The 57,671-nt window shown below is 48.9% G+C and carries 54 protein-coding genes, 1 rRNA gene, 1 pseudogene and 1 riboswitch (1 of these 57 running past the window's edge); of the genes and pseudogenes, 10 read left to right on the top strand and 46 right to left on the bottom strand.

The annotated features are described in order from the left end of the window. The 3 genes from AC58P5_RS22490 to AC58P5_RS22480 all read right to left on the bottom strand — a co-directional run. Positions 1 to 629, bottom strand: partial view of a hypothetical protein gene (locus AC58P5_RS22490; RefSeq protein WP_497390537.1) — the start only. It extends 1,054 nt beyond the left edge of the window; only the first 629 of its 1,683 coding nucleotides appear in the window; its start codon is at positions 627 to 629; its stop codon lies off the left edge, out of view. Beyond that, positions 610 to 1,683 (bottom strand): dsDNA nuclease domain-containing protein, encoded by a 1,074-nt coding sequence (locus AC58P5_RS22485; protein WP_497390535.1) that lies wholly within the window; start codon positions 1,681 to 1,683, stop codon positions 610 to 612. The genes AC58P5_RS22490 and AC58P5_RS22485 overlap by 20 nt, the downstream gene beginning before the upstream one ends. A 253-nt stretch (positions 1,684 to 1,936) precedes the next feature. Next, positions 1,937 to 2,485, bottom strand: a complete 549-nt coding sequence (locus tag AC58P5_RS22480) for a hypothetical protein (RefSeq protein ID WP_497390533.1) — start codon at positions 2,483 to 2,485, stop codon at positions 1,937 to 1,939. An 86-nt stretch (positions 2,486 to 2,571) separates the two neighbouring features. On the opposite strand from AC58P5_RS22480, the gene AC58P5_RS22475 reads away from it, so the two are divergent. Together AC58P5_RS22475 and AC58P5_RS22470 are read left to right on the top strand one after the other, a co-directional pair. Next, on the top strand, positions 2,572 to 2,835 hold the full coding sequence (locus AC58P5_RS22475; protein ID WP_497390531.1) for an AbrB/MazE/SpoVT family DNA-binding domain-containing protein: 264 nt from the start codon (positions 2,572 to 2,574) through the stop codon (positions 2,833 to 2,835). Then, entirely contained in the window at positions 2,832 to 3,236 is a 405-nt protein-coding gene (locus AC58P5_RS22470; RefSeq protein ID WP_497390529.1) for a type II toxin-antitoxin system death-on-curing family toxin, read from the top strand. The genes AC58P5_RS22475 and AC58P5_RS22470 overlap by 4 nt, the downstream gene beginning before the upstream one ends. Here AC58P5_RS22470 and AC58P5_RS22465 read toward each other — a convergent pair. The 3 genes from AC58P5_RS22465 to AC58P5_RS22455 form a co-directional block, all read right to left on the bottom strand. Then, positions 3,233 to 3,418, bottom strand: a complete 186-nt coding sequence (locus tag AC58P5_RS22465) for a hypothetical protein (protein ID WP_497390527.1) — start codon at positions 3,416 to 3,418, stop codon at positions 3,233 to 3,235. The two genes, AC58P5_RS22470 and AC58P5_RS22465, sit on opposite strands and share 4 nt — an antisense overlap. Before the next feature lie 160 nt (positions 3,419 to 3,578). Next, positions 3,579 to 5,051 carry a stalk domain-containing protein gene (locus AC58P5_RS22460; RefSeq protein ID WP_497390525.1) on the bottom strand — a complete coding sequence of 491 codons (1,473 nt, stop codon included), beginning with the start codon at positions 5,049 to 5,051 and terminating at the stop codon, positions 3,579 to 3,581. A 348-nt stretch (positions 5,052 to 5,399) separates the two neighbouring features. Continuing rightward, positions 5,400 to 5,834 (bottom strand): hypothetical protein, encoded by a 435-nt coding sequence (locus tag AC58P5_RS22455; protein WP_497390523.1) that lies wholly within the window; start codon positions 5,832 to 5,834, stop codon positions 5,400 to 5,402. A gap of 221 nt (positions 5,835 to 6,055) precedes the next feature. Here AC58P5_RS22455 and AC58P5_RS22450 point away from each other — a divergent pair, with 221 nt between their 5' ends. Then, entirely contained in the window at positions 6,056 to 6,508 is a 453-nt protein-coding gene (locus AC58P5_RS22450) for a RidA family protein (protein ID WP_497390521.1), read from the top strand. A gap of 121 nt (positions 6,509 to 6,629) precedes the next feature. Here the strand turns inward: AC58P5_RS22450 and AC58P5_RS22445 are convergent, their stop codons facing one another. From AC58P5_RS22445 to AC58P5_RS22425, 5 genes are all read right to left on the bottom strand, one after another. Continuing rightward, entirely contained in the window at positions 6,630 to 7,490 is an 861-nt protein-coding gene (locus tag AC58P5_RS22445; protein ID WP_497390519.1) for an ABC transporter permease, read from the bottom strand. Positions 7,491 to 7,505: 15 nt separating this feature from the next. Continuing rightward, complete coding sequence (locus tag AC58P5_RS22440; RefSeq protein ID WP_497390517.1) at positions 7,506 to 8,288, bottom strand: ABC transporter ATP-binding protein; 783 nt, start codon at positions 8,286 to 8,288, stop codon at positions 7,506 to 7,508. A 57-nt stretch (positions 8,289 to 8,345) separates the two neighbouring features. Next, positions 8,346 to 9,431, bottom strand: coding sequence for an ABC transporter substrate-binding protein (locus AC58P5_RS22435; RefSeq protein ID WP_497390515.1), 1,086 nt, complete (start codon positions 9,429 to 9,431; stop codon positions 8,346 to 8,348). Next, complete coding sequence (locus tag AC58P5_RS22430) at positions 9,432 to 10,880, bottom strand: aryl-sulfate sulfotransferase (protein ID WP_497390513.1); 1,449 nt, start codon at positions 10,878 to 10,880, stop codon at positions 9,432 to 9,434. It lies immediately after the preceding gene. Between the two features lie 142 nt (positions 10,881 to 11,022). Continuing rightward, complete coding sequence (locus AC58P5_RS22425) at positions 11,023 to 11,838, bottom strand: MarR family winged helix-turn-helix transcriptional regulator (protein ID WP_497390511.1); 816 nt, start codon at positions 11,836 to 11,838, stop codon at positions 11,023 to 11,025. 349 nt (positions 11,839 to 12,187) lie between these two features. On the opposite strand from AC58P5_RS22425, the gene AC58P5_RS22420 reads away from it, so the two are divergent. Further along, the gene (locus AC58P5_RS22420) at positions 12,188 to 13,042 is read left to right on the top strand and encodes a hypothetical protein (protein ID WP_497390509.1); all 855 of its coding nucleotides are present in this window, start codon (positions 12,188 to 12,190) and stop codon (positions 13,040 to 13,042) included. 94 nt (positions 13,043 to 13,136) lie between these two features. On the opposite strand, the gene AC58P5_RS22415 is transcribed toward AC58P5_RS22420, so the two are convergent. The 10 genes and pseudogenes from AC58P5_RS22415 to AC58P5_RS22370 form a co-directional block, all read right to left on the bottom strand. Beyond that, positions 13,137 to 13,508: a DUF4180 domain-containing protein gene (locus tag AC58P5_RS22415; protein ID WP_497390507.1), complete on the bottom strand. Its 372-nt coding sequence runs from the start codon at positions 13,506 to 13,508 to the stop codon at positions 13,137 to 13,139. Positions 13,509 to 13,536: 28 nt separating this feature from the next. Next, entirely contained in the window at positions 13,537 to 14,103 is a 567-nt protein-coding gene (locus AC58P5_RS22410) for a EutP/PduV family microcompartment system protein (protein ID WP_497390505.1), read from the bottom strand. A 21-nt stretch (positions 14,104 to 14,124) separates the two neighbouring features. Then, complete coding sequence (locus tag AC58P5_RS22405; RefSeq protein ID WP_497390503.1) at positions 14,125 to 14,577, bottom strand: hypothetical protein; 453 nt, start codon at positions 14,575 to 14,577, stop codon at positions 14,125 to 14,127. Between the two features lie 7 nt (positions 14,578 to 14,584). Beyond that, positions 14,585 to 14,932, bottom strand: coding sequence for a YxiJ family protein (locus AC58P5_RS22400; RefSeq protein ID WP_497390501.1), 348 nt, complete (start codon positions 14,930 to 14,932; stop codon positions 14,585 to 14,587). 103 nt (positions 14,933 to 15,035) lie between these two features. Beyond that, positions 15,036 to 15,560 (bottom strand): annotated as a pseudogene (locus tag AC58P5_RS22395) (GNAT family N-acetyltransferase); the annotation flags it as partial. Next, positions 15,553 to 16,224 carry a TetR/AcrR family transcriptional regulator gene (locus AC58P5_RS22390; RefSeq protein WP_497390499.1) on the bottom strand — a complete coding sequence of 224 codons (672 nt, stop codon included), beginning with the start codon at positions 16,222 to 16,224 and terminating at the stop codon, positions 15,553 to 15,555. The gene AC58P5_RS22390 and the pseudogene AC58P5_RS22395, both read right to left, overlap by 8 nt. 287 nt (positions 16,225 to 16,511) lie before the next feature. After that, the gene (locus AC58P5_RS22385) at positions 16,512 to 16,952 is read right to left on the bottom strand and encodes a hypothetical protein (protein ID WP_497390497.1); all 441 of its coding nucleotides are present in this window, start codon (positions 16,950 to 16,952) and stop codon (positions 16,512 to 16,514) included. 207 nt (positions 16,953 to 17,159) lie between these two features. Continuing rightward, on the bottom strand, positions 17,160 to 18,539 hold the full coding sequence (locus tag AC58P5_RS22380; protein WP_497390495.1) for an amino acid permease: 1,380 nt from the start codon (positions 18,537 to 18,539) through the stop codon (positions 17,160 to 17,162). Between the two features lie 223 nt (positions 18,540 to 18,762). Next, positions 18,763 to 21,693 carry a DEAD/DEAH box helicase gene (locus AC58P5_RS22375; RefSeq protein ID WP_497390493.1) on the bottom strand — a complete coding sequence of 977 codons (2,931 nt, stop codon included), beginning with the start codon at positions 21,691 to 21,693 and terminating at the stop codon, positions 18,763 to 18,765. A gap of 432 nt (positions 21,694 to 22,125) precedes the next feature. Continuing rightward, on the bottom strand, positions 22,126 to 23,631 hold the full coding sequence (locus tag AC58P5_RS22370; protein WP_497390491.1) for a TROVE domain-containing protein: 1,506 nt from the start codon (positions 23,629 to 23,631) through the stop codon (positions 22,126 to 22,128). An 880-nt stretch (positions 23,632 to 24,511) separates the two neighbouring features. Here AC58P5_RS22370 and AC58P5_RS22365 point away from each other — a divergent pair. After that, positions 24,512 to 25,060 (top strand): O-acetyl-ADP-ribose deacetylase, encoded by a 549-nt coding sequence (locus AC58P5_RS22365; RefSeq protein WP_497390489.1) that lies wholly within the window; start codon positions 24,512 to 24,514, stop codon positions 25,058 to 25,060. Positions 25,061 to 25,212: 152 nt separating this feature from the next. Here AC58P5_RS22365 and AC58P5_RS22360 read toward each other — a convergent pair whose 3' ends face one another. Beyond that, entirely contained in the window at positions 25,213 to 25,776 is a 564-nt protein-coding gene (locus tag AC58P5_RS22360; RefSeq protein WP_497390488.1) for a hypothetical protein, read from the bottom strand. A gap of 118 nt (positions 25,777 to 25,894) precedes the next feature. After that, positions 25,895 to 26,608: a DUF7832 domain-containing protein gene (locus tag AC58P5_RS22355; protein ID WP_497390486.1), complete on the bottom strand. Its 714-nt coding sequence runs from the start codon at positions 26,606 to 26,608 to the stop codon at positions 25,895 to 25,897. 649 nt (positions 26,609 to 27,257) lie between these two features. On the opposite strand from AC58P5_RS22355, the gene AC58P5_RS22350 reads away from it, so the two are divergent. After that, on the top strand, positions 27,258 to 28,226 hold the full coding sequence (locus AC58P5_RS22350) for an AlbA family DNA-binding domain-containing protein (protein ID WP_497390484.1): 969 nt from the start codon (positions 27,258 to 27,260) through the stop codon (positions 28,224 to 28,226). Between the two features lie 273 nt (positions 28,227 to 28,499). On the opposite strand, the gene AC58P5_RS22345 is transcribed toward AC58P5_RS22350, so the two are convergent. The 9 genes from AC58P5_RS22345 to AC58P5_RS22305 all read right to left on the bottom strand — a co-directional run bounded on the left by AC58P5_RS22345 (position 28,500) and on the right by AC58P5_RS22305 (position 38,495). Continuing rightward, positions 28,500 to 29,882, bottom strand: coding sequence for a hypothetical protein (locus AC58P5_RS22345; RefSeq protein WP_497390482.1), 1,383 nt, complete (start codon positions 29,880 to 29,882; stop codon positions 28,500 to 28,502). Positions 29,883 to 30,179: 297 nt separating this feature from the next. Continuing rightward, positions 30,180 to 31,292: a restriction endonuclease gene (locus AC58P5_RS22340; RefSeq protein WP_497390480.1), complete on the bottom strand. Its 1,113-nt coding sequence runs from the start codon at positions 31,290 to 31,292 to the stop codon at positions 30,180 to 30,182. 163 nt (positions 31,293 to 31,455) lie between these two features. Next, on the bottom strand, positions 31,456 to 31,662 hold the full coding sequence (locus AC58P5_RS22335) for an IS3 family transposase (RefSeq protein WP_497390478.1): 207 nt from the start codon (positions 31,660 to 31,662) through the stop codon (positions 31,456 to 31,458). 819 nt (positions 31,663 to 32,481) lie between these two features. Then, a complete protein-coding gene (locus AC58P5_RS22330) occupies positions 32,482 to 33,477 on the bottom strand; it encodes a DUF2971 domain-containing protein (protein ID WP_497390476.1) in 996 nt (331 codons plus the stop codon). A gap of 434 nt (positions 33,478 to 33,911) precedes the next feature. Then, complete coding sequence (gene rlmD, locus AC58P5_RS22325) at positions 33,912 to 35,462, bottom strand: 23S rRNA (uracil(1939)-C(5))-methyltransferase RlmD (protein WP_497390474.1); 1,551 nt, start codon at positions 35,460 to 35,462, stop codon at positions 33,912 to 33,914. After that, the gene (locus AC58P5_RS22320; protein ID WP_497390472.1) at positions 35,459 to 35,641 is read right to left on the bottom strand and encodes a hypothetical protein; all 183 of its coding nucleotides are present in this window, start codon (positions 35,639 to 35,641) and stop codon (positions 35,459 to 35,461) included. The genes rlmD and AC58P5_RS22320 overlap by 4 nt, the downstream gene beginning before the upstream one ends. 81 nt (positions 35,642 to 35,722) lie before the next feature. Then, positions 35,723 to 36,652 (bottom strand): diacylglycerol kinase, encoded by a 930-nt coding sequence (locus AC58P5_RS22315; RefSeq protein WP_497390470.1) that lies wholly within the window; start codon positions 36,650 to 36,652, stop codon positions 35,723 to 35,725. 9 nt (positions 36,653 to 36,661) lie between these two features. Continuing rightward, positions 36,662 to 37,450, bottom strand: coding sequence for a sirohydrochlorin chelatase (locus AC58P5_RS22310; protein ID WP_497390468.1), 789 nt, complete (start codon positions 37,448 to 37,450; stop codon positions 36,662 to 36,664). A 754-nt stretch (positions 37,451 to 38,204) separates the two neighbouring features. Beyond that, the gene (locus tag AC58P5_RS22305; protein ID WP_009675256.1) at positions 38,205 to 38,495 is read right to left on the bottom strand and encodes a YerC/YecD family TrpR-related protein; all 291 of its coding nucleotides are present in this window, start codon (positions 38,493 to 38,495) and stop codon (positions 38,205 to 38,207) included. A gap of 479 nt (positions 38,496 to 38,974) precedes the next feature. Between AC58P5_RS22305 and AC58P5_RS22300 the strand changes: the two genes are divergently transcribed. The 3 genes from AC58P5_RS22300 to AC58P5_RS22290 all read left to right on the top strand — a co-directional run bounded on the left by AC58P5_RS22300 (position 38,975) and on the right by AC58P5_RS22290 (position 40,635). Further along, positions 38,975 to 39,118, top strand: a complete 144-nt coding sequence (locus AC58P5_RS22300) for a hypothetical protein (protein ID WP_497390466.1) — start codon at positions 38,975 to 38,977, stop codon at positions 39,116 to 39,118. Between the two features lie 5 nt (positions 39,119 to 39,123). After that, positions 39,124 to 39,393: a hypothetical protein gene (locus AC58P5_RS22295; protein WP_497390464.1), complete on the top strand. Its 270-nt coding sequence runs from the start codon at positions 39,124 to 39,126 to the stop codon at positions 39,391 to 39,393. An 813-nt stretch (positions 39,394 to 40,206) separates the two neighbouring features. Next, positions 40,207 to 40,635: a thiol-disulfide oxidoreductase DCC family protein gene (locus AC58P5_RS22290; protein ID WP_497390462.1), complete on the top strand. Its 429-nt coding sequence runs from the start codon at positions 40,207 to 40,209 to the stop codon at positions 40,633 to 40,635. A gap of 71 nt (positions 40,636 to 40,706) precedes the next feature. Here AC58P5_RS22290 and AC58P5_RS22285 read toward each other — a convergent pair whose 3' ends face one another. Then, on the bottom strand, positions 40,707 to 41,933 hold the full coding sequence (locus AC58P5_RS22285) for a stalk domain-containing protein (protein WP_497390460.1): 1,227 nt from the start codon (positions 41,931 to 41,933) through the stop codon (positions 40,707 to 40,709). Positions 41,934 to 42,243: 310 nt separating this feature from the next. On the opposite strand from AC58P5_RS22285, the gene AC58P5_RS22280 reads away from it, so the two are divergent. After that, on the top strand, positions 42,244 to 42,396 hold the full coding sequence (locus AC58P5_RS22280) for a hypothetical protein (RefSeq protein ID WP_497390459.1): 153 nt from the start codon (positions 42,244 to 42,246) through the stop codon (positions 42,394 to 42,396). A gap of 259 nt (positions 42,397 to 42,655) precedes the next feature. Here AC58P5_RS22280 and purD read toward each other — a convergent pair whose 3' ends face one another. The 13 genes from purD to rrf all read right to left on the bottom strand — a co-directional run bounded on the left by purD (position 42,656) and on the right by rrf (position 57,539). Further along, on the bottom strand, positions 42,656 to 43,924 hold the full coding sequence (gene purD, locus AC58P5_RS22275; protein WP_497390458.1) for a phosphoribosylamine--glycine ligase: 1,269 nt from the start codon (positions 43,922 to 43,924) through the stop codon (positions 42,656 to 42,658). A 19-nt stretch (positions 43,925 to 43,943) separates the two neighbouring features. After that, on the bottom strand, positions 43,944 to 45,488 hold the full coding sequence (gene purH, locus AC58P5_RS22270) for a bifunctional phosphoribosylaminoimidazolecarboxamide formyltransferase/IMP cyclohydrolase (RefSeq protein ID WP_497390457.1): 1,545 nt from the start codon (positions 45,486 to 45,488) through the stop codon (positions 43,944 to 43,946). 87 nt (positions 45,489 to 45,575) lie between these two features. Further along, on the bottom strand, positions 45,576 to 46,214 hold the full coding sequence (gene purN / locus AC58P5_RS22265) for a phosphoribosylglycinamide formyltransferase (protein ID WP_497390456.1): 639 nt from the start codon (positions 46,212 to 46,214) through the stop codon (positions 45,576 to 45,578). A gap of 1 nt (position 46,215) precedes the next feature. Beyond that, on the bottom strand, positions 46,216 to 47,256 hold the full coding sequence (gene purM / locus AC58P5_RS22260; protein WP_497390454.1) for a phosphoribosylformylglycinamidine cyclo-ligase: 1,041 nt from the start codon (positions 47,254 to 47,256) through the stop codon (positions 46,216 to 46,218). Positions 47,257 to 47,494: 238 nt separating this feature from the next. Next, positions 47,495 to 48,976 (bottom strand): amidophosphoribosyltransferase, encoded by a 1,482-nt coding sequence (gene purF, locus AC58P5_RS22255; RefSeq protein ID WP_497390452.1) that lies wholly within the window; start codon positions 48,974 to 48,976, stop codon positions 47,495 to 47,497. Then, a complete protein-coding gene (gene purL, locus AC58P5_RS22250) occupies positions 48,961 to 51,204 on the bottom strand; it encodes a phosphoribosylformylglycinamidine synthase subunit PurL (protein ID WP_497390450.1) in 2,244 nt (747 codons plus the stop codon). Before purL ends, purF begins: the two co-directional genes overlap by 16 nt. Next, on the bottom strand, positions 51,182 to 51,877 hold the full coding sequence (gene purQ, locus AC58P5_RS22245) for a phosphoribosylformylglycinamidine synthase subunit PurQ (protein ID WP_497390448.1): 696 nt from the start codon (positions 51,875 to 51,877) through the stop codon (positions 51,182 to 51,184). Before purQ ends, purL begins: the two co-directional genes overlap by 23 nt. Positions 51,878 to 51,897: 20 nt before the next feature. Continuing rightward, positions 51,898 to 52,137, bottom strand: coding sequence for a phosphoribosylformylglycinamidine synthase subunit PurS (gene purS, locus AC58P5_RS22240; RefSeq protein ID WP_009675257.1), 240 nt, complete (start codon positions 52,135 to 52,137; stop codon positions 51,898 to 51,900). Positions 52,138 to 52,478: 341 nt separating this feature from the next. After that, positions 52,479 to 53,372 (bottom strand): phosphoribosylaminoimidazolesuccinocarboxamide synthase, encoded by an 894-nt coding sequence (locus AC58P5_RS22235; RefSeq protein WP_497390446.1) that lies wholly within the window; start codon positions 53,370 to 53,372, stop codon positions 52,479 to 52,481. A gap of 30 nt (positions 53,373 to 53,402) precedes the next feature. Then, entirely contained in the window at positions 53,403 to 54,698 is a 1,296-nt protein-coding gene (purB, locus tag AC58P5_RS22230) for an adenylosuccinate lyase (protein WP_497390444.1), read from the bottom strand. 99 nt (positions 54,699 to 54,797) lie between these two features. Then, positions 54,798 to 56,225, bottom strand: coding sequence for a 5-(carboxyamino)imidazole ribonucleotide synthase (gene purK / locus AC58P5_RS22225; protein WP_497390442.1), 1,428 nt, complete (start codon positions 56,223 to 56,225; stop codon positions 54,798 to 54,800). After that, entirely contained in the window at positions 56,222 to 56,707 is a 486-nt protein-coding gene (gene purE / locus AC58P5_RS22220; protein ID WP_475714597.1) for a 5-(carboxyamino)imidazole ribonucleotide mutase, read from the bottom strand. Before purE ends, purK begins: the two co-directional genes overlap by 4 nt. A 160-nt stretch (positions 56,708 to 56,867) precedes the next feature. After that, positions 56,868 to 56,970, bottom strand: a riboswitch (purine riboswitch). Between the two features lie 452 nt (positions 56,971 to 57,422). Continuing rightward, a 5S ribosomal RNA gene (gene rrf / locus AC58P5_RS22215) occupies positions 57,423 to 57,539 on the bottom strand. Positions 57,540 to 57,671 lie beyond the last annotated feature (132 nt).

Here is a 57,671-nt window from a genome sequence, read left to right as displayed (position 1 = left end):
CTCTCTATGATTAACTTCTCTTCTCTTAATGATTTAGCTTCTTTCTTTAAAATTTCTATCTTTTTTAATATGCTAAAATATTCGTCATTAAAAATGCCAAAATGATTAAAAATCACGTTTTCTTTGTAATCAGAATATTGTCCTAAACCCCTAAATGAAGAAAATTTCGAACCATTCATATGGTCTTGGTCAACAAAGTTTAACAAATAACTGTACACAGGAGGAGTGACTTCCAATTCTTCTTCTTGTCTATTAGGTAATTTAACACAGAAACCATACATTTCACTTAAATATTCTGCTAGTTCTACTCTGTTCATAGTACTAAAAAGTTTATTGAATCTGTTGTTATATATTTTGAATAGGTTACCACTTCTATAGATATAATATTCATCATCATTAATATTAATGTTTATAAGATAAGTTTTATCATTTGCATTCCATTTACTATCAAATATGCTATCGGCTCCTAGCGTATGATATATACTTTTAAGTAATACTGATTTCCCAACATCATTGCCATTTAATTTCTCCGATGTGACAATATTTATTCCTTTATGAAAGTCAATTCTTTTAGCCAGTCTATTTTTATATTCAAATATGAGTAAGCTGTTAATAAAAAGACTTTTCATAAAAACCCTCCTCATACCGTTTTAGAGTAACTAGAACCAGTACTTTAAATTCTTCTTCACTCATCTCAATCATTTTATTTTCGATTAAGACAACGCTTATCATGTCAACCAAATCCATATCTGTGCCTGACAGCGTTTCTAAATTTTCATTTAAATAATTAACAATCAAGTTTTCTAGCATTTGCATAGTTCTATTTTTAGGCAAACTTATCAATACCTGATTTAGTGCTTTCTTATACTCTAATCTCATCTTAAAATTATCTCTAAAATAATTTTCAATGTACGTATTTGTTTTATTTATAGCTGTGTCTGTATTATCAATATACTTTTGTAAAAGGTCATCGAGGTATGATTTAGAAACACCTTTTTTATGCAAAATTTCTTCATATGTAGATAACTCTAATTCAAAGGAGGCTTTTGCAGATATTTCAGTATATAAGATCCGATATAGTGAATTTATTTTTTTTACTTCAGTATTAAAATTTTCTTCAAAGAATATTGCTAGCTCTCCAATCAATGTTTTTTCAGGATTAATTAAATCCATACTAGTTCTAATAAAATATGTATTAAACAATTTCACTTCTTCCTTTTTAGACAATTCCTTGGTTAAGGATGCTTTTATTTTTAAGGCTACGGAATCGTCTATAGATGAAAGCATGAGCATTTCACAATTGTTATGAACCTTCTTGCCATCATTTAGAGGTGCATTGGAAACTACCGCAACTTTGATATCATCATGCTCTTCTCCATTTTCGTTATATTTTAATAAATAAAGCTTACCCAAAACCGAGTCACCATTTTTATTTTGCTTTATAAGTTTATTTACAGTATAGGTCCCATGATCATTTTGAGTCTTTAATTGGTAAAATTCAAAATGGCTTTTTAAATGAACCTCTACGTCACATTTATAATCAAATACCACTGTAAAATCAGCGTGATTTTTATATAGCTCTAGAATTTTTTTCAAACCCCATAGTTGTTCATTTCTAAATCTATTTTTAGCCATCGAACCGGATAAATCATAGGGTAAATTCATATAGTTTTTGGTAGACATCGATTTCCCCCCAATCCATTGAACCATCTGTAATACAATTATGTTTAATCTAACAACAGTATTAAGGGTTCATTAAGGAAACATCCCAATTGATTACTGAAACCTAGGCACATTCAGTCTTTTGCACTACTTTAGCATACCAATACAGTCGAATGCTGTCGTTTGTTGTATCTAATCACTTTTCGTATATTTATGTTCATTCAAATAACTCAATCAAATCTAATGCTTTGCTTTGTAACTGAAATCGATCCTACTATCTTCGGTTTTCCGATTTTGCTGGCGTCAAAAACGTGCTCAAGGCATATCCGAGACCAAATACTACGCCGGAGGAAATAAAAAACACATAAAACAGAAACGCCTCCGCCGAAAAGAGATTTCCGCCGCCAAAAGCAGCAAATATAAATAGGGTGGGAAGAACAAACACGAGTGCGCACCCGATAGGATAAAGCAGCAGACGCATAATTGCCGATTTTATTTTGGATGTAACAAAGAAACATATCAAAAGATAAGAGGGAACCAAGATGATGAGATACGCGATTCCCGCCCAATACTGAACGGCTCGTAAATCCCCTTCGCTAATGGTTTGCTTCCAAACTAACCATAAAACCTTTTCGTAAGCCCACAAACCTGCGTAAAAAGACAAAAGACTATTTAAGAATAAAAAGAAGTATTTAAGATTTTTCATTCTGTCGCCGCCCTTGTATGTTGGTTTGAAGTCAATCTGCCGACCTGGCTGATATACCAATTGTATTTGACGACCTGTGTAAAATGTAGTTCTAACTTTTATAGAACCTGCTGTCATCTTGTGCCTTTTCATCCTATCCCTACGGAAGGCATTCACGTATAATTGTTATAACAGTTGAATATTCTTATTAAGGAGGAAACACGATGGGTAAGGTGAACGATATGGAGAGAAAAGTGACGAAGTTTGGGAACAGTCTCGGGATTACCATGACAGATGCTTTAAAGCAGATTGGCCTGGACCAAGGCGACACAGTACAAATTGATGTTAATCAAGCCAGCGGGGAAATCGTCATTAAGAAAGCGACTAAAGTTACACTGCCCGAAGGCATCAGCGCGGATTTTTTGGATAATTTGACTGAGGTAATCAGTGAGTACGACGAGACCCTCAAAGGCCTCAAAGATAGATGAACACAAAAACCCGTTATTTAACCGCCCAAGAGGTTATCGCTATCAACGTCGCCATGATTCAGAGGTACAGCCCCGGAGAACAAATCGGAGTCAAAACCTCCAGTCTGCTCGATTCGGCCATACATCGCCCCCTGTCATCGGCATTTGGCGAAGATGCGTATCCATCAATTTGGAATAAAGCTGCCGCTCTGTTCGAGTCTCTCGGCCAAAACCATCCTTTTCAGAACGCCAATAAAAGAACCGCGTTTACGGCACTTTTTATTTTCCTGCGCTATAATGGATACCATTTCAAAATGGATCCTAAAGCCGCGGAGGATTTCACTGTGGATATGGTCAATCACAAGTATGCTTTTGAGGAACTTGCTTCAATTATTGAACGGCATTCGGTTAATACGACTTAACAACTAGTAGTTTTAATAAAATAACCCCACTCATCGGTGGATGATCTACCGGCAAAATACTCCCTTACCAACTTGCCTGAAGTGTCTTTATAGACCACATAGGTGCCATTCGCTTTGGCGTCGAGCTTTGCCCGCTCTCCCGTTAGTTTTATGAGTTTGGTTAAATCTTGTCTCATCTCCATATACGTCACCTCCTTTTCTCTCAGGATAACATTAACATGGGGCTAAATTGCTCCTCTGCGCTAAAATAAAACCCCTTTAAATTGCATCGGTAACCCTAAGGTTCCAATGACTATTTAAAGAGGTATGCTTAATATTAGTGAAAATAGATTGTCTTTAATTTTAGTTTGTAGTAATTAGAACTGTACGATTTATTGAGTCCCATTCAACCTTGGCGCCAAGTGTCTCACTTACAAATCTAAGCGGAACTAGGGTGCTTCCGTTGACCACTCTTGGAGATTCTTCAAGAACTACTTTTTTATTATTTACAAACGCAATATTAGTTCCAATAGAAAGTTCTAGCAAAGTGTTGTCCTTATGGACGGTAACTATTTTAGTCTCGGAATCCCAACTAACTTTAGCCCCTAAAGACTCGAAAATTTTTCTAAGGGGTACCATAGTTTTCCCACCCAATAAAACTGCGGGTTGTTCAAAATTAAGTGTTTCGCCGTTTAACTTTACTTGTATGGAATCAGTCTCGTTATTGGTGTTGTTTACTTTTGCTAATATTCTAGTTGGCAAAGGTCTATGTTCTTGAGTTCCGTCTCCTAATCTTCCGTAGGAATTTCCTCCCCATGCCCACGCTGTACCATCTTCCTTAATAGCAAACGAAATTCCAGCAGTAACACTTATTGACTTTATTTCACTTAAACTATTAATTTTAACTGGATGGTTTTTGTTCTCGCTAGTCCCGTCGCCTAGATTCCCAAAATAATTATAGCCCCATCCCCAAACTGTACCATCCTCTTTTATAGCAAACGCGTGTGAGGGCGAAACCACAATATCCTCAATTCCCGTTAATCCAATTACTTGCGTAGGTTCACTAGCATCGCCTTTTTTGCCATTTCCGACTTGTCCAAGGTCATTTCTACCCCAAGCCCACACGGTTCCATCTTCTTTTAATGCAACATATCTGGCCCAACCTCCATTATCAATTTTTTTAACATTGTTTAAATTTTTAATTTCCTTAAAATCATAAGGCGTAGAGTCATTATTAGTATTCCAGACCCAAATACTACCGTCATTTTTCACTGCTAAACCATCATCTATATATTTGACGTTATTAAGATATGGCCATTCATGAAATACGTCAGAAAACTCCAATATATCTTTGGTAACTTTTTGTGGAATATTAACTTCCATTACTTTTCCATCATTCATAACAATAAATTTCCCTTTACCTCCTTCGATAGTTTTTATATTAGTTGCTCCATGCACTTTTTGAGGGTAAACTCTAGGGCTAGTTTCTTTAACAAAAAAACTCCATATCCATAAGGAGCCATCCTTCTTTATGGCCAGATTATTCTTACCTATTTCTAAAGTTTCTACATTGTTCAGATTTTGAACAGGTTCAGGCATGATTTTATTAACAGGTCCATCCCACTTTTCTTTATCCGTCACCTTAACGCCTAGACGAAAAGAATCATTATATCCCCACGCTAAAACATCTCCATTCTCTAACAAAGCAAAGGTACTAGAACTATATGAAGCGACTTTTTTAACTCTTAAACTCTCAGTTTCTTCACTTGCACTTGTAATCGATTGAGTAAACGTCAACAAAAAAATACTTAGGAAAATTGCAAATATTTTTTTCACTTATATATCCCCTTTATTAATCATAATAATATGAGTTTACCTAAAATACGGTTATAGATCCATATAATATTTCCAATATTGCTTATTTAAATGGGGGGATTTAGCACTAAAAATTAAAACCCTTTTCGAACCTTTCTGCCACCACGTATCATACCAAAAACATAAGAACCGGAAGCACTAAGACCATCCGTTAGGAATACTATCCGATCCAGATAACTAGAACACAACGGCGTGGTATGCCAGACGGAGTCGTTATCATAGTCAGCGACGAAAAGCAATCCGCCCTTCTTGCCCAGGGTCTAATCGCCTTTTAATAAATGTCCATTAGTCTAGAGTACTAAAGTCGCTCTAGAATATTGGTTTTCCGGTTTCCACTGGCTCCATAAACGTGATCAAGGCATACCTAAGCCCAAACACCACGCCGGAAGAAATAAAAAACACATAAAACAGGAACGCCTCCGCCGAAAAGGGACTTCCACCGCCAAAAGCCGCAAGTATAAATAAGGTTGGAAGAACAAATGTTAATGCGCATCCTATAGGATAAAGAAGTATACGTAAAAATCCGGTTTTTATTTTGGATGTAATACAAGCGCATATTAAAAGATATAAGGGAACCAAGATGATTAAATACGCAATTCCCGCCCAATAACGAACGGCTGGTAAATCCCCTTCACTTATAGTCTGCTCCCAAACTAACCACAGAACAGCTTGATAAGCCCATGAGCCTGCGCAAAAGGACAATAGAATGTTTAATGATAGAAAAAAATATCTAAAAATTTTCATCCTGTCGCCTCCCTTGTACGTTGCTTTGAAGTGATTGACCCCATGTATCGACCTGGCTGATAAACCAATTGTATTTGACGGCCTGTGTAAAATGTAGTTCTAACTTTTATAGAACCTGCTATTCGCTGATCTAAAATCTTCTCAATCATCTTCTTTACAACAAATTCCATCTTACTTACTATTTATATAAATTACATTCAAGAGGAAATGGGGCCTCACAATTGGAAACGCCTGAAGAAAGGTTACAATCACTCGGTTATATTCTTCCTCAAGCTAGTAAGCCTGCAGCCAAATATACTAACTTCGTAGTCGTTAATGGATTACTATTTTTATCGGGAAAAGGACCTTCTAAAGCCCCTCAGGGGAAACTGGGCTCAGACTATACGACAGAGGAAGGGTATAACTTTGCGATGCAAACAGGTCTAGAAGTCCTCGCTGTCTTAAGAGAAGAACTAGGCTCACTCGATAAAATAAAGAGAGTTATTAAAGTACAAGGATTTGTAAATGCAACCCCTGATTTTCAGGAACACCATAAAGTTTTAGATGGTTTTTCGGATCTTATGTTCAATATCTTCATGGACAACGGTGTTCATGCAAGGTCTGTACTCGGAGCTGTGTCGCTGAGAGATAATTTACCTATTATAATTGATTCTATCTTTGAAATTCACAAATAAATGTAAAAGAGTATTCATGCTACCCGGATCGGAACACGGATTTAGTTAAAATGCAGAAACAAACAAAGAACCTTAAAGAGCTGATAGCTCTTAAGGTTCTTTTGTTCGTACTCCCGACCCCTTACCGCCGTCCCCCCACCGTCCCCACAACCCCATACCGCGCCAAAAGCTTACGCCCGAGCAGCGCCACGGCGCGATCCGTGATGAAGCCCATCAGCCCGAGGCAGATGAGCCCCACGAAAATCCAGTCCGTACGGAAGAACAGCCGCGAGTTCCAGATGAGATAGCCGACGCCTTCGTTTGAGGCGATCATTTCGGCACCGATGATAGCCATGAAGGAAGTGCCCATGGCGAGGCGGATACCCGTGAACATGTACGGCACGGTGGCCGGAATGATGACATGCAGGACGATTTGCCATTCGGAGGCGCCCATGCTGCGGGCGGAGCGGATTTTGTCCTCTTCGACGGCGAGCACGCCGGTCAAGGTGTTCAGCACGACGATGAAGAAAGTTGCGTACAGGATGAGCACGACTTTCGACGTCTCCCCGATGCCGAACCAGACGAGGAACAGCGTAATAAACGCGATCGGCGGGATGAACCGGATGAAGTTCAGAAACGGCTCCGCGAAAGCGCGGATGGCGTCCACTTTTCCGATGACGAGGCCGACCGGGATGGCGATCAGGCTGCCGAGTGTCCAGCCGAGCAGGACGCGGTACGAGCTGATGCCGATGTACTGCAGCAGGGTGCCGTCAGCGAGCAGCTCATAGCCGCCCTGGGCGGTCAGGATCGGACCGGGCAGGATTTCCGGTCCGTAGACGAGCGACAGCCCGTGCCACAGAAGCAGTCCCGCGATCCAGAAGACGAGGGTGAGCAGCGTTTTTTTGAACCATGGCTTGCGGATGAGCGGTTTCCGGGCGGAAACAGCCGGTATGGGCGGCTTGGTCGTGATCGGTTTTTTTGCCGTAATGGCGTTCGTGTTCATGTCGGCTTCTCCTCCCTATTCGTCGAAATGCGCCTGGATGCGGTTGTACAGCTCGTAAAACTCCGGCGACCCCAGGTCTCGCGGATACGCAAGGGGCACGTCGTAGATGTGCGAGATGTTGGACGACGGGCCGGCGGACATGATGCCGATACGGCCACCGAGCAGCAGCGCTTCCTGGATGTCGTGGGTGACAAAAATGACGGTTTTGTCGGTTTCCTGCCAAATCCGCTGAAGCTCCTTCTGCATGGTGCGGCGCGTCATTGCGTCGAGCGCGCCGAACGGCTCATCCATGAGCAGGATGGCCGGGTCGTTCGACAGCACGCGGGCCAGCTGCACGCGCTGCTTCATACCCCCGGACAGCTCGCGCGGGAACTTGCTCTCGTGTCCCTTGAGACCGACCAGTTCGATGTACTGGTCGGAAATGCTGCGGCGCTCGGCCGCCGGGACACGCTTCATGCGCAGGCCGAACTCCACGTTCTCCCTGACCGTGAGCCAGGGGAACAGAGACGAATCGGCCTGCTGGAAGACGACGGCGCGGTCCTGGCCGGGCCGGTCAACCTCGCGGTCACCGACGCGCACCTCGCCGGACGTCTTGGAGACGAAGCCCGCGATGAGACTGAGCAGCGTCGATTTACCGCAGCCGCTCGGTCCCAGCAGGACGAAAAACTCGCCGCCCCGGACCGCCAGATTCACGTCCTGAATGATGTAGTGCAGCTCGCCCGCGGAAGGCTGCATGTAGCTTTTGTCCAGGCGTTCGATGTGGATTTCGTTGCGTTTCGGCGCTGTCTTAGTGCTCATACTTCATCCCCCTGTTCAGTTTTGGCGCGGTATGCTGCCGTTTTTCCGTTATCCGTACTACTTCACTTCAATAACCCGGTCCGGGAAAGCTTCCCGCAAAATGTCCAAATGCAGCTTGCTTTTGAGGTCGAAATCCTTCTCGATGATGGCGTTGTCGACCATGTATTTTTTCTGCTCCTTGTAGCCGTTGTACGCTTTATCGGTGAACCCGATTTTCCACGGGTTTTTGGGCAGGTCCTTGAGGGTCGCCTCTTTCGGCTGCTTGACTTCCTTGTACATGAGGTCCGCGGTTTCCTCCTGGTGCGCCTGTGCGTAAGCGGAAGCCTCGTCGATCGCCTTCAGGAAGTTGACGAAGCCGGCTTTGTTCGCTTTGAGCAGTTCAGTGGGAGCAATGAGGCCGTTGCCGAGGCGTACCGGCGTTTTGGACATGTCGGTCAGCTCGTGGGCTTCGGCCAGAGCGCCGAATTTTTCGTTGAGCACCGCGCCGTATACCCACGCGCCGTCGATCTCGCCTTTTTTGAGCGCGACATACGCTTCATCAAAACCGCCTTGGCCGATCAGCTTCACCTCGGACAATTTGACGCCGTTCTGGCCCAGATACACATCCCACAGGTATGGGACAAAAGTGCCGCGGGAAAAGCTAAGCTTCTTGCCCTTGAAATCGGCCGCGCTCTTGATGTCCTTGCGGACGAACAGCTTCCACTCGCTGGCGCTCAGATCGGTTGCCGTACCCGACGAGGCGAAAATGGCGTAATCGCCTTTGCTCACGGCATTCAGCAGGGGAAAATCCGCGCCGAACGCGACGTCCACCTGTTTAATAAACAGGGAGTTGACGCCTTCGGCCGGTGTGGCGAACGAGACGAGCTCGGCATCGATGCCGTGCTTGTCGAAGATGCCTTTGCTTTTGGCGACGCGGAAAATCGAGTTGGTGGAAATGTCCGCGATTTTCAGCTTCAGCTTGGCCGCGCCGCCCTGTTTGGGGTCGGCGGCCGCTTTGCCGCAGCCGGCCAGTACGGCCAGCATCGCGGCGGTGAGCACCAGAGCCAGCAGCGTTCGGGCGTAGCGGTGGGGACGGGCTTGGCGGAGGCCAACGTGGTCCGCAGCCTTTTTACTTTTATATGTAACCTCTCTCATCATCCTCACCTACCCCTTCTCCGGTTCCCGCTGGCCTTCGTCCGTTCTCGCTACGCACAGCGCTCCCTCACCGTAGGAGACGGTTCCTTCCACTTCCACCGTTGTTACCGCTCCGCGGGCAGCCGCTCCCGGCAGACGGAAATCCGCTACGTCGATCGGTGCGATTTCCACTTCCTCCGGCAGCTCCAGTTGCGGCACCCACTCGTAAGGCACGCGGTAGGCGCGGTAGACCATGTTGGAGTTGCGCTTGTTTTTGTAAGGAGATATGTACTCCCACACCAGCTCATGCTCACGCGTCACTTCAAAAATCCGGCCGTCCGCGCCCTCGGTGATAAGCGTGTTGCCGTTCGGCAGGCGCTGGGCGGAGCTGATGTACGGGCTGTAGAACCGGTAAGAATCGAGCGGAGCCTGGAAGCCCGCTTCCGTCGGCGTGTACTGCCACTCGATTTCGAGTGTGACCGGGTTGATTTCCAGGATGCGGGAGTGATCGCGGCGGGCGTTTTTGATGCCGTCGGGCGATTCCGGATTCGGTGCGCCGTAGCCGCCCCAGCCGCCGTTGTCGAAAATCAGAACGTTGCCCTCTCCCGGCAATCCTCTCGGAATAAGGTGCGCGTGGTGCTGACCAATGATCCAGCCGATGTGCTTTGTCTCTTCGGTATTGTAGTTCGGACCGAGCTTCCAGACGATTTTACCGGTCTTTTTATCCGTGATGGCAATGATGTTCGTCTCCCGCGCGTCCCAGATAATGTTGTCCGGATGGAATCTTTCGTCCCCCGCATCGTAATGCTTGTTAGGCCCGAGGACCGAAGCGGAGTTGATGTGCATCCAGTCGCCGGCATTGGCACCGAAGAAACGGGTGTTAGGGTCGTTGTACAGCGCCTTCCGGGCATCCTCGTCGAAGCCCAGCTCCTCAAAATGATCGCTTGTTGTCCACTCCCAGATGACATTCCCTTCCCAATCGACTTCGAGGATCGTATCGTCCAGCAGTTCTTTATCTGAAATTTCGGGACGCTTCACGTTTTTGTGCGCGAGCACGATTGTGTTCCCGGAGTGGACTTTAGGCTCCTGCCCCGGCACGTAGTACCCGACCGGATTGCCTTCGCGCTGGTAGTCGTGATGCTGGCGCGCCATCCACTGCGGCTCATGCCCCGGGTCCTCGATGTGCTGGTAGCGGTCAAACTTCCAGACGATATTGCCGTCCCAGTCGACCTGCACCAGATTTACCTCATCCTGAAACCCGTACTTCGGATCGCGCTCCGCCGTACTGCCGAACACGTACCCGCCCGGGAGCAGCTTGTTCGGGAACCCCCGCAGGCCTTTCCACAAATGAACCTCCCGCCCGTTCATGTCAATCAGCAGCGCCCCCGTTTCCGCCGCCTGGTACAGTGTGTAGCCGCTCCAGCTTTTGCCGGGTTTGTAAACTGTCGTTCCTGTCGGATAAATCGTCGGATGTCCCATATGGTTAACGTCCTCTCTTTGGTTGGATTTGGTTTGTAAAACGAAATGTCTTCACACAGCAATGCTTATCCATTCCGTCTGACTTCTACATAGAAAACTGAAAAGAATACTTCTCTTGTCTCAAAAACTTCGGCCAGCCTGTTTAATAAGAAATGAAATTTTTCTTGCGATTCGCCGTTTTCGGCTTGGGAGCAGGTGGCTGATCCGCAGAGGGTGGGGATGACGATTCCGTCAGTAATTCTGAAAACGGTTCGGGTGTTGAGCTAGCAGAGGCGTTTCCTTGTTCCGGCTTGGCGTACAATGGGGCCGATTCCAATTCAGGGCCGGCCGCCGCTCCCCTCGCTGACTTGACTGACGAGCCTGCCGAAACAGCTATCGCTGCCGGCTGTGCAGACGAGTGCAGCAATGAAATCTGCGAAGTATCCGCCTCTGCGGCCGTCACGGGTGACGGAACTCCCTCGGTTGGACCGTCTACTTCCGCGTCCCCCGCGTCTTCTCCGGGATAAGCCAGCACCGCTTCCGTGAAGCCGTCCAGCTTTTCCAGCAGCCTCCGGGAAAATACGATCTGATGCTCCAGCTCCTCCGGCGTAAACCCGCCGAACAAGATGTCGATCATATGCCCGCTGAGCCCGCTGTTCCGCCGAAGCAGTTCCCGGCCCTTGTCCGTAATGTCCAGCGCGACGGACCTGCGGTCGGACTCGCTTCTTATGCGGACCGCGTAGCCGCCTGCCTCCAGCTTGTCGCACAGCGCCGTTACGGCACCGGACGTAAAATCCAGCTGCTCCGCCAGCTCACCCAGCCGCTGCTCTCCTTGGCTATGAATCGAGTTCAGGATGAGCATGCCCGGCAAGGCGATGCCTTCGACGGAAATTTTGTCGCGTTCCTTCACAAATTTGCGTACCAGCCTGCGGAAGAGCCAATCGGCCTCTTCGTATAACGCCCAGTCTTTTTCGTGCATGCCATTCCTTTCGTAAGGAGGGCCGTAGAAACAAAAAAGCTCCCGAAATCTCCTCCGTGTGTCGGCAAGAGATAACAGGAGCCTTTGGCGGTCCAATCGGCTGTCCTCATTTGTTTAGTTATAAAATAATTAATGCTCGCTTAATGAATATTCATTTGATTAGAATTCATCTAGTAATCTTGAAGTAAGATTAAACCAATTAATCATACCTGTCAAGTAGGTTTTAATGTTGTTTGAAATTTTTCTAATAGAAATACCTAATCCTACCGAAATATATAGGGTGATTTGTTAGTCCTATGTATATTTTCAATAGTTTATGATATGAAAATAAGATTCTACGGAGGAAAAAATGATCAAGAAAGTTTTACTCGGAGCTTCCTTTCTACTGTTATTCGCAGGGTGTGCAGGGCAAACAAAAGAGCAGGAAGAAAAAGCAGCTGCCGCTACTACGGCCCCAAATGCGGATACAACACCAAGCACCACAGTGGAACAGCAAGAAGCTAAGCCTAAAGAAATCGAAATCCCTGAACCTTATTCAATAGCTCTCAAAAAGATCGAAGCTGGAGAATTGGATACAGCACTTACCTATTTAGATTTCACAATTAATGATTTCAAAGACAGCCCTTATGTTTATAATGCTCAACTACTGAAAAGCGTCCTATGGAGTTCTAAATTTACAGCTCATTTAAACTTAGGAAACTCTCTCGCTAAAGGCTCTGGAAAAGCACCAATCCTCTATAAAAAAGAAGAATTAGTTGCACTTAAAAACCTGCTCAAACAGAAATCTAAAGACATTAAGGAATATGGGAATAGTTTAGCTGCTCCTTCTCAATATATTTGGGGAAACTATTCTGCAGAGAAGAGTGTACCACCCTTTAAAGATATTAAACCGCCGTCAGTTCCGCCGGAAAGGGATTTAGATTTTTTTGTTAGCGTTGGCTATCCCGCCCCTAAAGACGATGAAATGAAAGACTATGTGGACTACATGTATATCAGCCTTACTTCAGCTGCGTTGCAATTAATTATTAAAGAAGATAAGGTTGAATATCCGGGTTACTTTTATTATATCGGGGCCTCTCTATTAAACCAAGACCAACCTCTATCTAGAAAGTTTTTAGACAAAACAATAGAACTTACCGAAAACGACAAGTACAGCGAAGCTCGTATACAAGCACAAGAATTTATTGATCATGTATTTAATTAAACTCCACTATTCTTTTTATCTTCTTTCCTATAAAAAAGACGCCGAATCCGATCATCAATCGGTTATTCAGGCGTCTTTACACCACAGCCGAGTTTTAAAATTTTACCCCATGCAGCGCATCCAGCGCCTCCGCCTCGGTCCCTTTGAAAAACACGTTGTTCCCCTGGTTGCACTCGTAAATAAAATCGTTCAGGCTCTTACTGTTGTACCCGCTGAAATCCCCCACGATGGCAATCTTAAACTGGTAGTTGATATATTTCTGCAAAATGTCTCCGGCCAGTTTCGTTTTCAGTTCAAAAAAATCCTCCGTAAGCTGTTCTTTTCTGAGAAGCAATTTATCGCATTCGTGGTTGTAACGAATCTCGGCCATTAAGTCAAGCGCATCGTTTACGCTGCTAATGACCACATCCTCGCTTGAGACGACGGCGATTTTCGAATGTTCCCGCTGGTCGACAGTGATATTCATGTTCATTTCCCCTTCGTTTGATTGATTTTTATAGATGGTGCGTCATGGAAGAACGTTCTGTCTGAGCGCCGATCTGCTTGCCCTCTCTGGCATCGGCTAAAATCGACGCATTCGGCAGACGGTTGTCTTTCAAAATCAGCATTTTATGCTCATACGGCTTTAGCAGCTCCAACGCTTTAAGCCTGCCTTCCGTCTGAAACCGGTGATTCCAGCGAAGCATATTCCTCAGGATAGCCCACGTCGGCTTATAATTCGCCTGCTCCCGTCCGGTCTTCTGCCGAATAAACCGGCTGACGATGCGCCTAAACCGTGTGGAATACGGCGTATCCAGAAAAACGATCCGTTCCGCACGCTCCAAACAAGGTCCGATCCAGCCGGCTTGATGAGCTCCTTCCGTGATCCAGTCGTCAACCCCAACGATTCCGGCCAGACAGGCATCGCGCTCCTCATCCGTTCGTCTTACGTCTCCCGCCGGGGTTCTTTCCCAGACCACGTTGTCCAGCTCATGGTAAGGAAGCCCCAGCTCCGATGACAGCCTTCTGGCCAAAGTCGTTTTGCCGCTTCCGACCGATCCGATGATATGAATTCTCTTCATTTAGACCACCGTTTGGCAAATTTATTGATCTTTCTCCCATCCTACAAACCAGGCATCTCCCATAAACTCGTTCCACTGGAGAACAAAACCTCCAGCCCTCACTTCCCAAAAGCAAAACTGATCGTCCACACCAAAAATATTGAAGACCTGAGACTCATCCGATTGGAAATGTTCGAATTTAAGAATCTCTAAGCTTTTAAAGTCTGTGCACTGAATCGGCTGGGGAATATTTTCCTCTGAGGAGTACATGACGGCTTGATTTGAAGTGACCTGCTGGAAAATTAACCTGCATCTGTCCGTATTTTTAGCAACGTCGTAGGGATTGAGCGGGTGCCCCGGCAAAATGTTGACCGATTCAAGTTCAACGATAATCTCCCGTTCTTTTACCTCAATCCGCTCCACTAGCGCATCATGAAAATCTATATCATCAAAATGTACATCCGTGGTGGACTTTTTCCATAATTTCAAATTCATTCACCGCTCACCTAATAAAATACCGTAGCAGCAGCCCTCTTGCTTTTTCAAAACTTTTGAGTTCATCCTGAAAGGCCGGATAGTCAGAGACCTTATTTTCAAAAAACTTATAAGAAGGGAATCTTTCAAAAAAATTCATCTTCATTAAATGTAATTGTCGTGGTGGGATATCTTCTTCCTTGCCGTTAAGGACATAACTGATAGTTCCTGCGACAGTCGTACAATAATCATTGAAGTCGGCATTTAAACAAGCTTTCTCTGAAAGGAAGGAAAATTCAAGCTCAAAGTGTTGCTCTATCAGCTTAAGATCTTTATAGGGAAAAGGTCTGGACAAATCCGTCGTATACAAAAGCATTAAGCGTTCAATGATTTCTTCTCTTTTTATGATCGATCACCTTTTATTCATATCGGATCTGATACTTCAGCAGAGCTGCAACCTCCAGGCCACTCTCATCCCGTCAAACACGCTTATACTCCTCTTGAAGAATCCCCATATGTAGGATATCGTGCCACTGCCCTTCCCTGAATACCGCTTGCCGGGAGACTCCCTCCCGTTTGAACCCGATTTTTTCGTACAAAGCGACGGCTTTATCGTTAAAAGCAAACACCCGCAAGGATACCCTGTGCAGATTTAATTCAAGAAAAGCATAATCAAGCAGCAGCCTTAAGGATTCGGTCCCATAACCTTTGCCCCAAAATTCTTTCTCGCCGATGTCGAGGATGCACTCTGCGCTGCGATTTTTAAAATCAAGCTGAATCAAAGAAGTGATTCCGATGGACCGCCCGGATGGCTTATCCAGGATCATATAGCTTTTGGACGTACCCGATCCCAAAATCACCTGCTCCACAAATTGCCGGGTCTCCGCATAAGTAACCAAATCCAAGGAAGGATTGGTCGTTCTCATCACTTCCATATCGTTTCTCCATGTGTGGTAAATGGCTGCGTCTTCTTCCGTCATTTTTCGGAAAGATACTCTAGAAGATTAAAATAACATCCTCTTTGTTCTCCTTTTCCGTTGTCTCCGTCTTGTCTTGAACCGGACCGAGCATAGCTTCCAGGGTAAAAAGCAGAGCATCCAGCTGCTCTTTCACCTTTGTTTTCTCAGGACCCATATGGGCCGTATCCATGATTAATCCATCCATGAACGAAATCAGATACCGGGAAATGGTTTCGGCCGGAAGCCGGAGTGCAAACTCTCCCTGGGCTGCCCCTTTTTCAAAAAAACCGGTCAGCACCTCTAGGGTCCCCTCATACCGTGCCGCGATGTAAGGATAGGCGTCTTTGTTATTCCTGTATTGGGCCGATGAGAAAAACTGCGAGTTCGCCAGCACCAGCGTCTCATCCATGCTCCCGATTTCGTCCTGCTGCTTATTCAACCAATTCCTTACCTGCTGCCAACAGTTCTCCCTGTCGTCACTCCGAAAATGAATCTCATGCTTCCGGTCCTCGTGCCGCAGCAATTCCAGATAAACATGCTCCATGTTATCGAAATAGGCATATAACGCTCCCCTCGACACGCCAGCCGCTTCCATGATGTCCTGCATGGTCGCTCCGTTGTATCCTTTGCGGATGAATACCTGTTTGGCCGATTGCAGCAAAGCGATTTTCTTTTGCTTTTTGTATTCCTCGTTCACTTTGGGAGACATCTTTTTTAACTCCGTTCAAAAGCACTGTGTATGGTTCTAGTTGAATTATAAACGACATTCATGTCGTTTTTCAATAACTATTCCAACATTAAACAGCACGCATCCATGATGAAAGCGTGCTTTATTTCGTTATGTTCAGTTTTAGTGTACATTCTTTAGACGGTTACACGAACGATATACCGTTCAGCAGTTGTCGGCAAACCCGCATCCGTCGCGTGTTTTTCAAAAAGAAAAAGAGGGGCCTTATGCCCCTCTAAACTATTACCATAGAAAAAATATTTACAAGATCAGCTTACTTTAAAATTAAATTTATACGGGTTAGACTTGTCGTAATCGAATCCACTCGGTCTAATTTTGAAGTAGATCTTATCTCCAGGTTGAAGAGTCGAATTAAAACCGTCGTGTTGTCCCGGACCGTTATCGTTTGTGTTCAAGACATACTCCCAGCCTCCTGCTGTAACAAGCACAAGCTGCAAATTATAATTTTTGCCGGCAGGAGATAGCAAGGAGCCGGATAAATATTGAGTGCTGCTGGTAGTATTGGTCCAATAAAACCAATCTTCATCCGCCGCCGTATCCAGCGTCCATGTATAGTCTGTATTTGGATATACATTTAGGGCCTCGCTTCTTGTATCCGCTAACCCGGAAACGGCTAACGCAGACTGGGACGACAATAATAGAGATGACGTTATAACTAAGGCCGGGACAATTTTCTTCAATTTGAACACAGTTGATCATCCTCCATTTGTTTTATTTGGTTTATGTTTATATAAACACCTATAATATACCATATATGTAATATAAAATCCATGATAGTGGTTTAGTAGAGACCATTCAGAGAATAATAAACACGTGTGATCTGAATGAACTTTACAAATCAAAAAAACCGGGCCAAACCCAAGCTTTCGCCTGAATTCGCCCGGCTTTCTAGCCGCTTACGCTTCCTCATTTTCCCCGGCGATCTGCCGCTTCCCGATACCAAAAACATAATACCCTACGATGACGACCGCAATAAACACGGCTCCGACGATCAGGGACACGCGTGTATCCGGGTTGAACCACATGCCGATGATGACCAGGAACAAGAACACGATGGTAATATAGTTGCTGACCGGGAAAAACCGGGATTTGAAAGGATGATCCGCCATCTCGTGCTTCCACTTTTTCCTGAATTTAAACTGGCTGAAGGCGAGCGCAAACCAGGGGATCATCCCCGGAAGAACGCTGGCGCTGTAAATGTACAGAAACAGCTTCGAATCCGGCGCCAAGTAATTGAAAAGCACGCCGATCAGCAGCAAAGAAATGGTGGTAATGATGCTGTTTCTCGGGACACCGCTTTTGGAGACCTTCCCAAAAAATTGGGGGGCCTGCCCGTTCTGCGCCAGCGTGTACAGCATTCTGCCCGCACTGTAAATCCCGCTGTTGCAGCCCGACATCGCCGCTGTAAGCACGACGAAATTGATAATGCCCGCTGCGGCGACAATGCCCACTTTGGCAAAAGTCATCACGAAGGGGCTGCCGATTTCACCGACCTGGTTCCACGGATATATCGTCACGATTACGAATATAGCGCCTACATAAAAAATCAGAATGCGCCAAATGATGTTTTTAATCGCTTTGCGCAGCGTATGCTTCGGATTTTCGGCTTCGCCCGCCGTAATGCCGACCATTTCGATACCTTGGTAAGCAGCGGTTACAATACAAAGCGCAAACAGGAACCCCTTCAGCCCCCCGGCAAAAAAACCGCCATGACTGTACAGATGCGAGAGACCGATAGGCTGCCCGCCGTTCCCGAAACCGAAGAAAATCATGGCCGTTCCGATCACCAGCATAAATACGATGGCGACGACCTTGATCATGGCAAACCAGAACTCGAACTCCCCGTAAAATTTCACCGCCGCCAGGTTGGCCGCCGCAATGATTCCCACGCCTATCAAAGCCGGAAGCCACTGGGGAATGTCCGGGAACCAGTAGCCCACGTAAATCCCGATCGCCGTAACCTCCGCCATCCCGACCGTGACCCATAAGAACCAGTAGCTCCAGGCGGTCACGTAACCGGCGAGCGGGCCGATATATCTATGGGCAAACGTAGCGAACGAGCCCGTCACCGGTTCGAGCAGCAGCATCTCCCCCATGATCCGCATGACAAAAAACATAATAATCCCGGCCAAAAGATAAGCAAGCAGCACGGAAGGGCCGGCCCATTTGATCGTACTGGCCGAACCCATAAACAGCCCGACGCCAATCGTGCCCCCGAGCGCAATCAGCTCGATATGCCGGGGCTTCAGTCCTCTGGTTAATTGTTTGGCTTCCAAAAGAACGCTCCCCTTCGTATGTGTTCGTTATCTGCTTTTCATGCTTTGCCAACCATTACTAGTTCGTAACACCGTTCCCCCCAACTTGGTGTGATGCACTCCGGATGAAGCGGCAGTGCTGCGTTTTTTGCTTAACGTTCCCTTCACGTTACAAAAAATTGTATGACAGAATATTGGCAAATACAACTGCGGGCAAGCAGGCATTTATTGGAACGTAGTGATGCTATATACGATTATTTATAATGCTTGACTTGAGCAATCCACTGGCGCTGCCGAGTGTGTCTTTCAAGCATTGAGTATCTCCAAAAACAAAAAAATGATCTTTGGCACGGGACACCGCCACGTTCATCAAACTCTTGTTTGCATCCAGAAAAAAACAACCTTCTTGTTTGCCGTACACGGTAGACAAAAGAATAAGATTACGCTCAGCCCCTTGAAACGTATGCACCGTACCGACACTGATCTTAGCATACAAGTGTGGAGCACGCTTTTTGATTTCCCTCTGAATGCAGCTGACCTGAGCTTTAAAAGGAGTAATCACTCCAATCAAATTTCTATCTGCTTCTTTAGGATAGGCAGACTGAATCCGTTCATAATGATTACTTAACCAATCCGCTATCTCGGAAGCTTCCCTGCGATTGTATCTGCTCGTTCCTTGCTTGCTCGAATTCTCTGAGTCAATCTGTCGGTGCCCCATCTGAGGCCACATGCTTATAGCACGCTCCGCATGTTCCTTCCCCTGGCCTCTCTTAGGCTCAAGATTGCCTTTGTAGACCAGCTTGTTACAAAATTCTATGATTTCATCATAACAACGACGATGCTCGGACAGGAACAACCCCCGCTGTTCATATTTTTGATATTTGCAGCTGTTTGCCGCAGCTTTCATTACACTAGAGCCGTACCCGTTTAATCCGCAAATTTCCAATTGATCATATTTATCAAGTTCATGAATAGCCCCGCCAGAGAGCGCAAGAGCTTTATCCAATGCACGTTGGATACCCCATACAGGCTCAATTTGGTAGACATCACCAACTATGAGTGCTTTTTTAGCCAGAGAGAATGCTCCCGCCGCAATTTCCGGAGAAACCTGGCCTGCTTCGTCCACAATAAGCAAATCAATGTAATTGTAGAGAAAAAATTGTTTCTGATCACCGTACGCCAAGAACTGTTTGGGAAGCATGAAAAACGTCATAACCAGACACGGAGTAATCATCGCCAGTCTCTTGTAGAATTTCTCCAACACGTTCTTATACGTCTTGCCCTTCTGTTTCTCGGTTAACGCATCTTCTCCGTCCGCCCACCTGCACTCAAAATAATGAACAGCTAACCAAAACTCCATATAACGGATTTTGGTATCCACTAGTTCGTTTATTTTACCGTTCGCAATCTGATAACGTTCTTTCCTGTCATTGTGCATCGTCACACCGTGCTCTTCTAACAACTGCAACTCACCGTCATATTGCTGCATCCATTGCATCAGAATAGCCCGTTCTTCATTAAGCTCGGTAAGTCTTCGATTATAATCAGCCAACCGGACGTTGTATGCTTCACTTATTAAATGGAGATTCATAGTATCCTTTAAAAAGCTAACCTCATCTTCATCCATGAATGCTTTGAACTGTTTCTGTACTCGTTTTGGCCACCATCTTAAGAGAAAGGGAATTTTTTTATAACAAACTTTCCATTCTCTTAATCTCACTGTAATGTGTTCAATAGCCTTTTGATGCTGTTCGATTTCTTCCTCAAGTAAACTAAAGCAGACATCTGTTCCCTTTCCGTTATGTTTGAAGCGATCAGCCTCGCTGCACAGTTTCAGAAGGGCTTTTCTTCTGTCTTCTAAAAACCATAACTCCTCGTGCAGCCTGGACTGACAATCACTTAACTCCTCATATTCCGTTCCGAAATATGTATTGCAATTTTGTAGCAGTTTGAGCCTGGAGCTTTCCAAATTTTCGTTTGTTTCTACATTCGCTACAAAATCTTCTCCTTTAACATTCGTATATTGGTAGCCATTATTTCGTGCCTCATTTATTTTCTGCGCGGAGGGAAAATAAGCGGCAAAACTATTCACTCCTTCAATCCATCGTTCCTCAAGGTTCGCAATTCCAATTTTAGTGATATTCCCGAACGAAGCGATGATATTGGTAACAGCCTGGTTATTTGTAGAGGTCGCGACAACAAGCGGCGCCTTATCTTTCATTAATGCTCTTTTGACATACAAATCGGCGACAACGGACTGCAGCAGCGTTGTTTTTCCTGTACCCGGCGGCCCATTTACTGCCAAAACTTCTCCGTCTTTCATCTGATTATAATGGTTGATGGCTTCCCTTTGCGAAGGGGACAGAGGATACCCTCCCCCCATTTGTCCTGCATGCTGTTGCATAGTCGTCAGGCTGTTTTCGATTAGCGGGTCAAGGTCTGCAGCCTTTGTAGAAATAAACCGTTCATATAGACCCAGAGGTTGTTCTGCTTTAAGCAAATGGTTGTACAATTTCATGATGTGGAATGTGGAATTCACCGTGTTATCAATAAACAGATAAACGTTCCGTTCCAATTCGATTGGGCTGTCTCCGGTTTCATCACTCGGAATCTCATTTCGTTCAAAGTCGGCTTTGGTTACCGATTCAAAAAATGCCCGAAAAAAATCGGCATATTCGTCCCAAGTCTTCATTTGTTCCACACGGTCCACTTGATCGCTTATAAATTGGTCCACGTCTTCCGCACGGCCTACGGACAATTTAGGTTCTACCATGGGCTGTAAATACTCCCTTGGGAACCAAGGAAGTTTTTTGTCACTGCCATCATATGCAAGCGTGCCTTTCCGATCAAGAACAGCTGGAATAAAAAAGACTCCTGCAAGTTCTTCAACTTCATCCTGAGTCTTTACGTATGCTTCATAATCGGTTTTTGCAGCCTTGGCGCAAATTAGAACATTCTGTTTAAGCAGTGGAGTCCTGTTTTTCTCTCGAGCGGCTGATTTTTTTTCGATTTCTAAAAAGATTTTTGAGCTAATACTTGCATCGATTTGCCCCTTCATCAACTCATTGCGATTTAGAATAAAAAAGGAATCATCCTTAAAATTAATTCCCGAATGTGTATGTGCCGCGATCACGCTTCTGAAATACCGTGTGATTTGTTCGCTTTTGCCCTTCATATCTTTCTCCCAGTCTTTCATTTGTCATAGAAAAAAAGAAGGCAGACGAGTGCCCTCTAATTTATAATCATACATTTATTTCTTATTTTTTCAATTTATTATCGAACATTTGATGCCCGAAGGCTCCGTCCAATCCGCCGGCCACCCATCTCAGCTTGCCTCCGGCCCAAAATTCTTCATCATCCGGCAGCGTTCCGTCTATGTCGCTTCCCTGCTCTTTTATGTGCGAGTTGATCGGCGTCTTCCCTTCCCGGGAGCACGTGTAAAGGATAGGATCATCCGTTGTCCGTTGTTATCCCCTTTCTTTATCTCTTCTGAAACAAAAAACAACGTACGGCCGTTATTCTGCCATTTCGGCAAGAAAATGAAGCCGCACATTGAACGTATGGTGTATAACCGGAGGCTGTTTTGCCCGTTTTTTTCTACTGCGGCTTAATTCAAATTCTCTAAATCCAGTGCCGCCACCTGTTCGGTCAAGCTAGAATAGCCCTGCACGGTCTGGGCGATGTAGGACAGCACCGTGTCGCTCCAGCCGTAAATATAGTAGGTTTGCGGGTCCTGAACGGGAACCATCGTATGGCGGTAAGGCGCAATGTCGATGATGAACGCCTTTACGTCGCGGTTCACCTTGGAACGATACCGTTTCAGCTCCTTATAAAACGCGCTGCCGCTGTTCTGCTGCTCGTCCGTGATCATTACGATCTGGTCCACTTTCTTCCGCTCCCGGATGAGCTTGCGGACAGGCGCTCCCGTATCCGTGCCTCCACGGGCATAAATCTGCGCCGCCTGGGTCAAAATGCTGTCTTTACGGGAAGGCTTCGCATCCATTACCTCCGTGTCGAACAGCCAGAACAGGGAGTTCCCCCGGGTCTTTTTATACAGCGCGAGGGCAAAAACCGCACCGGTCTCCAGATACTGCCCGTTCATCGAGCCCGAGATATCGAGGAAAATCGCCGTCTGATCTCCAAGCTCCGGCAGGTTGTCGAACGTAAGCTCCGCCGCTTCCCGCAAAGCGTCCCTCAGCTCCGGATGCTCCACCTGCCGGAAAGCCGTCGCCAGCCGGAACGGCAGGATCTTCGCTTTGCTCAGCGCCTGCGGATCGGTCAACCGCTGCACGATATACTCCACATGCCGCGCATCTTGGAGCACACCCGCCCGCTGCATCGCGTTCAAATGACGGAGCAGCGCAAACGTCGGCATCTGGTACAGCAGCGCCTCCCAGACCGCCTTGGACGGCTTGATGGCTCCCGTCACCGTCTCGTAAGGCAGCTTGCCGCGTTCGATCCAGCGGATCTGCTCTTCCTCGGTTGCGGCCAGCTTCAAGCTCTCCAGCGCCTCCACCTGCGGAAGCAGCGTCAGATTGGCCTCCATCCCGCGCAAGTAGCGGAACAACGCCTGCTGCTTCAAATCCTGCGGCTTCGGATGCGCCGTCGCAATGGCGTCCCCCAGGCTGTATCCGCGACCGCGTCCGTTGTACTTCATCGCCCAGTATTCGGACACTTCCGACAAGAACCGGTTCACCTGCCGCTTGACGGCGCGACCGCCTTCTCCACGGCCGAGCCCGTTCAGAATGGTCAGAAAATCGGACAAATCCGAAGGAATCCGCACCACCTGCCGGAAAATCTTCGCAAACAGATCCGGACGATACATGGAAAGAATCGCGAGCCCGAACAAAGGCTGAAGCCGCATAAAACCGGCGTTCCGGCCAAACACAATCGCCCGGGCCATAAAATTGGGATTGGCCTCGGCCATCTCGTGATGAAGCTGCATCGCATCTGCGACCAGCTCCTGCTGATCCGCGTAGTACGTGTTCCCCATCGTATTCGTCATCAGCGTCTGCACATACCGCTCCTCCGCTGACCGCGTATACGCGGGATAGTTGTCTTTATTGTAGGTGTCCGGTCTGAGCGCGCCGAACAGCTTTTTTGCCATACTCATGATTCACACACTCCTTTTTTAGAAAGAACTCCAGCGAAGAAAAAGCGGAACCGGTCTGCTGCAGGAGTCGAACCTGCCGTACTGCCCGGGGTATTGCCATTGGTCGATAAGCTCGAAGGACCCCGTTCCTGCGCCTCGCCGGATATTCATTTTTTGAGTAGAAGCGGAGCGAGGAAAATAGTTGAAAAGGTTCGCAGCGTCCCTCGGACAGCGTCATACTTAACCCTAATAAGTCGAAGAAACCCTTTCCGGCGCCTCGCTCCGCCTATTCTTTTGTAGAAACCACCGAGGAAATAGGTCGGACAGGTACATGCTGCTCTACCATCTGAGCTATTCCTCCCCATGGAGGAAGTTGGACTCGAACCAACGACCAGCCGATTAAAAGTCGAAGTAACCCGTCCAGGCGCCTCGGTGATTTTTATCCGGTGGGCCGTTTAACGTGCCCGCCTTCTGTACCTATCTTCGCTCATTTTCAGCTCCGCGAACATGGCGAAAGTATTACGACAAGAGAAAAATTTACCTTTTTTATGTGAAAAAGATTGGGGATGCCGCTTACGCGAAAGCTGCCGGGATTTATTGTGGGAATACGTTCGATGGCTTATCGAAAGGGGTAAAAAAGTAGACAGGTGTACGGTTAGAAATGTATAGGGTGAACGTTTGCAGAGAAGTGCGGGCTGTGGGAAGTATGTTGCTTGTCTGACTCGTTGGGCGCTGTGTGGGGTTAAGTGAAACATAGGCATAAAGAGGTCTGGCAACCATTCGTGAGAAGCCGGGATACAACAATCTTATGCAGCGCAGACTTCTCAAAAATGAACACTTGGTCGAGGAAGGGATTTAGCTGCGTACGCCCGTTAAGCATACCGTTACAGGAGGGAACCATATGGAAAACAATGCGAAGGTCGGTCAAACTACCCTGACGCTCATAAAAGGAGACATCACTAAGGTAACGGCCGACGTCATCGTCAATGCCGCTAACACAAGCTTGCTCGGAGGAGGCGGAGTGGACGGAGCGATACATAGAACGGGAGGCGGTAAAATTCTCGAAGAGTGCATCAAAATCCGCGAACGGCAGGGAGGCTGCCAAATCGGCGAAGCCGTCCTTACGACAGCGGGGAATCTGCCCGCTTCCTATGTCATTCACACCGTGGGCCCGGTTTGGAACGGTGGAACCGGCGGCGAGGCGGACAAGCTCGGAAGCTGCTACCGGAATTCGCTTGCGCTGGCCGCAGGGCATCATGCGAAAAGCATCGCTTTTCCGAACATCTCCACAGGCATCTACCGGTTTCCGAAACCTCTTGCGGCTGACATAGCTCTGGCGGCGGTGAAGACATTTTTGTTGTCAGAGCCCCAAGGGATTGAACAAGTTTATTTTGTTTGTTTTGATGAGGAGAATTACCGGATATATGAGGAGCGGATGGCGGAAAGGTAATTGGTGGAGAACTGGCGGAGAACTGGCGAAGAGTATCAGGGCGATGAAAAAACTTGTTCAACTGGATTGAATAGCCGGCAGCAAAAAAAGGCTTGGAGCAGAACTCCACGCCTTTTTAGCGATCAGGTTTCGTAATTGGAGACCTTACTCGCTCATTGCTTCTTGTTCAAAGCCCGTACATCATCTCTAAAAGCATCGCTGTACTGCTCAAATAATCCCGTATCGAACTTATAGCTCTTGTCGTTGGCCTTCGGTGTATTTTCCTTAAGCTGCTTATACAGGCTGTCGGTTTCTTTCGAAAGCTTCGCCCATACTTGCTTCACGCTATCATACTTGGCGTCCAGTCCCTGAATGTACGCATCGTATTCCGCCTTTTTTTCCATCGCTTTGCCCAGGCGCTCCATTGTAAAATCCATATCCATTGTCTGGCCTGTACTGCCCGTACCCCTGCTTGTGTAAAAACCGACGTTTACGAATCCATCGTTCCAGATGGACAACGTCATAAAGTTGTTGATCTCACTTAGTTTAGACTCTGGAGCCGGCTCTTTCGGCTTAGCCGAGGCATTCGCCGGATTGGCGGTATTTGCAGGCGAACTCTTAGCCGTCTCCGCCGGTTTTGCCTCTTCATTCTTTTCCTTGCTTCCACACCCTGACATAACAACCAGCAGGACAACGGCCATTCCGATCAAAAAACCAATTTTGCTGCGTTTAGACATCCCCGTACTCTCCTTTTTTTACAAGTGCTCCTTTTATATCGGTTTTGCGGCAGGAGTTTTGAAGGATTTAGCTGAGAAAAAGTACATCGTAAAAGTAAATCACACAACCGTCCTAGCTTCAGGCAGGGCTTCCCTGACGGGACTTCCAATCCCGGTAACGCTCCGTAATAACCGGCTCGATGATCCGGTAGTTCTCAAGCGAGTCCTCCACATGATAGATCGTCGGCAAGCCAGCCGCCAATACGTTCGTGAAATCGACGGCGGTATAAACATCGTTTTGGATATCGAGGTATTCGCGGGCAAACGCCTCCGCTTCCTCCGACAATTCCTTCGAGCTGAGCACGCCGTCCCAGTTGGTACGATAAAACTCGGCGCCCGTCATCTCATCCCGTTTGACAAGCTCCATCTCCGGCGCGTCTTCCTTGCGGCTTCGTTTGCCGATGAGGTCGTTCTTAATCACCCAGGCAATGAACATCCCCGTCGGGACGTAGGCCTGGAACCTATCTAGCTCGGACGGAAAATCGCCTTCATAGTGCCACTTCGCCTTATCGAACACGACGATTTCTTTTTCCGGTATCTGAAATAAAACGTCCCTCGGCTCCTCGACGAACCCTTTGCTTTTCAGTTCATCGACCAGCTCCTCCATCCGCTTGATCGCTTCACCCTTAGTGGGATAGGGTTCGTAGACGGGATTCATCGTTTTTTTGTCCACATATAACCGGCCCTTAACGATATTAACGATACAAACCTGCGTCGCTTCCGTCAGCATCAGATGGTAATAGGTTTTAAAAGTCTTTCCCTGTTTGGTCAGTACGGTTTCGATTTTGTCCAATTTGTCACCTCTCTGTGTTGTCGGGGATCCTGTCTCTGGTAGGAGGCAAGGTTTGTAGATTTCCTGCATGGAAAAGAGAGTTGGCGGCTTTCTTAGGTGATTAGGGGAACGTTCATTGATGCAACCACTCTCTTCTAAGAGAACATTATTAAATGTTCTACTTATTCAAGTATGAGCTCTGCAGGCATGAATCCAAAATAAACAAAAGTAACTACCTGCTAAACTCAGGCTCCATAAAATGAAGAGTTGGGCTCGCCGAAGGATTAGCTGGTTAAGTATAGGGGAAAAATGTAATGATCAGTATAAAGAAAAAATTAAATGACCTGCTCATATAAAAGGTGATATCACAAAAGCCAAGGCACACATAATTATTATTCATAAACATAAGTGTAATCGTGGGTGGTTGATCGTTAATCATTAATAGACTTTATCACACTTAGTATATGATTGTGTTTCACTGTTTATATAACTTATAATACACAACGAGGAAAAACAAACAATATTCGCCACTTGCTTCTATTAAAATGAATGGGAATTTAATATAGTCGTTCACCCTTCAGAGGAACGATAACCATACCTACCTGACTTAAATAAATCACAATTTTTAAACCAAAATCTCTAAAACACTTACTGTAAAGGAATGATTAATATGTCTAAGCGGAACTTACTTCTTGGAATGATTAATAAAGAAGAAGGCTATGAAGTGGAGTTTAAGGAATCTCTCAATGGACTGGAACCCGATGACTTAGTGGCTTTTGCTAACTCCAAATCAGGTGGTACTATACTAGTTGGTGTAAAAGACTCTAAAAATACACAGGGAAGACAAGTTGGAGAGTTACTAGGCTGTTTAATAAATGATAAGGGGCGGCTAACAATACTTGATAAAGCGAATAGTTGCCGCCCCCCTGTTAACGTTGAGATCAGCACGGAAGAAATTGACGGAAAAAGCGTGTATATCATAGATGTACCTTCGGGAGAATTTAAGCCTTATTGTACCAACAAAGGGACTTATAGGACTCGTGGGGATGGTCAAAAGAAATCGATATATCCGAATGAGCTTCTATCGATATTTATGGAAACTGAAAGAGATAAGTTCATTTCTAGCTTTAGAGAAGCATCAATGGGACTAGAAGAACAAATAAATCAAACGAAGCATGTATTGGTGAATGAAACAAATAAAATACTAGCTACTTTTAAAAGTTTCGAAAAAGATGTTAACGAGAGTCTTAGCACTATTGAAGATAGTGCTGACAATGCAGATAATAATTCAAGTAGTGTTGAATCAGTAGTAAGTGACATTCAAGATATTGTTGATGATATTTGGGAATTATTAATTACTGTTGCATATCTATTACCTAGAATTGATTTGAATACAAGAAGGTTAAATAATTTATCCGGGTACGAATACAATTTCGCTAAAGAATTATACGCGAGATTTTTCAAACGATATAAAAATGATAACCTTCCAAGTGAGAGGATATTTAAAAACAAAAAAAATGTTATTAAGAGAATTTTTCCCGAGCTAACCAACAGTCAGATTGAAGAGATACATAATGATTTACTGAAAAAACACCAGGAAGAAGATGATCAATTTGACAGAGAAAATAATCATTTGTAAGCAATTTATTCCCTAAGATGTTTTACTGACCAAAACAGAAACTCTAGAAATTTATGATTTGGTTTTTAGGATATTTCTACTCATATTACGCATGTACATGAAGTCTAATACCTCAAACCTTCATTTTCACTCCTATTAGCAGCAGACTCTTAATGCAAAAGGGAATGTAACCGTATCGTAGGATATCGTTGCATTCTCTTTAAGAAGTTTTATTTTTTCCTCGTGTTATGTGAGCTTAATCATTTTAAATCCTACTCTAGAAATCTTAAATACTCACTTAGGGCTAAATAAGCTTAGAATAGACTTAAATAGATTAAAACGAGTAGTTCTGTGTGAAATGACAAGATATTCCTGGAGAATGATATGTTGGAGTATAGCATCTTCTAATTTGTTATGGAGGAGCCTCTTAAACCTAAACATTTCTTGTTCTAATTCTCGTTCTATATAATTAACTATGTTTTCATATGTAAATGAGCTACCGTATTTATTGTATTCCTTTTCAAATTCCTCTATCTTCAACCAACCACTTGAAATATCATTCATGCTACTAAAATAATTAGTTAATCTTGAAAGTTCCTTTTGCTTTGATTCAATAGTTCGCATGAGGTCTTCACCTTCAATCAAATCACAATCCAACTTGTACATGAGTCCTAATTGAAGTCTTTCATATCGGACAGATTCATTAACCTTACCGAAAATATACCAGATCCTTGATTGACGGATCTCTTTTAAAGTCTCATTAACTTTATTTATTTCTTCCTGAAATGACCTATATTCACTTACAAGATCATCCAGCTTAGTATAGGAATAAGAATTTCCAGAATCATATATAATAAATTTATTTTTTTCTACTCGATATTTTTTAGTTTTTGTTATTAATTCTCCAAGCATATTTGGAATATACCCTATATTTTCACTAAATTTATTAATGTTTTTCTCAGAATAGAATGAGATGGTGCTAAGTAAATCTTCAATTTGTTCCTGATATTTAAGAGCATCTTCATACTTCTGTTCTCTAAGCTTTCTCAAGGCCTTCCACTTAAAAGAAGAGTTTGTTAACCAAATAACCAAAGCTGTTGTAAATATAATAGACGAAAAGCTCAAAAAACTGTTCACACTTTTGTAGTCGATTTGAAAAAATATATAGCTGATCTTAGCCCATGTTAAGTTGATTAGAAAACTCCATACCTGTTGCAATAAAAAAGGATAGAAATAAGATAATATCCCTCCCCAAATTAAGAGATTGCCGATGCTAAATGAAAACATACTAATTATAAATGTTTTTGCCGTGTGATATAAAACTATTGGACTTAACATATTGGATTTATCTAATACATTTTTGGTTTCGTAACGATAAGATATAACCTGAGGTGAAATAAAGTATAGCAACTTATCAAACAAATAATACCACTCTGACAGTAGCCTTATTGTAGATACAGATTTATTTGCTCTTAGGGTCCTATATAAGAATCGCAAAACAGAAGAAAAACCTCTGACTATTAGCCCATCATATAAAACTAGTAAAAACATCCAGCATAGTAATAGAAAAAGATATAAACTCGGTATTTTTATGAAGAAGGGTGTTATGGATTGATCAATAAAAGTCATTCCGTTAAGTAAACATTGATGAAAAAAAATAATAAGCTGCTGTAACATAAACTACCTCCAAAGACCAATAAAGAAATAAGAGCTGCACAAGAAACCAGCGTCATTCAAAAGATAGAAATCCATCAAGATGGCTGTATCCAGACTCACTACAACATTGCTCATCCTCAAGGTGTGGGCGGATTATTACAAGGTACTTGAAAGCAAATGTTTTTACATTTAAGTAAAATTATACACTCCATATGAGATGAGTGCTGATCATAGAAATTACTTATGCATCACTTTTAGATGTAGTTGTTATTCACCTAAAACATTCCATCAGACTCACGTAAAAAGTTTATATAGTAACTAAACTCTAATTTGGTTTAGCCAATTTATAAGCCCGAAATAATCTTGTAATGACATCTGGTGTGAACAATTTTCTTGAAATTTTCTTGAGTCCCGTGTGAAGTACGATGTAGTGGCAACAATTCCAGCGGTTGCTTTTTCAGCTTGCACCACTCCATGCAAACGCTGTATAACTCCGATCCCAACCCCATTTGATGGGGCATATTTTTTACATTCAACGACATATAAAAATGAACCTAGGGCATCTTTTTTTGCCGCATATATGTCCTTACCACCATCTCTGCTTTCGGAAGTAAGTGTAACATCGTATCCCATACGATCTAATATCTCAGCGATAACCTCTTCGAATTTCCTCGGTGTCAAATTATATAATTCGTCGGGATTTCTGCGTAATGTATCAAGCAATTCATTAGAGACAAATGTAATCTCTGTAGTAATTTGTTTATGTTGATCGCTTCCAACCAATAATGGTTTGCCATCAGTGCCAATAATACCTGGTGTCTCAATCGGCTTAAACAAATCTATAATCATTGATTGATCAATACGTCTATTCTTTAAAAATGATGCTACTGCCTTTACTGACGATAGATTTCCTTTTGTAACCCTATATAAATCAGCTATAACTTTTTGAGTAAGAGTAGTATTTGAAAATATTTGCTCTAACAATCTATTATAATCTCTATAATTTGTTTTTAGCTCTACTTGTTTGTAAGGAATGTTAAGTCTTAACTTTGTCTGTGAAACCAAAATAATCTTTGTTTTAGGTAAGCTTGCAAGGATACTGCTTACTTCTTTATTCAACTTCTTGCTGGAATGAGCCTCATCAATTACTATTAAAGATCTTTTTTTAACATCTTCAACTGATTTTACCGCACTTTCAAATAGGGAACCCATACTGTAAGGATATAGATACGAAATTCCACCAGGAAAAAGTTCTTCATATTTTAACTTAAAGGTCATTGCAAGAGCAGTTTTACCAACTCCAGTTCGACCATATATACCTACTAATGAATTATCATCAATAATTAATCTCTCGTATAACATCTCTAACTCTTGAACATAAAGGAATAATTCTCCCCCAAAGAAAGATTCATCAGTCGAAATTATGTTCATATTATCACCTCAACAATTCATGTTAGTGCAATATTCCTTCCCATTTTTATATATCCTGCATAAAACATCGTATATCAAATGAATAACAAGTTTATTTGATAAAAACTAAAGAACCATGTAGGTATGGTCATCCCCCCGTCAAGTAGACTCGAACAAAAGAAAATTAAGTTGCAACCGTTTCCCGGTATTCAACTGAGGAACGGTTGTTCAGTTTTTTCTGGAAGCGGTCATGGTTACAATACAAGATGTAATCATGAAGGTCTTGTTCCAGTTCAGAAATCGTTCTCGGTGAAGTAAGATAGATGTTCTCTGTTTTTAAATGGGAGAAAAAAAAGACTCTATGGGCGCATTGTCTAAGCAGATTCCTCACCTCGAATGGCTGCCCGCAATCCCCAGCTTTACGAGTTTTTCGTTGAATGGTTTAGAGGCGTATTGGAAGCCCTGGTCAGAATGAAGGAGAACGCCCGTGAGACCGGCCCAGATACGCAGCTTCTACAGTGGTTTGCCACAAGCGCATGGTCCTTACGCTTCGAAAGCTGTCAGGATACAATCTAGTTGTTGTAGATATCCTGAATGACCGAGAGATACACAAAACGATCCCCGGACACGATATAAGTAATATCGGTTACCAGTTTGCACAGCGGCGCTTGCGCGTGAAACTGGCGTCCAAACAGTAGGATGAACCACCGATGCCTGCTTACCGAAAAAGCGACGATTCTTTCGGATGATTGATTAAATGCCCAGCTTCTTCATCAGTTGGCAAGCCCGTTTGTGGTTGACAGGCAGGCTCTTTCCGCAACGCAGTCGTCATGAGCAAGTAGCCAAAGTAAGAGCGTAAACGGTGTATGACCATTACGTGCTACTCCAACAGCAACTCCTGTTCCTTGCGTGGATCTAGTCTGAGGCGTCTCTTTCGCCATTTGTAGTAACTAGACCGGGACCGCCTGCCAGAAGAACCAGCCATTTCAGCGGATCTTTTCGTCTCATTTCCTCGATAATTTCACATCGACTCTCCTTGTTCGTCACTCCCCGTATAGATTTGGATATCGTTTTTTTTAGTATGCAATCTCCACCCTTAAATAGGCCATTTCTTCTTCCATACTCGCAAATTCTGTCTTAGGTCGGCTTATAGGACGCTCAAAATAAAACAGCACCGGGCTCTCATTAAGAAGCCAGTGCTGTAAGTACTTCATTGCTGGGTGTTCGGCTCATATAACGTTTTTTTTAGCAATACTGGCGATTCTTCAGACAAGATCATCTGATATAAAGGAACTTTTTTATCCTTTGCAATTTTATGAAGTTTTTGAATGTTCTCATCGATCGCTCTTGCCCCTGCATATATCGCTTTAGGTGTTGGAGTATAAATCATGCGTTGATCATTTGTTGCATCTGGGCCGAATGGAAAAACGAATCGCCATTCTTGTTCATAAGCCCACTCCGGGGATTTGCTAATAGTTGGGTATAACCCGAACAAATTATTGAATTGTCTACACTCATTTGTTAAAACTTGCTTAAGATACTCTGTGGCGTCAAACATTGTGTCGGTATAGATACAAGGAAAAATAGCCCTGCTTTGCGGATTGTTTGGGCCTAACTCCTGATAATTATATTCAACACAAAAGCCGGTATGGTTTTCAGCATAGTGACTCCACATGAGATTATTGTCTTTTCTTTCACTAAGGCACATTACAAGATAACCAGTCTGAAAGGCGGTTCGGAATATTTGAAACAAGTCTTTGATCTGTTTATTATTAATATCAACCAGAGTAGTTGCGAATTCTACTTCATGACCTACAAGGACTTTATCAAATTGAGCTACGTATTTCACGAATGCATTGAAAGGCTCAGGGTTATTACGAATTTCATCAATTTGCTGTTCACTAAATGTAACCCCAACTTCTTCCAATGAAACAATCATCTTCTCCATGTTCCGTTGTAAAAACAATTCCTTACTTAATTCATCGTAATTGATTTTAAGTATGGCATCAAAGGGATCGTTAAATTCAATCGGGTAGGATAACCGCTCTTGTTGATTGATCAAATTCTTCACGCTATATTCTGTGAAGCGGCGGTAACGGTAAAAGGCACTGGGCATGTGTTGGTGCTTCAATACAGCAGCTTCATTAATTTTCAAATCATCGGGATTTACAGGAAATTGCAATTTAATATAGTCATCTATCCACATCTCATTATCACATCCTTATCGTACATTGGCATTAGGCAACTTCCATTCTAACATTCATTCTTTCTAATGGGAAAGAGATAGAAATGACCCATTGAACGAACCGCATGATCAACTGCCCTCTCTCTCAAACGATACAAACTCTATAAACTGCTTCCAAATCGAAAATGATCTTGACAAACAAATTGACACGAAAAAATTGCGCGACTATTTCACGTCAATCTTCGTGTCAATTCAACAGTCAATTTTCAATTAAATCTAAAACGTTTCCCGTTAAAATGTTCTTCCCAGCGTCTCTTTCGTTTCTTTTACGCTATGTTAATCAGCTTTTTCACGTAGCTTTGCGGCAATAATACGGCAACTCTTCGAAAACACCTCTGTTATATCAATTCCGCAAACACTGTATCAGTATATATTCCCTTATATATCTAAGTATTTTAGGCATCTATATCACTTCTTACAATCATCGCGACATTTTCTATGTGAACGGTATGCGGGAACATGTCCACCGGCTGAACGCAAGCGGTGCGGTAACCGCCGTCCTCGAGCACGCGCAAATCGCGCGCGAGGGTCGAGGCATTGCACGACACGTAGACGACCCGCTCCGGACGGAGCTGAAGGATCGTGTCGAGCAGTCGCTCGTCGCAGCCCTTGCGGGGAGGATCGACGACGATGACGTCGGGACGGACGCCCGCGCGCTGCCACTCGGGGAGGACGTCCTCCGCTCCTCCCACAGCAAACTCCGCGTTGCGGATGCCGTTCAGCTCCGCGTTGCGCTTTGCGTCTTCGATCGCCTCCGGCACGATCTCAACGCCGTACACCTTCTTGGCATGTTTCGCCAAGAAGAGCGAAATGGTGCCGATGCCGCAGTACGCATCGACCACGGTTTCGCCGCCGGTCAATCCGGCATATTCGAGCGCTTTACCGTAAAGCGCCTCGGTTTGAACCGGGTTGACCTGGAAGAACGAGCGGGCCGAGATTGCAAACTTGACGTCGCCGATGTAGTCGTAGATGACTTCCCGGCCCCAGAGAATGCGCGTTGTCGGTCCGAAGATGACGTTGGTCCGTCCGGTGTTGACGTTCTGGCAAATGCTTGCCACGCCCGGTATCGCGGTGCGAATTTGCTCGATCCATTCCTCTGCATACGTAATCTCTTTACCGTTTGTAACGAGCACGACCATGATTTCGCCCGTGCGGAAGCCGACTTTTACGACAACATGCCGAAGCAGCCCTTCGTGTGTTTCTTCCCGGTAAGCGCGAATGCCCAGCCCGCGGCCGATTTCTTTGACCTTAGCGATGACTTCGTCGTTATTCGCATGCTGGATCAGGCAGGCTTCCATGTCGATTATCCGGTGACTGCCCTGCGCGTAAAAACCACCGACGAGCCCGCCCTGCTCCTCTCCAAAAGGAACCTGAGCTTTGTTCCGATATCTCCACGGATCGCTCATGCCAATGGTCGGATACACAACGATGCCGCCCGCCTCGGAAGCACGCGCTGTGTCTTGCATCAGCGGGTCCGCCACCTTAAGCTTCCCGATCCGCTCCAGGTTGTCCACGACGAGTTGGCGCTTCACCTTCAATTGGGCCGCATAGTCCAAATGCTGGAGCTGGCAGCCACCGCACTTGTCATAGATCGGGCACGGCGCGCCGACACGGTCCGAACTTGATTCCAGCACTTCAAGCAGTTTGGCGTAGCCGTACTGCTTTTTGAGTTTGAGCACCTTGAGGCGCACCCGTTCACCCGGCAGGGCACCGGGGACAAAAAGGGTGAAGCCTTCGACGCGGCCCACGCCTTCTCCGTCATGCCCGATACCGATGATCTCGGCGGTATACTCGCCGTTCTTCTCCACGGGCAAACCGGTCAGCGCGGCGGAGCGTTTGCTCCCAGCTTGAGGCGAGGATATCCGCTCAGCCCGGGCTCTGCCGCCGCTCCCACGACTGCCAGAGCCCTCACCGCGCACGGCTCCCGCTTGGCCGTAAGGCTTCACACGGCCAGCCTCACCACGTCCGCCAAACGCCCGCTGAGCAGCGCCTCCACGGCCCTGCCCAGTGTGCGTTCTATTCGCTTCGCTCCGACCGTCAGCCGCTGCTTTAGCGGTGTTCTCACCTCGGAGCGTACCACGGCGCTCACCCGGCCCACCATGCGTTTTGCCCACGGATGTGCCATCACGCTTCTGCCCCGACAAAGCCCCGCCCTGCGGCTTCCCCGCAGACGCCCCGCCCCGCCGTTTATTTTTACTCATATCATTTAACTCCCTAATCTGCGTTGATGTTTATATGTCGATAGACCGGATTCGTCTACAATGATCTCGATATGCGACTGCAGGTTGGTGAAAACCGCCGGCAATGTGCCGCCGAGCTCGCCGTCCAGGTTGATCTGCACGTAGTCTGGGGACGAAATTTCGAGCTTGCTCGTCTGAAAATAGACGACGTTCGGATCGTTGGTGTGGTCGCCTTTGAGCGCCATGGTGGCGATTTTGATAAACTCCGGCAGGTTGCACTTTTTGAGCACGATGACGTCGAAAAGCCCGTCGTTCAGACTCGCGTCGACGGCCAGTTTTTCAAAGCCCCCGACGGAATTGCTATTGGTAATGAGGAACAGCATAACGTCCTCGTTGATTTCCATTTCAGCGGACTTCAAATGCATGTGAATCGGCCGCAGGCGCGGCAGCATTTCGAGTCCTTTTACATAGTAGGCAAGCTGCCCGATCATGGTTTTGAGCTTGCTGGGCACTTCGTACGTCAGCTCCGTCATAGAGCCCCCGCCCGCAATATTGATAAAATATTTCTGGTTCACTTTACCGACATCGATCGGTCTCGTATACCCGCGGACGATAAGATCCACGGCGTCTTCCCAGTCGCGCGGAATGTTCAAAGCCCGGGCAAAATCGTTCGTCGTTCCGAGCGGCAAAATGCCCACCGGAGGCCGGTTCGGCTTCTCGCCCATCCCGTTTACCACTTCGTACAGCGTTCCGTCTCCGCCCGCCGCAACGATAAGGTCGAACCCGCGGTCCACGGCCTGTGAGGCCGCCAGCATCGCGTCTCCCTCGCCGATCGTCGCATGGGTGGACGTTTCATAACCGCCCCTCTCCAGACGCTGCAAAATTTCCGGCAGGCGCTTGCGCATTTCTTCCCTACCCGAAGTCGGGTTATAGATCAATCTAGCACGTTTGGCCATTTCTCTTTATCACCTTTTTTGCTCATAATGGTCCCGGTTAAAAAAAGAGGCAACCTGCCGCTCCAGCCACTCGCTGACCTTCGGACTCGGCAGTATAGATTGCCCGTTATATCGGTAGTCAAACCCTTCCAGCCTGGAAGGAATCACTTCTCTCGTAAAGTAGCCCTCACTTAAAAAAAGCGGCGCAATGATGACCGCATGCCCGGGCTTCCGCTCCTGCCACCATTCCAGTTTCCGCTTCGTCTGATCCGGCAGCAGCATCGCCACGTCCGTCGTTCCGTATCCGCCTGTCTTCTTCAAAGCTTGAGCAATCCGCTCCAGACTTCCGCGCCACGCCAGATGAAACAACTGCTCGACGCTGCCATGCCCCACAAGCAGCACGATCTCCCGCTCCGGGTCCTCCGACAGGCTGCGAATTTTCTCGTACACCATCTCCGCCAGCAGCTCGGCGTCCTCATCCATAGGCGACGTCATATGCACGCGTGCCTTGATTTCGAACGGTTCCAGATCCGTCGGCAGAAGCGGCTCGGGCTTCAGGCCCAGCGCGTACGCGATTTCGTCGAGATGCGTGCTTCCTTTGGATACAAAAAGCGGGATGACGATCAGATCAGTCACACCACGGTTTTCTAACCAGGTAATTCCGTCTTGAATCAGCCGTCCGTCTACAAGCTCCAGGAACGAACCAAACACCGGAACGCCATCCGGGACATGCATCCCCGCTACGGCTTCATCCACCAGTTGCACCCATTCCCGGCTCCGCGAGCCGTGGCTGATCACCAAAATCCCATACGTACGCATGGCTTTCACTCCGCTTCCGTTCATCCTGCTTTCATGCTATCTAAACTGGCCCCTTATGTCAATAAACAGGAAAAATCCCCATTTACGGGTGTAAAGAGGGGGATTTTAGGTCTTTCGCGGTCTGCTGTTGTGAGGAACGATCGTTTGTAAGCCTGCGAACACTCTACCATTATAAAAGAGGTTCCGCAGCGTTTATTACGCCTGACTCATCTTACCCGAACATGCAGCGCGAAGAAACTCGGGACCGGACAGTCCAGGGCAGCCGTTCAAGCTTGGCGTGAGCGACTTCTACAAGCCGCCCCCAATGAGGGAAAACTCTGCATTGCCGGCGGTAACCCTGATGCTTTCAGGGTATCGTTTAAATGCAAGGCGACTGAGCGTGACGTAATGACTGAAACCCCATCTTCGGACTGGACCCGCATGATTGACAGCGGTCAACCGTTCAGCTCTTTGTTCCTTAAGAAAGATCACATGTACACTCCCAGTGGACAGAGGTCAATTCCACTGTCTTCGAAACAGACAGCCAGACCTGTAAGCTGCCCCACCACTGGCTCTATCTTGGTGTCTGGTTCAACCCCTTCGGAATCTGTATCGAACAGACAAGAAAGCAGCCAAGAACACCCTTTACGAACCCGCAGCGATCCTCTTCCAAGTTCCCCGTCTATCTGCCTCTTGCCGTACATAACCGCTTCGCGTTTGCCGGTTCCGCTTCCTGACTAGAAAGCAAAATCAGGCCGCGCCCATCCCGGCCGCTCTAGCGGTTCAGACGATCCAGCGTCAGCACGTAGCCGTCGTTTCCGTAGTTCAGGCAGCGTTTTACGCGCGAAATCGTCGCCGTGCTCGCTCCCGTCTCGGCTTCGATCTGATTGTACGTGCAGCCTTTGCGCAGCATGCGCGCCACTTCCAGACGCTGGGACAGCGACTGGATCTCGTTCACCGTACAAAGATCGTCAAAAAATGTATAGCATTCCTCCAGGCTGTTCAATGTAAGAATCGCCTCGAAAAGCTGGTCAATCGCTTTATCATTTAGTTTTTTCAACTGCATATCTTCAACCCCTAGCATTCCATTTCATCTTGTATTTCTGGACAATCGGTAGAACAATAATTTCTATTTCGACAGGTTTATTATAATCTCCTTCCTTTACAATTGCAAAACAGTAAAATTTTTAAGCGTTACCGCTCTAAATCGCGACCTTCTCCTGGTAGTGTACATTTAGGCCGTTCCGGTTCCCGTGACATTTTCCCCGTACCCGTGATATCCGTCCAGACCAAACGTTTGCCTATCACATAGGATGTAGCAGTAAATCCTTTGCAAAGGATCGTGAATTCAAGTGAGCTATCGTTATCCGAAACACGGCCGACAGCCGGAGGTGCAAACCAGAAGCTTGTTCTCGCCGGGTCCGGCAGGAGGTCAGGGCGGAGTTCCTTTCCAAGGCGGCGGATTTCCGGGAGGAGGTTTTTCTGACGGCGGGTTCTCAGGAGGCGGCTTTTCAGGCGGGGGGTTCCCGGGGGGAGGCTTTTCAGGTGGCGGGTTCCCCGGAGGCGGAGGTTTCCCACAGGGCGGCCCGGGATTTTCCGAATTCGGCCAGAATCTGCCCGTACCCGTTAATTCCGCCGCACCGGCCGCTGCAGCCGGGAGTTCAGGAGGAGGAGCCGGCGGCCTTTTAGGCGGCATGAACATCAATCAGATCAAAGGCTTCATTGACCGCATGGGCGGAATTGAAGGCGTCATCGGGACCATGGGCAAAGTACAGAAATTCGTCGGCTCCGTCCAGCAGTTCGCTCCCATGATCAAGCTGATGTTCAGCAGCTTCGGAGCCAAGGCCGCCACCAAACGCGCTAATACCGTACCAGCCGTCAAACGCAAAAAGAAAAGAAAAGCCACGCAGACCAAGCGCAAAGCCAAAACAACCAAGCGCCGTAAACGGTCCACACGCAGGTAACCGGATAAGGCCGGGTCCCCAGCAGGACCCGGTTTTCCCGGGCACAAAACAGAACGAGCCAAGCCAAAGCACCGCTCCTAAACAGTTGGCAGTTCGCAATTCGCAGTTTGCAGTTTGGCAGTTCGTGGTTTGACGGTTTGGCCAGTTCGCTGTTCACTGTTGTCTGTTTGGCGGTTTTGCAGTTCGCTGTTCGCTGTTTTGCAGTTTGCTGTTCACTGTTCGCTGTTTGGCTGTTCACTGTTCGCTGTTTGGCTGTTCACTGTTCGCTGTTTGGCTGTTCACTGTTCGCTGTTTGGCTGTTCACTGTTCGCTGTTTGGCAGTTCGAACTTCGCAGTTTGGCGGCTGACGGTTTACCGCTGTCAGACAAACGGCCTGCCCGCACAGACACACGCTCTGCAAACAACGTTTCCTTTAAAGCTGCAGCACAGCACTTCTTCTACAATCATGAACTATATCGGTTCCGACACAAAAAATATATAGAATTCTCCACCATTTACATAAAATAAACAGGAAAATGTTTGGATACTAACCGAGCGAGCCGTCTGTCATCTCCCGCTTCAAAAATTATCATGCATCGCATACGGCTTCGTGCACCGCATACGGCTTCGTGCACCGCATACAGCTTCGAGCACCGCTCACGGCTTTCGCAAGGTACGGCGCTGCATGGACTGTGATCCGGCCGCAGCGCCGCCTTCTTTTAGCGCCTCTGTGGGCCAAGGCCCGCAGGCCACAGCCGCCTTCATCTCCACTTCCCGCCGCTCCCCCTGTGATATACTTGACGTATATCTCACTAGGACGGGCGGGTGATCCCTATGAAGGCTCCAACTCGCGGCCCGGAAGCCAGCTCCGGGCCGGTGGTCTTGTTCGACGGCGTCTGCAACCTGTGCAATGCCGCCGTCCGGTTCACCGTGCGCCGCGATCCGGCCGGACAAGTCCGGTTCGCGGCGCTGCAGTCGGAAGCCGGGCAGGGCCTGCTTGCCCGGCACGGCCTGCCTGCGGCCTCCTTCGATTCCTTCGTGCTCATCGAAGGAGGCCGCGTCTACACGCAGTCGTCCGCCGGACTGCGTGTGCTGCGCCGGCTGCGGTACCCGTGGCCGCTGCTCTACGGCTTCGCGGCGGTGCCGAAGCCGATCCGCGATGCGGTGTACCGCTGGATCGCGCGCAACCGCTACCGCTGGTTCGGGCAGCGGGACGCGTGCATGATCCCCACGCCGGAGCTGCGCCGGCGGTTTCTGGACTAGGCGCCCCTTCCCACAAAAAAACAAATAACCGGCATCTCATCGCGAGACTCCGGTTATTTTCTTTTACAGCCTTATTGGAAAGTTACTTCCAATTGGTTTTGCGTATGATTTTGCAGCTGAGCTGCCGAAGATTTTTGATTGGACTGGGATTGGAAGCCGGTCAGCGTACGTGCCGCAACTTCCTCTTTCGGATGTCCGTTTACGAACTCGCCTTCGTACAGCAAGTTGCCTTTAGCGTCGTATAGACGTCCGTAGCCTTCAGCCACGCTTTTACGGAACCCGCCTTCATAGATGACGGTTCCCTTTTCGTTGAATTCCGTTCCGAAACCGTCACGCTTGCCGTCTTTGTACATACCGACATATTTCCAGCCGTCCGTCCAGTAGAAGACTCCGGCACATTCAATTTGACCTTTGGAGAAGAAGCCTTCGAATTTGCTTCCGTCCGCCCAGTTGATTTTACCGACGCCATGGAATTCGTCTTTATCGAAGAAACCGACATACTTGTTGTACCCCGTAATGCTGCCCGGCGGTTCGCCGCAAGGTTCCCACGCCCAGTAGTAGGTGCCGTATCCCTGCTTCAGTCCCGCTTTCCACAAACCGTCATACTCCAGGTGCTTATCGGCATAATACGATTTGCCTTGTCCGTCGAATTTGTTCGCTTTCCAGTTTCCGTCATAGCGGAGCACGCCGTTCGAGTCGTAGTACTTTCCTTTGCCCTCAAACTTGCTGTTCACCATATAGCCGTCGTAGAACACCTTGCCGTTCGGGTAAAAGAGCTTGATGTAACCGGTGTATCCCGGGTTATCTGCGGCCAGCGTTTTTGGAGCTTGTGGGGATTTCGTCAGCGTGCCTGTGTAGAGTGTTTCCAGCACATTCGTAAGCAGCGTATCGTTTAATGAAATAAGTGCTTTTTCCCCATCCACTTTCAGCTTGCGTCCTGTCAGATCCGCGAAGGCTTTCAGGTTAAGCTTGTTCCCGCTTTGAATGACAGCGGCGCCTGCATTTACACTCTCTCCATTCACTACAAAAGAGCTTGAGCCGGATACCAGCTCGATTTTGGAACCGCCTTTGGACGCGGTCCAGCCTTTACCGTACACGCTTTCCTGCACAGTGTAGCCGAGACTGCCAAGAACCGGTGCCAAGTCTACATAAGCCGTATCGCCGGAAATTTGCGGTTCTGCCGACAGTCCGATTGCCTTGTCGTTGACTTGTAACTGCGTCCCAGAGGCTGCGGAAGCCGCAAGCGGAAGCAGGAACAAAGCCAGCATCATAGTCAATCCGTAAACTAACTTTTTCATTTCTCACCCTCCCAGATACAAATCTTTCCTGTTCTACTTTACGATACATAATGTAACTTGTAAATAGTTTATTTGAATTATTGATACAAAATGTTTCTAAAGTAGATTAGCGGCCCTTTCCTAGCCCCATCCGCCTTATGAATATCCTTGCCGTTTAAGGCTATACTAAGCCGGATTGCTCTGCTTTTTCATCTTTGAAAACCATTATTCTAGCATTTTCCGTGATCCAAATATCGGCCGGTTGTGCTCTTTTATTCGTATAATAGAAACAATTTTTCAAGGGATTTCGGTATATTGGAGGGTTTCGCACATGGGTACTGTTGGGACATTTATACGCGGGCACTGGATTCCGATTGTGATGATTTTCGGCTGTCTGTTCGCCATTTACTTAGTGTATAGCAAAAGAAACGAGCTTCAGCTCTACTGGCTGAACAAAAGGGAAGCGAGAAAGCGCAAATCGTAAAGATGCGCTCTCTGCTTACGACATGGAACACACTGACTTTGCCGCTGGCCAAAACCACAAAAAAACGCACGGAACTCCCTGGGAAGGAAGCCACGTGCGTTTATTCGGTTAACCCTAAATTCCAAAGCAAACTTCCTTTTAGTAGAAGCAGCCTCACCTCAAGCAGCTCACCCCGTGGGATGTGGTATCTCATGACGGTGAGCATCCACAAAGCGCCTGCCCGAAACAGCGGCAGCGGATACCCGCATCCGCCTGCCCTTTACTTCATCGCATTCAGTGCCTTCAGCGCAATATCCGTCCGGTTCTGCTTCCCTTCGAAGGAGATGCGGTCCGCGGCGGCGTACGCCTTCTCGCGCGCATCGGCAATGTCACGGCCCAGCGCCGTGACGCCAAGCACACGGCCGCCGCTGGTGACCAGCCGGCCTTCTTCAAGCGCCGTACCCGCATGGAACACGAGGGCTTCGCCTGCGGCGTCCAGGCACTCGATGGGCAGCCCCTTCGGGTACGAGCCGGGGTAGCCGCCGGATGCGAGAATGACGCACACGGCCGCTTCTTCGCTCCACTCGATTTCAAGGTCCGCCAGGCGGCCTTCGAGTGTCGCCAGAATGATCTCCAGCAGGTCGGTTTTCAGCCGGGGCAGAATAACCTGCGTCTCCGGATCGCCGAAGCGGGCGTTGAACTCGATCGTCTTCGGTCCGTCCGCGGTGATCATCAGTCCCGCGTAGAGCACGCCCCGGAACGGGCGCCCTTCCTTCACCATCGCCTCGGCCGCGGGCTTCACGATGGTGTCCAGCGCCTGCTGCACGATCTCCTGCGGGATGTGCGGAACCGGCGAATAAGTGCCCATGCCTCCGGTGTTAGGTCCCTTGTCCCCGTCGAAAACCGGCTTATGGTCCTGGGAAGGCACCATCGGCTTCACGACATTGCCGTCAACGAACGCCAGCAGGGACATTTCCTGTCCTTGCAGGAATTCTTCGATGACGACACGGTTGCCGGAAGCGCCGAACTGCTTCTCGACCATAATTTCCTTCAACGCCTTCTCCGCTTCCTCCAGCGTAGAAGCCACGATCACGCCTTTGCCGGCGGCCAGCCCGTCCGCTTTGATGACGATCGGTGCTCCAAGCTTGCGCAGGTAAGCAAGCGCAGCTTCGTAGTCCTCGAACGCTTCATAGGCGGCCGTAGGAATTTCGTATTTTTTCAGCAGATGCTTCATAAATACTTTGCTTCCTTCGATTTCCGCCGCCGCCCGGTTCGGTCCGTATGCGCGGATGCCATGCTCTTCCAGGTAATCCACGATGCCTTCGTAGAGCGGATCGTCCGGTCCCACGACGACCAGATCGATGGCGTTCTGACGGACGAATTCCGCGATCTCGGCAAACTGGAACTCCGTAATCGGCACACATTCCGCCAGTTCCGCAATGCCTCCGTTGCCCGGTGCGCAGTACAGAGCCGTCACCTTCGGGCTTTTGCGAAGCGACCAGACGATCGCATGCTCCCGGCCTCCGCGGCCGATAACCAATATGCGCATAGTGTCCCGCCTCCCGCTTCTAGTGTTTGAAATGACGAACGCCGGTCATCACCATAGCGACGCCTTTATCGTTTGCCACTTTAATCGATTCTTCGTCTTTAATCGAACCGCCCGGCTGAATGACGGCTGTAATTCCCGCTGCCGCGGCAATTTCCAGCGTATCGCCCATCGGGAAGAACGCGTCCGAAGCGAGTACCGCACCCTTGGCTTTGTCGCCGGCCTGCTCAATGGCAATCTTGGCGGCGCCTACGCGGTTCATTTGGCCCGCGCCGATTCCGATGGTCATGTCCTCGGTCACCAGCACGATCGCGTTGGATTTCACGTGCTTGACGACTTTCCAGGCAAGCAGCAGCTGCTTCAGCTCGGCTTCCGTCGGCTCGCGGTCGGTCGCCGTCTTAAGATCGCCTTCCGAGATCGCATGAACATCGCTTTCTTGTACGAGCATGCCGCCTTCTACGGAAGTGACCAGGTGCAGCGCCTTACGCTGTCCTTCGGTAAAGTTGCCAAGCTTCAGCAAACGGATGTTTTTCTTCTTCTGGAGAATTTCAAGCGCTTCGGGCGTAAAGTCAGGCGCGATGACGATTTCCAGGAAGATTTCGTGCAAGAGCTGCGCCGTTTCACCGTCGATCGGACGGTTGGCCGCGATAATTCCGCCGAAAATGGACGTAGGATCGGCTGCGTATGCTTTCTCGTACGCTTCCTTCACCGACGTACCGATTCCGACACCGCAAGGATTCATATGCTTCACGGCGACGACGGCAGGTTCTGTAAATTCTTTTACGATTTGCAGCGCCGCGTTCGCATCGTTGATGTTGTTGTAGGAAAGCTCTTTGCCGTGAATCTGCTCCGCTGTCGCGATGCTGCCTTCACCGGCAAGCGGTTTACGGTAGAACGCCGCTTTCTGATGAGGATTTTCCCCGTAGCGCAGGTCCTGGACCTTTTCGTACGTAACCGTATAGCGTTCCGGGAACTCTTCGCCCACTTGTCCGGACAAATATTCGGAGATCAGGGAATCGTAAGCCGCCGTATGACGGAAAACTTTCGCCGCCAGGCGTTTGCGCGTTTCGAGTGTCGTATCGGCACTTTCGCGGACTTCGGCAAGCACGGTGTCATAATCGGCCGCATCCACCACAACCGAGACGAAAGCGTGGTTCTTCGCCGCCGAGCGCAGCATCGTCGGTCCGCCGATGTCGATGTTTTCCACCGCATCCGCGTACTCCACATCCGGCTTCGCGATAGTTTCCGCAAATGGATACAGGTTAACGATCACGAGGTCGATATACCCCAGACCCAGCTCTTCCATCACTTTGCGGTGCTCCGCATCGTCACGAATGGCCAGAAGGCCGCTGTGTACGGCGGGATGCAGCGTTTTTACGCGTCCATCCAGAATTTCCGGAAATCCCGTAACATCGGAAATGCCGATGACCGGCACACCCTCTTTTTCCAGAAGGGTCTTCGTTCCCCCCGTCGAAATAAGCTCGACGCCCAGCTTTGCCAGCTCCGACGCGAATTCCACAATGCCCGTTTTGTCCGATACGCTGATTAACGCTCTTTTGATTGCCACGATTTCTCCTCCTATGGGTTGGAAAGTCTAGTTTGAATCTTTGTATACTGAACGCGATTAAATCTTGCCTTGTACAAAAAGCTTATTCTACTGTTCCGCCGCCTCGGCGGTCTCCGGTTCCGAAATACGCACAAGCCGGCCTTTCAGCGCCACGCGCCCTTCGGCGATCCACCCGATCGCAAGAGGAAGCAGCTCATGCTCCGCCGCATGCACGCGCCCGGTCAAGCTTTCCACCGTATCGTCTTCCCTGATTTCGAGGGCACGCTGGGCGATAATTGGTCCCGAATCGAGCCCGCCGTCGACGTAATGCACCGTAACCCCGGTCACTTTAACGCCGTATTCGAGCGCCTGGTCGATCCCTTTGATTCCCGGAAAAGCCGGAAGCAAAGACGGATGCACATTAATCATCCGGCCGTAAAACGGTTCCACCAGCACCGGCGTCAAAATACGCATGTAACCGGCGAGCACAATCAGATCAATTTCCTTCTCCCGCAGAAGCTGCAGGATTTCGGTCTCGTAAGCTTCCCGGCTGTCGTACGCTTTGGGAGAAAAAGCGAAAACAGGCACGTCCGCCTGTTTTGCCCGTTCCACCACTTTCGACTGCGGCCGGTCGCTGACGAGCAGCGCGAGCCCCGCTTCAAGCCTGCCGCTGCGCACCGCGTCCGCGACCGCTTGAAAATTCGACCCGCTTCCCGAAGCAAACACGGCGATCCGCAGTTTTCCCATTCTAGACCTCCGCGCCTTCGAACGTCACGATCTTGTCGCCTTCCGTCACTTCCCCGATCCGGTAAGCGTCATGACCGTAGGATGCGGCAATCTCCAGTGCCTTCTCCGCATCTTCCTGAGCCACGATGAGTACCATGCCGATTCCCATGTTGAACGTACGGAACATATCATTGTTGGTGATGTTTCCTTCACGCTGCATAAGAGAGAAGATCGGCAGAATCGGCCAGGAACCGTACTGAATGTTGACGTTCACGCCTTCCGGCAGCGTACGCGGGATATTTTCCAGGAAGCCTCCGCCCGTAATGTGCGCGGCGCCTTTGATGCCCACCTGCTCCAAAATCCCGAGAACTGGCTTCACATACAGCTTCGTCGGCTCCAGCAGCACGTCGCCAAGAACTCCGCCAAGCTCGTCGATCGTATCCGTCAGACTGTGTCCCTTTTCTTCCAAAAGCAGCTTGCGCACCAGCGAAAAGCCGTTGCTGTGCACGCCGCTCGAAGCAAGACCGATCACGGCGTCGCCGGAGCGAACGGTGGAGCCGTCGATGATTTTTTTCTTATCCACGATTCCTACGGTAAAACCGGCAATGTCATACTCCCCTTCCGTATACATGCCCGGCATTTCCGCCGTTTCTCCGCCGATCAGCGAACAGCCGGATTCCGCGCAGCCGTCGGCAATCCCTTTTACAATCGCTTCGATCTTCTCGGGAATGACACGGTCGCAGGCCAGATAGTCCAGGAAAAAGAGAGGCTCCGCACCCTGCACCACGATATCGTTGACGCACATCGCCACCGCATCGATCCCGATCGTATCATGCTTGTCCATCGCAAAGGCGATTTTGAGCTTCGTTCCGACGCCGTCGGTGCCCGATACGAGTACCGGCTCTTCGTATTTATCCTTGTTCAGGCTGAACAGGGAGCCGAATCCGCCGAGTCCCGTCAGCACTTCCGGACGGAATGTTCTCTGCACATGTTTCTTCATCCGTTCAACGGCTTCGTTACCGGCCGCGATGTCGACACCCGCTTTTTTATATGCCTCCGACACTTGTCTCACTCCCTAATGGTTGGAAAGCAGACCGCAGAAAGCGGTTATACCTTCCATGCTTGGTTATCTTTTGATTCGTAAATGTTGGATCTCTATAAAACATCATTGGAATGCCGAGTGCAAAGCGGCCGCATGTAGTCTCTAAACGAGCAGTACTCCCGCATGAGCTTCTAAGGCGCGCTTCGGTTTTGCATGATTGCGATTACTGCCCGCTGACCGAGGGCCACCCGGCCCCGGCTTAACAGCCGCAGCCCACCGCATCTTCACTGTCGTTCACGTACGTGACGTATCGGTTATCGAAGCAGCCCGTGCAGAAGCCGCCGTTCTCCACGCCGTCCTTGCGGCCGATGGAGTCGATCAGCCCTTCCTGAGTAAGGAAGTACAGCGAGTCCGCATTGATCGCCTGGCGGATCTCTTCGATCGACTTCTGCGCCGCGATCAGGTCTTTGCGGCTCGGCGTATCGATTCCGTAGAAGCACGGGTTCTGGAACGGCGGTGAAGAAATGCGCACATGCACTTCCGTCGCTCCCGCTTCTCGGAGCAGGTTTACGATGCGCAGCGAAGTCGTCCCGCGGACAATCGAATCGTCGATCATGACGACGCGCTTGCCTTCCACGACCTTGCGCACGGCGCTCAGCTTCATCTTCACGCCCTGCTCGCGCAGCTCCTGGCTCGGCTGGATGAAGGTCCGGCCCGTGTAGCGGTTTTTGATCAGTCCGAGCTCGTAAGGAATCCCGGTCTGCTCGGCAAAACCGATGGCGGCCGACGTGCTGGAATCCGGCACGCCGGTCACCAGATCCGCGTCCACGAACGCTTCCGCCGCGAGACGTTTGCCCATCCGCTTGCGGGCGGAGTGGACGTTGATCGCATCGATGTCGCTGTCGGGACGGGCGAAATAGATATATTCCATCGCGCAGGTAGCGCGTGTCTGACTTTCCGTAAAACGGTCTTCCGTGAGCCCGTTGCGGTCCAGGACCAGCAGCTCGCCCGGCAGAAGATCGCGCATATACGTGCCGCCGACGATGTCGAAGGCACAGGACTCCGACGCGAACAGATACGCGTCGCCGAGCTTGCCCATCGCGAAAGGCCGCAGCCCGTTCGGGTCGAGCGCCGCGATCAGCTTGTCCTTCGTCAGGATCAGGAACGCGTAGGCGCCGATCACCTGCTGCAGGGCGTCTTTGACCGCGTCGACGATATCATCGTACTTGGAGCGCGCGATAAGGTGCGCGACCACTTCGGTGTCGCTCGTCGTCTGGAAGATTGAGCCCTGCTTTTCGAGCTGCCGGCGGATTTCGCCGGCGTTCACCAGGTTGCCGTTCGTCGCTACAGCGAGATCGCCCTCGCGGTATTTGAACACCAGGGGCTGAGCGTTCGCCAGCTTGCTCTCGCCTGCCGTCGAGTAACGCACGTGGGCGATAGCCGACGTGCCGACGAGTGTAGGCAGATTCGACTGATCGAACACTTCCTTAACAAGGCCCATGCCCCGGAAGTAGTTAAAATTATCCGCGTCCGCCGTACAGATACCGGCGCTCTCCTGTCCCCGGTGCTGCAGCGCGTGAAGCCCGTAATAGGACAAGGAAGCCGCGTCCGGATGTCCGAAGACACCGAACACGCCGCATTCCTCTTTTAACTTGTCGAACAGACCGTCATGTCCGCCGTGGCCTTCATTATAGTAAGAACCGGTCCACAGCCCCTTACCCGATGTTACTGCATCAGACATGGTATCGCGTCCTTCCAAACCTGCCTCAGCTCCGATATAGAGGCTTGAACGGCAGGTTTTCCGTTAATGTCGACCTTCACGTTCGTTCCGGTTACCGTTCCGATAACTTCCGCCTGTACATTCTTTTCTTGGAGCAGAGCGATCAGCCCGTCCTGTTTCTCGGGACGGCAGCTGAGCAGGATGCGGGACTGGCTCTCGCTGAAGAGCGCATGATCCGCGCGCAGCTCCGTGCGGAAGTTCACGTCCGCGCCGAGTCCGCCGGAGATGCTGCTTTCCGCTACGGCAGCCGCCAGGCCGCCTTCGGAGAGGTCATGCGCCGATGCGACAAGACCTTCGCGGATGGCGGCAAGTACGCCCGCGTGCAGGCGTTTCTCGGTCTCCAGGTCCAGCTGCGGCGGACGGCCTTCAACCACGCCGTGCACGACCTTCTGGAACTCGCTTCCGCCGAGCTCGGCTTTCGTTGCGCCCAGCAGGATGATAACGTCGCCTTCGTTCTTGAAGCCTTGAGTCGTAATGTGATCCGTGTCCTGGATCAGACCGACCATACCGACAACCGGCGTCGGGTAAATGGCGCCCTTCGCGTTCTCGTTATACAGCGATACGTTTCCGCCGATAACCGGCGTGCTCAGCTCGCGGCAGGCTTCGGCCATGCCGTCGACCGCTTTTTCCAGCTGCCAGAAAATTTCCGGCTTCTCCGGGCTCCCGAAGTTCAGGTTGTCCGTTACGGCCAGAGGCTCTCCGCCCGAGCAGACGATGTTGCGGGCCGCTTCGCTGACCGCGATACGTCCGCCCACTTCCGGATCGAGATACACGTAACGGCTGTTGCAGTCCGTTGTCATGGCAAGCGCTTTGCGGGTGCCGCGGATCGTCACCACCGCCGCGTCCGAGCCCGGCTGTACGGCCGTGCTTGTGCGTACCATGTAATCGTATTGGTTATAGACCCACTCTTTGCTCGCCACCGTAGGAGAGCCCAGGATGCTTTTCAGCGCCCCGTTCAGGTCGGTCACTTCTTCGTAACGGCTCGTGTCCGTGTTCGCCTGCTCGGTGTAATAAGCGGGAACTGCGGACGGCTTGTTGTAAACCGGGCATTCGTCGACAAGTGCCGTTACCGGCATGTCGCCCACGATTTTACCTTGGTGGAACAGCTTCAAGCGTCCATCGTCGGTCACTTTGCCGACTTTGGCGCAGATGACGCCCCAGCGTTCGAAAATTTCGAGCGCCTGCGCTTCATCCTTCGGATCGATAACGAACAGCATACGCTCCTGGGACTCCGACAGCATCATCTCGTAAGGCGTCATGCCTTCCTCGCGCTGCGGCACCTCGTCCAGATAGAGCTCCAGGCCGTTGCCCGCTTTGCTCGCCATTTCCGCGCTGGAGCAGGTAAGACCTGCGGCGCCCATATCTTGAATACCGAGAACGATACCCGTGTCGATCAGCTCCAGACAGGACTCCATCACGAGCTTCTCCATGAACGGATCGCCCACCTGTACGGCAGGACGTTTCGCTTCGGATTCGCTCGTCAGCTCTTCGGACGCGAAGGTCGCGCCGTGAATACCGTCGCGGCCCGTTGCGGGACCGACGTAATAAACCGGGTTGCCTACGCCTTTGGCTACGCCGCGCTGGATTTTGTCATGGTCGATCAGACCGACACACATGGCGTTGACGAGCGGGTTGCCTTCGTAGCTTTCGTCAAAGGTAATTTCCCCGCCCACTGTCGGAATTCCGATACAGTTGCCATAGCCGGCAATCCCCGAAACAACGTGCTCGAACAAATATTTAACGCGGTCGTTCTGGAGACGTCCGAAACGCAGAGAGTTCAGAAGTGCCACCGGGCGTGCGCCCATCGAGAAGATGTCGCGGATAATGCCGCCGACTCCCGTTGCGGCGCCTTGGTACGGCTCTATCGCAGACGGATGGTTATGGCTTTCGATTTTGAACACGACAGCCTGGTTGTCGCCGATATCCACGATACCCGCGCCTTCGCCAGGGCCCATCAATACGCGTTCGCCGGTCGTAGGAAAACGGCGGAGAAGCGGCTTGGAATTTTTGTAGGAGCAGTGCTCCGACCACATTACACTGAAGACGCCGATTTCCACGTAGTTCGGCTTGCGTCCGAGAAATCCGCAGATCTGGTCGTATTCCGCATCGGTTACGCCCATCTGCTTATAGATTTTCTGCTCGGCGATCTGCTCCGCGTTCGGTTCCTTAGCGGCTAACTGCTGTGCCATGTTGTTCCCTCCAAGCGTTTAAAATCGACGTAAACATCCGTTTGCCATCAGCCGAACCGAGAATCTCGTCCACGGCCCGTTCCGGATGGGGCATCATGCCCACGATGTTGCCTTCTTTGCTGCAAATTCCCGCGATATCGTCAACCGAACCGTTCGGGTTCGTGTCCGTTTCATAACGGAAAACAATCTGATTGTTCTGCTGAAGCTCGCGCAGCGTCTCTTCGTCGCAGTAGTAGTTGCCTTCCCCGTGCGCGATCGGAATGTCGATCACTTCGCCTTCCGCATAATCGGAAGTGAACGGTGTCGAGTTATTCACGACTTTAAGCAGGGTGGAATGACAACGGAATTTAAGCGAACGGTTGCGCAGCAGGGCGCCGGGCAGCAGGCCCGCTTCCGTCAGAACTTGAAAACCGTTGCAAATGCCAAGAATATATTTGCCCTGCTCCGCCGCTTTCACCAGAGCCTGGGTTACCGATGCAAAACGGGCAATCGCGCCGCAGCGCAGATAGTCGCCGTAAGAAAAGCCGCCCGGTACGAGTATGCAATCGTATTCGGACAAATCCGTGGCCGTATGCCACACGTAATCGACGGGTTCGCCTACCGTGTCTTCGACCGCTTTGTAGCAATCGATGTCACAGTTCGAACCGGGATATACCAGTACCGCAAATTTCATGGGAAATTCCTCCTGATCCGTTAGTTCAGCTCGAAGCGGTAGTCTTCAATGACCGTATTCGCCAGCAGTTTCTCGCACATTGCTTTCAAACGCTCTTCCGCTTCCGCGCGGTCCGTCGTATCCAGTTCCAGCTCCAAATACTTGCCGACGCGTACTTTGCCGACTTCTTCAAATCCCATCGAGTGCAGTGCGCCTTGAACGGCATTTCCCTGCGGATCCAATACACTTTGCTTAATCGTCACATAGACGGTTGCTTTCATTACGGTTTGTCCTCCCTTGGTATCACGATCGCCGTGTGCTTCCATGCGGCTGTCTGACCGTTCTTGGCATCTTGTTTTTTTTCAATCTTCTGACTCTTTACTCTTGACAAAGTTAATCTCCTGAAAAGTAAGGCCGGTTCATCCTTCATGCCCTGCGATATACAGCCGGTTAACCATCCATTTTCTTTATCTTTCATGACAGAGATCGTTAACGAACCGATAAACCCCAGCCTGCCTGACGGCTCGACCGGACCGCCTGCCTATCCCCCCCGGATAACGGACCCCGTCCCGAAAGTCTGTTCCGGGCTCTGCCTCACTCGACAAAACCCGGTTCAGCTTCCTTACTCGGCTTCTTCCGTTAAACGCTGTAAAATCTCGCGGTATCTGCGGGAAGTTTCCTCCACCACGGAATCCGGAAGGGGATCCGGCGCGCTGTTCTTGTCCCAGCCGGAATTCGCCAGATATGTGCGGACAGGTTCTTTGTCCATCGAATCGATTTCCGTATCCAACTCGTACTTATCCTTAGCCCAGTAGCGGGAAGAGTCCGGCGTGAAAATCTCGTCGATCAGAATCAGCTCGTTGCCGATAAATCCGAATTCGAACTTTGTATCCGCCAAAATGATGCCGCGGTGCTCGCAATACGTATGAGCGAGGGTGTAAAGCATGATGCTTTTGGTCATCAGCTGCTCCGTTACCTTCTCGCCGACCAGCTCGCACATTTGATCGTAGGTGATGTCCTCGTCGTGACCGACATCGTTCTTCGCGGCCGGAGTGAAGATCGGGTGCTCCAGCACCTGGTTTTTGCGCAGTCCTTCCGGAAGCCGGATGCCGTTGATCATGCCCGTTTCCTGATACTGGCGCCAGCCTCCGCCCGTAATATAGCCGCGCACGACGCATTCGACCGGAATGCGGGTCGCTTTCTTAGTGACCATTACACGGTCTTTCAGAAGCGCAGGCTCCGTTACAAGATCCCCCAGAAGCTCGACGTCACAGTGAACCACGTGATTTTCCATAAAAGGCGTCGTCAGCTCAAACCAGAACTTGCTCAGCGTGTTGAGCACATTGCCCTTATCCGGCACAGCAGGGTCCAGCACATAGTCGAAAGCGGAGATGCGGTCCGTAACGACGATCAGGAAATGCTCGCCCAAATCGTATAATTCACGGACTTTGCCTTTGTATACCAAAGGCGCTTTAATGAGATGTTCGGCGGTCGACAATGCGACGGATGCGTCCATGTTTGCGTCCTCCCAAGCAGAAGTTCTGAATTATTTTAAGCCCAGACGGTCAAAAATCGTATCCACATGCTTCAGATGCCAGCTTGGGTTGAAGCAGTCTTCGATTTCCTCCGCATTCAGCAGCTCGGTAATGGCAGTAGTGTTTTCCACGATGTCGCGGAACGAACGCTGCTCTTCCCATGCCTGCATGGCGCGGGGCTGTACCGTGTCGTAAGCCTGCTCTCGGCTGAAGCCCTTATCGATCAGCTTCGTCATAACGCGGCCGGAGAAAGGTACGCCGTACGTGCTCTGCATGTTGCGCTTCATATTTTCAGGGAACACCGTCAGATTCTTCACGATGTTGCCGAAACGGTTGAGCATGTAGTTGAGCAGGATCGTCGCATCCGGCAAAATAATGCGCTCGACGGAGGAGTGCGAAATATCGCGCTCGTGCCACAGCGTGACATTCTCATAAGCGGAAACCATGTGACCGCGGATGACGCGGGACAAACCGGAAATATTCTCCGATCCGATCGGATTCCGTTTGTGAGGCATAGCCGACGAACCTTTTTGTCCTTTGGCAAAAGCTTCTTCCACCTCGCGGAACTCGCTCTTCTGAAGAGCACGGACCTCAGTGGCGAATTTGTCCAGAGATGTGGCGATCAGAGCGAGAGTTGCCATATATTCCGCATGGCGGTCTCGCTGAAGGGTCTGTGTGGAAATCGGTGCCGGATTCGTACCCAGACGCTCGCACACGAAGCGTTCGACGAAAGGATCGATGTTCGCGTAAGTGCCGACAGCGCCGGAAATTTTACCGTACTGCACACCGTCCGCGGCAAAACGGAAACGTTCCAGGTTCCGTTTCATTTCTTCATACCACAGGGCCATTTTCAGACCGAAGGTAGTCGGCTCGGCATGAACACCGTGCGTGCGTCCCATCATTGCGGTATGTTTGTGCTCGATGGCTTTGTTTTTGAGAATTTCGATGAAGTTGAGAAGATCTTTTTCAAGAATTTCGTTCGCCTGCTTCAAAAGGTAGCCCAGAGCCGTATCCACAACGTCCGTGGAAGTCAGGCCATAGTGCACCCATTTACGCTCGGGACCGAGCTTCTCGGATACCGCGCGAGTGAAGGCAATCACGTCATGACGGGTCTCCTGCTCGATTTCATAAATGCGGTCCATATCAAAATCCGCTTTGGCGCGCAGTTCTTTCACGTCTTCCTTAGGGATGACGCCAAGCTCTGACCAAGCCTCGCAGGAGAGAATTTCAACTTCAAGCCAAGCCTTGAATTTGTTTTCTTCCGTCCAAATTTTGACCATTTCAGGCCGGCTGTATCTTTCGATCATGATTAATCCTCCATCTGTGTTCCGATTGGGTTGGTACCCTTGTTTTGTGCTTCAAGCTTTCGTTCTTGCTCGTGATCCCGGCCTCAATACCGCTTGAGCCTAACTTATAGAATCCCAGATACCGGTGCGTTCCATCCATTCGGCCGCTTTCGCCGTGTCGTTCGTAAGAAGATTAATATGCCCCATTTTGCGCTTCGTCTTGGCTTCATCTTTTCCGTACAAATGAAGCTTTGGCGTTACCCCCGAATCGGGAGTCGCGCTTTCTTCCGAACAGAACCATTTCAGCAGAGGTTCCATATGCTCTCCGAGCACATTCACCATCACTACCGGTGTCAGCAGTTCCGTCGGACCAAGCGGCAGATTGCAGATGGCCCTGACGTGCTGTTCGAACTGTGAAGTCAGGCAAGCTTCCATCGTATAGTGCCCGGAATTATGCGGCCTCGGTGCAAGCTCATTCACGAACAGCTCCCCGTCCTGCGTCAAAAACATCTCAACGGCGATCAGCCCGACCGCTTCCATCGATTCTGCGATGCGGATCGCCAGACGTTCGGCTTCCTCTTGAACGGAGGCGCAGATTCGAGCAGGCACGATCGACATATGCAAAATATTCTCGACATGGATATTCTCCGCTGCCGGAAAAGCTTTCACCTCTCCGCGGGGACTCCGCGCCGTGATTACCGAAATTTCCTTCTCGAACCGGATAAACTGTTCGAGCACCAGATCCGTACCCGCCCGGCTCAGTTCGGCAAAAGCATCGGGAATCTCATCCGCCGAGCGGATGACCCACTGGCCTTTGCCGTCGTATCCGCCGGTCGCGGTCTTCAGCACGCAGGGGGTTCCGAATTTGCCCACAGCTGCGCGAAGATCCTCTTCGCTTGTAATCTCGGCATATGGGGCCACCCTCACACCGGCTGCCTCGATCGCACGCTTCTCGCGAAGCCTGTGCTGCGTCGTGTACAGCAGAGCGCTTCCCTGCGGCACATAGGCTTCCTGCGTCAGCAGCTTCGTCACCGCGGCGTCGACGTTCTCGAATTCGTACGTGATGACATCCGACACTCTCGCAAGCTCGCGCGCCGCGTCCACGTCTCCGTACGAAGCCTGGATCTGCCGGTCGGCCACTTGTCCGCACGGCGAGTCTGCGCCCGGTTCGAGTGTAACGAACCGGTAGCCCATGTTGCGGCCCGCAAGCGCCAGCATGCGGCCGAGCTGGCCGCCGCCCAGCACACCGATGGTGCTTCCGGGCGGAATGACTTTGTGCTGCGTGGAAGATGCACCCGCAGCACCAGTAGCGTCCTGCCCTGCAGTAGGAGCTGCAGGAGTGGTGGCTTGCGCCGGAACGTTGGCGTCCTGCCCCGGCTTAGTCTCGTGTTCCTTGTAGGTGTTAGGCTGTGCCGGAACGGACTTCCCGACAGCAGTCCCCGAAATTGCCCTCTCCGCCTGTCCAGCTCGGCTTAGATCCTGGCCGGTGCTTAAGCTCCCGTTCAGCTTACCCTTTGCAGCTTCTTCTCCGTTGTTCTTCGCTGTCATTCAAGCTCACTCGCTTCCAGCACTTGTGCTTTGATGCGTTCGCGGCGTTCACGCACTTTATTTTGAAGCTCAGGCTCGAATGCTCCAAGAATTTGCGCCGCCAGCAGTCCGGCGTTCGCCGCTCCTGCCTCTCCGATCGCTACGGTAGCCACGGGAATACCCGCCGGCATCTGTACGATCGAGAGCAGGGAATCCAGCCCGTTCAGCGCCCTGCTTTTAACGGGAACCCCGATGACCGGCAGCTCCGTCTTCGCTGCCACCATGCCCGGCAGGTGAGCGGCTCCGCCCGCTCCCGCGATAATGACCTGCAGTCCGCGCTCGGCAGCCTGCTCGGCATATTGAAACATCAAGTCCGGTGTACGGTGCGCCGACACGACTTTTTTCTCATACGGGATGCCGAATTCGTCCAGCACATCGCAAGCATGCTTCATCGTTTCCCAATCCGATTTACTTCCCATAATGACTCCAACTCGTGCTGACATCTCCGTAACCCGCCTTTTCTATCATATTGGTAACCACTTTAAATAGAAAGCCCCAAGCCTCAGCTTTTCATCCCCGGACGCAAAAAAAGCCCAGAGATAGATGCTTCACTTCTATCTGCCGGACTGCAAGAGACACAAACATAAGGCACCCCCGTCTGGGATCCCCTCGCTTCGCTCTCGTAGTCCAAAACTTTACGGCTTTTGGGTAGAAACTTTCGGGCCATATCCCCGATGATTATACGAGATTGTAAACATCTATATTCACGTGTTTTGTCAGGTATTGTCGCTCCTCTAGTGTACCAGTTACCTTTTTGCCTGTCAAACGAAATACGAACATTCAATTCATGAAAAACAAGTAAAGTTCGCTTTCTGTTCTTAAAAACCTTCCGAAAGCCCATCCATAACAGCTTTTCTTAAACAGTTTAATGAAATCACATGCTTGTTTATCCTCAAATCCATTAATTCAAGCTCTTAAATATACGCATTTTTTATAAGATCTTGACCTTGCGAAAGCAATTTCTTATCCCTTTTCGACTTTATTCAACAATTGACTTACCCTCTCTATATACAGGCAAGACCATCCAGTCTAGATGCGATCTCAAGCACCCACCCATCAAGTGAGATATTCTTTAAGTGTAAAGACCTCTATAAGTAAAAAGCAAGGTAACACAAAAAGAGTCCTCTTGAACGGTTACGTTCAAAAGGACTCTTGTGTGCTTGGCAACGTCCTACTCTCCCAGGACCCTTCGGTCCAAGTACCATCGGCGCTGGAAGGCTTAACGATCGTGTTCGGGATGGGTACGCGTGGTTCCCTTCCGCCATCGTCACCAAACAGGTGTCTATTCAGACACACCAGGGTTGCTCCCTGAAAACTAGCAGCGAAACATGCAATCGATCCATCCAAAGATCTTGTGGTGCATTCGTACGGCGGTTAGCCGAAGAGATGCTTCCGATGCGGCCCTTC

The sequence above is a fragment of the Paenibacillus sp. JT31N7 genome (genome assembly GCF_059692095.1).
The sequence above is the reverse complement of the archived record's forward strand: the minus strand, read 5'-3'. Positions and strand labels throughout refer to the sequence as shown.

What these genes read in the sequence shown, in the direction of transcription:
- AC58P5_RS22320 (WP_497390472.1), bottom strand. Translation starts at nt 35,641, where the DNA reads ATGGCACATCCGTGGGCAAAACGCATGGTGGGCCGGGTGAGCGCCGTG.
- purL (WP_497390450.1), bottom strand. Translation starts at nt 51,204, where the DNA reads ATGGCACAGCAGTTAGCCGCTAAGGAACCGAACGCGGAGCAGATCGCC.
- AC58P5_RS22305 (WP_009675256.1), bottom strand. Translation starts at nt 38,495, where the DNA reads ATGCAGTTGAAAAAACTAAATGATAAAGCGATTGACCAGCTTTTCGAG.
- AC58P5_RS22410 (WP_497390505.1), bottom strand. Translation starts at nt 14,103, where the DNA reads ATGAAGAGAATTCATATCATCGGATCGGTCGGAAGCGGCAAAACGACT.
- AC58P5_RS22465 (WP_497390527.1), bottom strand. Translation starts at nt 3,418, where the DNA reads ATGGAGATGAGACAAGATTTAACCAAACTCATAAAACTAACGGGAGAG.
- AC58P5_RS22475 (WP_497390531.1), top strand. Translation starts at nt 2,572, where the DNA reads ATGGGTAAGGTGAACGATATGGAGAGAAAAGTGACGAAGTTTGGGAAC.
- AC58P5_RS22425 (WP_497390511.1), bottom strand. Translation starts at nt 11,838, where the DNA reads ATGCACGAAAAAGACTGGGCGTTATACGAAGAGGCCGATTGGCTCTTC.
- purE (WP_475714597.1), bottom strand. Translation starts at nt 56,707, where the DNA reads ATGTCAGCACGAGTTGGAGTCATTATGGGAAGTAAATCGGATTGGGAA.
- AC58P5_RS22480 (WP_497390533.1), bottom strand. Translation starts at nt 2,485, where the DNA reads ATGACAGCAGGTTCTATAAAAGTTAGAACTACATTTTACACAGGTCGT.
- AC58P5_RS22285 (WP_497390460.1), bottom strand. Translation starts at nt 41,933, where the DNA reads ATGAAAAAGTTAGTTTACGGATTGACTATGATGCTGGCTTTGTTCCTG.
- AC58P5_RS22445 (WP_497390519.1), bottom strand. Translation starts at nt 7,490, where the DNA reads ATGAACACGAACGCCATTACGGCAAAAAAACCGATCACGACCAAGCCG.
- AC58P5_RS22390 (WP_497390499.1), bottom strand. Translation starts at nt 16,224, where the DNA reads ATGTCTCCCAAAGTGAACGAGGAATACAAAAAGCAAAAGAAAATCGCT.
- AC58P5_RS22470 (WP_497390529.1), top strand. Translation starts at nt 2,832, where the DNA reads ATGAACACAAAAACCCGTTATTTAACCGCCCAAGAGGTTATCGCTATC.
- AC58P5_RS22405 (WP_497390503.1), bottom strand. Translation starts at nt 14,577, where the DNA reads ATGAATTTGAAATTATGGAAAAAGTCCACCACGGATGTACATTTTGAT.
- AC58P5_RS22440 (WP_497390517.1), bottom strand. Translation starts at nt 8,288, where the DNA reads ATGAGCACTAAGACAGCGCCGAAACGCAACGAAATCCACATCGAACGC.
- AC58P5_RS22400 (WP_497390501.1), bottom strand. Translation starts at nt 14,932, where the DNA reads ATGCTTTTGTATACGACGGATTTGTCCAGACCTTTTCCCTATAAAGAT.
- AC58P5_RS22345 (WP_497390482.1), bottom strand. Translation starts at nt 29,882, where the DNA reads ATGTTACAGCAGCTTATTATTTTTTTTCATCAATGTTTACTTAACGGA.
- AC58P5_RS22295 (WP_497390464.1), top strand. Translation starts at nt 39,124, where the DNA reads ATGAACATCAATCAGATCAAAGGCTTCATTGACCGCATGGGCGGAATT.
- AC58P5_RS22350 (WP_497390484.1), top strand. Translation starts at nt 27,258, where the DNA reads ATGTCTAAGCGGAACTTACTTCTTGGAATGATTAATAAAGAAGAAGGC.
- AC58P5_RS22310 (WP_497390468.1), bottom strand. Translation starts at nt 37,450, where the DNA reads ATGCGTACGTATGGGATTTTGGTGATCAGCCACGGCTCGCGGAGCCGG.
- AC58P5_RS22375 (WP_497390493.1), bottom strand. Translation starts at nt 21,693, where the DNA reads ATGAAGGGCAAAAGCGAACAAATCACACGGTATTTCAGAAGCGTGATC.
- purS (WP_009675257.1), bottom strand. Translation starts at nt 52,137, where the DNA reads ATGAAAGCAACCGTCTATGTGACGATTAAGCAAAGTGTATTGGATCCG.
- purB (WP_497390444.1), bottom strand. Translation starts at nt 54,698, where the DNA reads ATGATCGAAAGATACAGCCGGCCTGAAATGGTCAAAATTTGGACGGAA.
- AC58P5_RS22485 (WP_497390535.1), bottom strand. Translation starts at nt 1,683, where the DNA reads ATGTCTACCAAAAACTATATGAATTTACCCTATGATTTATCCGGTTCG.
- purF (WP_497390452.1), bottom strand. Translation starts at nt 48,976, where the DNA reads ATGTCTGATGCAGTAACATCGGGTAAGGGGCTGTGGACCGGTTCTTAC.
- AC58P5_RS22235 (WP_497390446.1), bottom strand. Translation starts at nt 53,372, where the DNA reads ATGGACGCATCCGTCGCATTGTCGACCGCCGAACATCTCATTAAAGCG.
- AC58P5_RS22455 (WP_497390523.1), bottom strand. Translation starts at nt 5,834, where the DNA reads ATGAAAATTTTTAGATATTTTTTTCTATCATTAAACATTCTATTGTCC.
- AC58P5_RS22365 (WP_497390489.1), top strand. Translation starts at nt 24,512, where the DNA reads ATGGAAAACAATGCGAAGGTCGGTCAAACTACCCTGACGCTCATAAAA.
- purK (WP_497390442.1), bottom strand. Translation starts at nt 56,225, where the DNA reads ATGACAGCGAAGAACAACGGAGAAGAAGCTGCAAAGGGTAAGCTGAAC.
- AC58P5_RS22370 (WP_497390491.1), bottom strand. Translation starts at nt 23,631, where the DNA reads ATGAGTATGGCAAAAAAGCTGTTCGGCGCGCTCAGACCGGACACCTAC.
- AC58P5_RS22430 (WP_497390513.1), bottom strand. Translation starts at nt 10,880, where the DNA reads ATGGGACATCCGACGATTTATCCGACAGGAACGACAGTTTACAAACCC.
- AC58P5_RS22340 (WP_497390480.1), bottom strand. Translation starts at nt 31,292, where the DNA reads ATGAACATAATTTCGACTGATGAATCTTTCTTTGGGGGAGAATTATTC.
- AC58P5_RS22415 (WP_497390507.1), bottom strand. Translation starts at nt 13,508, where the DNA reads ATGAATATCACTGTCGACCAGCGGGAACATTCGAAAATCGCCGTCGTC.
- AC58P5_RS22420 (WP_497390509.1), top strand. Translation starts at nt 12,188, where the DNA reads ATGATCAAGAAAGTTTTACTCGGAGCTTCCTTTCTACTGTTATTCGCA.
- AC58P5_RS22330 (WP_497390476.1), bottom strand. Translation starts at nt 33,477, where the DNA reads ATGTGGATAGATGACTATATTAAATTGCAATTTCCTGTAAATCCCGAT.
- AC58P5_RS22360 (WP_497390488.1), bottom strand. Translation starts at nt 25,776, where the DNA reads ATGTCTAAACGCAGCAAAATTGGTTTTTTGATCGGAATGGCCGTTGTC.
- purD (WP_497390458.1), bottom strand. Translation starts at nt 43,924, where the DNA reads ATGCGCATATTGGTTATCGGCCGCGGAGGCCGGGAGCATGCGATCGTC.
- AC58P5_RS22315 (WP_497390470.1), bottom strand. Translation starts at nt 36,652, where the DNA reads ATGGCCAAACGTGCTAGATTGATCTATAACCCGACTTCGGGTAGGGAA.
- purN (WP_497390456.1), bottom strand. Translation starts at nt 46,214, where the DNA reads ATGGGAAAACTGCGGATCGCCGTGTTTGCTTCGGGAAGCGGGTCGAAT.
- purQ (WP_497390448.1), bottom strand. Translation starts at nt 51,877, where the DNA reads ATGAAATTTGCGGTACTGGTATATCCCGGTTCGAACTGTGACATCGAT.
- AC58P5_RS22290 (WP_497390462.1), top strand. Translation starts at nt 40,207, where the DNA reads ATGAAGGCTCCAACTCGCGGCCCGGAAGCCAGCTCCGGGCCGGTGGTC.
- AC58P5_RS22280 (WP_497390459.1), top strand. Translation starts at nt 42,244, where the DNA reads ATGGGTACTGTTGGGACATTTATACGCGGGCACTGGATTCCGATTGTG.